Annotated in this window: 51 protein-coding genes and 1 pseudogene (1 of these 52 running past the window's edge); 28 read left to right on the top strand and 24 right to left on the bottom strand. The window is 72.4% G+C overall.

Going from position 1 to position 56,675, the window contains the following annotated elements; all coding sequences use genetic code 11:
• Positions 1–29: 29 nt before the first annotated feature.
• From IE153_RS00510 to IE153_RS00500, 3 genes are all read right to left on the bottom strand, one after another.
• Positions 30–1,283, bottom strand: coding sequence for an FUSC family protein (locus tag IE153_RS00510; RefSeq protein ID WP_189587552.1), 1,254 nt, complete (start codon positions 1,281–1,283; stop codon positions 30–32).
• A 110-nt stretch (positions 1,284–1,393) separates the two neighbouring features.
• Entirely contained in the window at positions 1,394–1,888 is a 495-nt protein-coding gene (locus IE153_RS00505; RefSeq protein ID WP_189587551.1) for an FBP domain-containing protein, read from the bottom strand.
• Between the two features lie 100 nt (positions 1,889–1,988).
• Entirely contained in the window at positions 1,989–2,663 is a 675-nt protein-coding gene (locus tag IE153_RS00500) for a PAS domain S-box protein (protein WP_189587550.1), read from the bottom strand.
• Between the two features lie 152 nt (positions 2,664–2,815).
• Here IE153_RS00500 and IE153_RS00495 point away from each other — a divergent pair, with 152 nt between their 5' ends.
• From IE153_RS00495 to IE153_RS00480, 4 genes are all read left to right on the top strand, one after another.
• Positions 2,816–6,007 (top strand): bifunctional cytochrome P450/NADPH--P450 reductase, encoded by a 3,192-nt coding sequence (locus tag IE153_RS00495; protein WP_189587549.1) that lies wholly within the window; start codon positions 2,816–2,818, stop codon positions 6,005–6,007.
• A 30-nt stretch (positions 6,008–6,037) separates the two neighbouring features.
• The gene (locus IE153_RS00490) at positions 6,038–7,000 is read left to right on the top strand and encodes a phosphotransferase family protein (RefSeq protein ID WP_189587548.1); all 963 of its coding nucleotides are present in this window, start codon (positions 6,038–6,040) and stop codon (positions 6,998–7,000) included.
• 117 nt (positions 7,001–7,117) lie between these two features.
• The gene (locus IE153_RS00485; protein WP_189587547.1) at positions 7,118–8,407 is read left to right on the top strand and encodes an ROK family transcriptional regulator; all 1,290 of its coding nucleotides are present in this window, start codon (positions 7,118–7,120) and stop codon (positions 8,405–8,407) included.
• A 61-nt stretch (positions 8,408–8,468) separates the two neighbouring features.
• Entirely contained in the window at positions 8,469–8,741 is a 273-nt protein-coding gene (locus tag IE153_RS00480; RefSeq protein WP_189587546.1) for a hypothetical protein, read from the top strand.
• A 125-nt stretch (positions 8,742–8,866) separates the two neighbouring features.
• Here IE153_RS00480 and IE153_RS00475 read toward each other — a convergent pair whose 3' ends face one another.
• The 4 genes from IE153_RS00475 to IE153_RS00460 form a co-directional block, all read right to left on the bottom strand.
• Positions 8,867–9,895, bottom strand: a complete 1,029-nt coding sequence (locus IE153_RS00475; RefSeq protein WP_189587545.1) for an SDR family oxidoreductase — start codon at positions 9,893–9,895, stop codon at positions 8,867–8,869.
• Positions 9,896–10,104: 209 nt separating this feature from the next.
• A complete protein-coding gene (locus IE153_RS00470) occupies positions 10,105–11,265 on the bottom strand; it encodes an FUSC family protein (RefSeq protein ID WP_189587544.1) in 1,161 nt (386 codons plus the stop codon).
• Positions 11,266–11,452: 187 nt separating this feature from the next.
• Positions 11,453–12,118, bottom strand: coding sequence for an HAD family hydrolase (locus tag IE153_RS00465; RefSeq protein ID WP_189587543.1), 666 nt, complete (start codon positions 12,116–12,118; stop codon positions 11,453–11,455).
• A 39-nt stretch (positions 12,119–12,157) separates the two neighbouring features.
• Positions 12,158–13,198, bottom strand: coding sequence for a PHP domain-containing protein (locus IE153_RS00460; protein ID WP_189587542.1), 1,041 nt, complete (start codon positions 13,196–13,198; stop codon positions 12,158–12,160).
• A gap of 122 nt (positions 13,199–13,320) precedes the next feature.
• Between IE153_RS00460 and IE153_RS00455 the strand changes: the two genes are divergently transcribed.
• Both IE153_RS00455 and IE153_RS00450 read left to right on the top strand, forming a co-directional pair.
• Positions 13,321–14,130 (top strand): SDR family oxidoreductase, encoded by an 810-nt coding sequence (locus IE153_RS00455; RefSeq protein WP_189587541.1) that lies wholly within the window; start codon positions 13,321–13,323, stop codon positions 14,128–14,130.
• A gap of 63 nt (positions 14,131–14,193) precedes the next feature.
• Positions 14,194–14,430, top strand: coding sequence for a hypothetical protein (locus tag IE153_RS00450; RefSeq protein WP_185011447.1), 237 nt, complete (start codon positions 14,194–14,196; stop codon positions 14,428–14,430).
• Positions 14,431–14,443: 13 nt separating this feature from the next.
• Here IE153_RS00450 and IE153_RS00445 read toward each other — a convergent pair whose 3' ends face one another.
• From IE153_RS00445 to IE153_RS00430, 4 genes are all read right to left on the bottom strand, one after another.
• The gene (locus IE153_RS00445; protein WP_189587540.1) at positions 14,444–15,007 is read right to left on the bottom strand and encodes a VanZ family protein; all 564 of its coding nucleotides are present in this window, start codon (positions 15,005–15,007) and stop codon (positions 14,444–14,446) included.
• A gap of 671 nt (positions 15,008–15,678) precedes the next feature.
• Positions 15,679–16,341, bottom strand: coding sequence for a DUF4230 domain-containing protein (locus tag IE153_RS00440; RefSeq protein ID WP_189587539.1), 663 nt, complete (start codon positions 16,339–16,341; stop codon positions 15,679–15,681).
• 103 nt (positions 16,342–16,444) lie between these two features.
• Positions 16,445–16,822 (bottom strand): anti-sigma factor antagonist, encoded by a 378-nt coding sequence (locus IE153_RS00435; RefSeq protein ID WP_189587538.1) that lies wholly within the window; start codon positions 16,820–16,822, stop codon positions 16,445–16,447.
• 204 nt (positions 16,823–17,026) lie between these two features.
• Positions 17,027–17,464 (bottom strand): MarR family winged helix-turn-helix transcriptional regulator, encoded by a 438-nt coding sequence (locus tag IE153_RS00430; protein ID WP_189587537.1) that lies wholly within the window; start codon positions 17,462–17,464, stop codon positions 17,027–17,029.
• 103 nt (positions 17,465–17,567) lie between these two features.
• Between IE153_RS00430 and IE153_RS00425 the strand changes: the two genes are divergently transcribed.
• Both IE153_RS00425 and IE153_RS00420 read left to right on the top strand, forming a co-directional pair.
• Positions 17,568–19,022, top strand: coding sequence for an aldehyde dehydrogenase family protein (locus tag IE153_RS00425; RefSeq protein ID WP_189587536.1), 1,455 nt, complete (start codon positions 17,568–17,570; stop codon positions 19,020–19,022).
• Between the two features lie 23 nt (positions 19,023–19,045).
• Positions 19,046–20,152, top strand: a complete 1,107-nt coding sequence (locus IE153_RS00420) for an NAD(P)-dependent alcohol dehydrogenase (protein WP_189587535.1) — start codon at positions 19,046–19,048, stop codon at positions 20,150–20,152.
• 376 nt (positions 20,153–20,528) lie between these two features.
• Here IE153_RS00420 and IE153_RS00415 read toward each other — a convergent pair whose 3' ends face one another.
• Complete coding sequence (locus tag IE153_RS00415; protein WP_189587534.1) at positions 20,529–21,479, bottom strand: NADP-dependent oxidoreductase; 951 nt, start codon at positions 21,477–21,479, stop codon at positions 20,529–20,531.
• Between the two features lie 71 nt (positions 21,480–21,550).
• Between IE153_RS00415 and IE153_RS00410 the strand changes: the two genes are divergently transcribed.
• From IE153_RS00410 to IE153_RS00385, 6 genes are all read left to right on the top strand, one after another.
• A complete protein-coding gene (locus IE153_RS00410) occupies positions 21,551–22,495 on the top strand; it encodes a GlxA family transcriptional regulator (RefSeq protein ID WP_189587533.1) in 945 nt (314 codons plus the stop codon).
• Between the two features lie 288 nt (positions 22,496–22,783).
• Positions 22,784–24,511: a sensor histidine kinase gene (locus IE153_RS00405; RefSeq protein WP_189587532.1), complete on the top strand. Its 1,728-nt coding sequence runs from the start codon at positions 22,784–22,786 to the stop codon at positions 24,509–24,511.
• A 4-nt stretch (positions 24,512–24,515) separates the two neighbouring features.
• A complete protein-coding gene (locus IE153_RS00400; RefSeq protein WP_003994857.1) occupies positions 24,516–24,926 on the top strand; it encodes a roadblock/LC7 domain-containing protein in 411 nt (136 codons plus the stop codon).
• Entirely contained in the window at positions 24,923–25,294 is a 372-nt protein-coding gene (locus IE153_RS00395) for a DUF742 domain-containing protein (RefSeq protein WP_031111004.1), read from the top strand. The genes IE153_RS00400 and IE153_RS00395 overlap by 4 nt, the downstream gene beginning before the upstream one ends.
• Entirely contained in the window at positions 25,275–25,877 is a 603-nt protein-coding gene (locus IE153_RS00390) for a GTP-binding protein (RefSeq protein ID WP_031111003.1), read from the top strand. The genes IE153_RS00395 and IE153_RS00390 overlap by 20 nt, the downstream gene beginning before the upstream one ends.
• Positions 25,874–27,118 carry a cytochrome P450 family protein gene (locus tag IE153_RS00385; protein ID WP_189587531.1) on the top strand — a complete coding sequence of 415 codons (1,245 nt, stop codon included), beginning with the start codon at positions 25,874–25,876 and terminating at the stop codon, positions 27,116–27,118. Before IE153_RS00390 ends, IE153_RS00385 begins: the two co-directional genes overlap by 4 nt.
• Positions 27,119–27,165: 47 nt before the next feature.
• Here the strand turns inward: IE153_RS00385 and IE153_RS00380 are convergent, their stop codons facing one another.
• Complete coding sequence (locus IE153_RS00380; protein WP_229828578.1) at positions 27,166–28,608, bottom strand: hypothetical protein; 1,443 nt, start codon at positions 28,606–28,608, stop codon at positions 27,166–27,168.
• Between the two features lie 594 nt (positions 28,609–29,202).
• Between IE153_RS00380 and IE153_RS00375 the strand changes: the two genes are divergently transcribed.
• Complete coding sequence (locus IE153_RS00375; protein ID WP_189587529.1) at positions 29,203–29,670, top strand: pyridoxamine 5'-phosphate oxidase family protein; 468 nt, start codon at positions 29,203–29,205, stop codon at positions 29,668–29,670.
• A gap of 79 nt (positions 29,671–29,749) precedes the next feature.
• A complete protein-coding gene (locus IE153_RS00370) occupies positions 29,750–30,142 on the top strand; it encodes a VOC family protein (protein WP_189587528.1) in 393 nt (130 codons plus the stop codon).
• Positions 30,143–30,285: 143 nt separating this feature from the next.
• Here IE153_RS00370 and IE153_RS00365 read toward each other — a convergent pair whose 3' ends face one another.
• Positions 30,286–30,582, bottom strand: a complete 297-nt coding sequence (locus IE153_RS00365) for a DUF4235 domain-containing protein (protein ID WP_097222433.1) — start codon at positions 30,580–30,582, stop codon at positions 30,286–30,288.
• A gap of 36 nt (positions 30,583–30,618) precedes the next feature.
• Complete coding sequence (locus IE153_RS00360) at positions 30,619–31,644, bottom strand: glutathione S-transferase family protein (protein ID WP_189587527.1); 1,026 nt, start codon at positions 31,642–31,644, stop codon at positions 30,619–30,621.
• A 139-nt stretch (positions 31,645–31,783) separates the two neighbouring features.
• Here IE153_RS00360 and IE153_RS00355 point away from each other — a divergent pair, with 139 nt between their 5' ends.
• A complete protein-coding gene (locus tag IE153_RS00355) occupies positions 31,784–32,704 on the top strand; it encodes a cation diffusion facilitator family transporter (protein WP_189588509.1) in 921 nt (306 codons plus the stop codon).
• An 88-nt stretch (positions 32,705–32,792) separates the two neighbouring features.
• Here IE153_RS00355 and IE153_RS00350 read toward each other — a convergent pair whose 3' ends face one another.
• Both IE153_RS00350 and IE153_RS00345 read right to left on the bottom strand, forming a co-directional pair.
• Positions 32,793–33,242, bottom strand: coding sequence for a nitroreductase family deazaflavin-dependent oxidoreductase (locus IE153_RS00350; protein WP_189587526.1), 450 nt, complete (start codon positions 33,240–33,242; stop codon positions 32,793–32,795).
• A 105-nt stretch (positions 33,243–33,347) separates the two neighbouring features.
• The gene (locus tag IE153_RS00345; RefSeq protein ID WP_189587525.1) at positions 33,348–33,980 is read right to left on the bottom strand and encodes a LysE/ArgO family amino acid transporter; all 633 of its coding nucleotides are present in this window, start codon (positions 33,978–33,980) and stop codon (positions 33,348–33,350) included.
• 350 nt (positions 33,981–34,330) lie between these two features.
• Between IE153_RS00345 and IE153_RS00340 the strand changes: the two genes are divergently transcribed.
• Together IE153_RS00340 and IE153_RS00335 are read left to right on the top strand one after the other, a co-directional pair.
• Complete coding sequence (locus IE153_RS00340) at positions 34,331–35,527, top strand: cytochrome P450 (protein WP_189587524.1); 1,197 nt, start codon at positions 34,331–34,333, stop codon at positions 35,525–35,527.
• A gap of 14 nt (positions 35,528–35,541) precedes the next feature.
• On the top strand, positions 35,542–35,739 hold the full coding sequence (locus IE153_RS00335) for a ferredoxin (RefSeq protein ID WP_189587523.1): 198 nt from the start codon (positions 35,542–35,544) through the stop codon (positions 35,737–35,739).
• 9 nt (positions 35,740–35,748) lie between these two features.
• Here IE153_RS00335 and IE153_RS00330 read toward each other — a convergent pair whose 3' ends face one another.
• Positions 35,749–36,300 (bottom strand): TetR/AcrR family transcriptional regulator, encoded by a 552-nt coding sequence (locus tag IE153_RS00330; protein ID WP_189587522.1) that lies wholly within the window; start codon positions 36,298–36,300, stop codon positions 35,749–35,751.
• Positions 36,301–36,391: 91 nt separating this feature from the next.
• Between IE153_RS00330 and IE153_RS00325 the strand changes: the two genes are divergently transcribed.
• The 3 genes from IE153_RS00325 (at position 36,392) to IE153_RS00315 (ending at position 38,515) form a co-directional block, all read left to right on the top strand.
• Positions 36,392–36,850 (top strand): nuclear transport factor 2 family protein, encoded by a 459-nt coding sequence (locus tag IE153_RS00325; RefSeq protein ID WP_189587521.1) that lies wholly within the window; start codon positions 36,392–36,394, stop codon positions 36,848–36,850.
• 28 nt (positions 36,851–36,878) lie between these two features.
• A complete protein-coding gene (locus tag IE153_RS00320; RefSeq protein ID WP_189587520.1) occupies positions 36,879–37,415 on the top strand; it encodes a flavoprotein in 537 nt (178 codons plus the stop codon).
• A 131-nt stretch (positions 37,416–37,546) separates the two neighbouring features.
• Positions 37,547–38,515 carry an aldo/keto reductase gene (locus IE153_RS00315; protein ID WP_189587519.1) on the top strand — a complete coding sequence of 323 codons (969 nt, stop codon included), beginning with the start codon at positions 37,547–37,549 and terminating at the stop codon, positions 38,513–38,515.
• Between the two features lie 17 nt (positions 38,516–38,532).
• On the opposite strand, the gene IE153_RS00310 is transcribed toward IE153_RS00315, so the two are convergent.
• The gene (locus IE153_RS00310; RefSeq protein WP_189587518.1) at positions 38,533–39,375 is read right to left on the bottom strand and encodes a phytanoyl-CoA dioxygenase family protein; all 843 of its coding nucleotides are present in this window, start codon (positions 39,373–39,375) and stop codon (positions 38,533–38,535) included.
• Positions 39,376–39,444: 69 nt separating this feature from the next.
• Here IE153_RS00310 and IE153_RS00305 point away from each other — a divergent pair, with 69 nt between their 5' ends.
• Together IE153_RS00305 and IE153_RS00300 are read left to right on the top strand one after the other, a co-directional pair.
• Positions 39,445–40,431 carry a helix-turn-helix domain-containing protein gene (locus IE153_RS00305; protein WP_438817886.1) on the top strand — a complete coding sequence of 329 codons (987 nt, stop codon included), beginning with the start codon at positions 39,445–39,447 and terminating at the stop codon, positions 40,429–40,431.
• A gap of 374 nt (positions 40,432–40,805) precedes the next feature.
• Positions 40,806–43,217: an RICIN domain-containing protein gene (locus IE153_RS00300; protein WP_229828573.1), complete on the top strand. Its 2,412-nt coding sequence runs from the start codon at positions 40,806–40,808 to the stop codon at positions 43,215–43,217.
• Between the two features lie 10 nt (positions 43,218–43,227).
• On the opposite strand, the gene IE153_RS00295 is transcribed toward IE153_RS00300, so the two are convergent.
• A complete protein-coding gene (locus IE153_RS00295) occupies positions 43,228–44,457 on the bottom strand; it encodes an SLC13 family permease (RefSeq protein ID WP_229828570.1) in 1,230 nt (409 codons plus the stop codon).
• Between the two features lie 154 nt (positions 44,458–44,611).
• Entirely contained in the window at positions 44,612–46,999 is a 2,388-nt protein-coding gene (locus IE153_RS00290) for a SpoIIE family protein phosphatase (protein WP_189587516.1), read from the bottom strand.
• A 257-nt stretch (positions 47,000–47,256) separates the two neighbouring features.
• Between IE153_RS00290 and IE153_RS00285 the strand changes: the two genes are divergently transcribed.
• Entirely contained in the window at positions 47,257–50,346 is a 3,090-nt protein-coding gene (locus tag IE153_RS00285; protein ID WP_189587515.1) for a glycoside hydrolase family 2 TIM barrel-domain containing protein, read from the top strand.
• Between the two features lie 8 nt (positions 50,347–50,354).
• Here the strand turns inward: IE153_RS00285 and IE153_RS00280 are convergent, their stop codons facing one another.
• Both IE153_RS00280 and IE153_RS00275 read right to left on the bottom strand, forming a co-directional pair.
• Complete coding sequence (locus IE153_RS00280) at positions 50,355–51,266, bottom strand: MerR family transcriptional regulator (protein WP_189587514.1); 912 nt, start codon at positions 51,264–51,266, stop codon at positions 50,355–50,357.
• 179 nt (positions 51,267–51,445) lie between these two features.
• Positions 51,446–52,153, bottom strand: a pseudogene (locus IE153_RS00275) (IS5 family transposase).
• 182 nt (positions 52,154–52,335) lie between these two features.
• On the opposite strand from IE153_RS00275, the gene IE153_RS00270 reads away from it, so the two are divergent.
• Together IE153_RS00270 and IE153_RS00265 are read left to right on the top strand one after the other, a co-directional pair.
• Complete coding sequence (locus tag IE153_RS00270; RefSeq protein WP_189587513.1) at positions 52,336–54,579, top strand: glycoside hydrolase family 9 protein; 2,244 nt, start codon at positions 52,336–52,338, stop codon at positions 54,577–54,579.
• Positions 54,580–54,659: 80 nt separating this feature from the next.
• Positions 54,660–55,451, top strand: a complete 792-nt coding sequence (locus IE153_RS00265) for an alpha/beta fold hydrolase (protein WP_189587512.1) — start codon at positions 54,660–54,662, stop codon at positions 55,449–55,451.
• On the opposite strand, the gene IE153_RS00260 is transcribed toward IE153_RS00265, so the two are convergent.
• Entirely contained in the window at positions 55,442–56,395 is a 954-nt protein-coding gene (locus IE153_RS00260) for a sigma-70 family RNA polymerase sigma factor (protein ID WP_189587511.1), read from the bottom strand. The two genes, IE153_RS00265 and IE153_RS00260, sit on opposite strands and share 10 nt — an antisense overlap.
• Before the next feature lie 175 nt (positions 56,396–56,570).
• Here IE153_RS00260 and IE153_RS00255 point away from each other — a divergent pair, with 175 nt between their 5' ends.
• Positions 56,571–56,675: the 5' end (the start) of a hypothetical protein gene (locus IE153_RS00255; protein ID WP_030845137.1), read on the top strand. It continues 141 nt past the right edge of the window; only the first 105 of its 246 coding nucleotides appear in the window; its start codon is at positions 56,571–56,573; the stop codon falls past the right edge of the window.

Here is a 56,675-nt window from a genome sequence, read left to right as displayed (position 1 = left end):
CGGGGCCGGCCCCCTGCCGGCGTCCCCCGTCAGCGAGAACGCCCGTCGAACCCCGCGCGGTTCCGCCACATCTGCTCCGTGACGCCCAGCCGTTCCCGCAGCCGCGTCAGACGGGGCATCCGGGCGCGCTGCTCGCGCGAGACGCGGTCCAGCTCCTCGAACAGGCGCCGGGTGCGGTGCTCGGTGTCGAGCTCGTCGAGGATGCGGTTGACCTCGGTCAGGACGGCTCCCGGCAGCTGCCAGTACTCGGGGTCGCGCTCGGCCTCCTCGCGCAGCAGCAGATTCAGCTTGTCGCGGGTGCCCGCGGCGGTGCGCAGTTCCGCGGCGAGCCGCTCCTCCGCCGACTCGGCGCTCGCGCTGAGATGGGTGGTGACCAGCACCGCGAAGCTCACCACGGCGTCCGCGATCTCGGACAGCAGCTGCTCCAGAACGGCGCCCGTCTCGGCCTCGAACAGCGGCTCGGGTTCCCGCTGCTTCGCGAGGTCGGTGAGGGACCGGGCGAGCACCCGCAGGACGACCGTGCAGATCTCCAGCGTGTCCAGGCCGGTGCGCATCACCACCCGGTGCAGCACGCTGTCCTGCACGCGCGGGTTGAGCCGCAGACTGTCCTCGGCCTGCCGCAGGGCCGCGTCCACCTCGACGATGTCGTGGTCCAGCCGGCGCGCCTCGTGCAGCTGCCTCTCCGCGCGGTCCACGGGCGTGCCGCCGGCCGCCTCCTCGCCCATGCGCAGCATCAACTGCCGCAGGCGGCGCGCCAGGTCCTCGATCGACTCGCCCGCCTCCTCCACCCACACCGGCGGGGCCAGCAGCAGGTTGCAGGCGAGCCCGACGACCGCGCCGATCAGCGTCTCCACCACCCGGGCCCACGCGTAGTCCCCGACGCTGGTCACGCCGAGGACCAGCATCGCGCTGATCGCGACCTCCGGTACGTACTCCTCCACCCGGACCAGCCGCCCCACGACCAGCGAGGCCAGCAGGAGCAGTGCGAGGCTCCACCAGGTCAGACCCACCAGCAGGCTGAACGCGATGGCGACGAGGACGCCGGTCACCACGGCGTTCACCCGCCGGAAGCCGTTGGTGATCGTGGCGTACAGCGTCACCTGGACGACCAGCAGCGCCGTCAGGGGAGCGGTGAGAGGCGCCGGCTCGGGGCTCAGGCGCAGTGCGATGACGTACGCGATCGTCGCCGCGGTCGCGGACCGCAGCGTCTGGACGACCACGGGATCACGACGCTTCCTCACGATCCGCTCGGCGTGCGCCGTCCACTCACGTACCTCTCGCATCCTCGGGCTGTTCCCCTTCCCGGCGCATCGAACGCATCCGTCGAACACATCCATGAAGGACGCTCATGAAGGACGTTAGCGCCGGGGCAAACCACGGGCGACCGAAGGGATCAGGCGTACACCTTGTCGAGGAAGGCGGCCAGATGGCCCGCGGTGCGCTCGATCTGCTCCTCCACGGTGAGGCTCTCCTCGAACCGGGACCCGGCCTCGAGCGCTTTCTTCCCGCGGATGTACAGGGAGCAGGCGAGGTCGGTGCACATGTACGCCCCGACGGAGTTGCCCTCGCGCCCGGCCGCCCCCGCCTTCCGTGCCGTCATCAGTGCGACCCCGCCCCGCGGGTGCGTCGTCAGGCACAGCGAACACATGCTGCGGTGCAGGAACCCGCGCTGCGCGGCCTGGAACCGCATCGACACGCCGACGAGCCGCCCTGCCCGCTCGGTCACCAGATAGCTCCGGTCGGGCGCCCCCGGGTCCCGCCACCCGAGGAAGTCGAGATCGCCCCAGGGGCGCTCGCCGAGGTCCCGGGGCACGGCCAGGCGCTTGGCCTCGCCCTTGGAGCAGTTGATGAAGGAGGCGCGGATGTCCTGCTCGGTGAGCGGTTGCACGGGGGCTCCTGAGAGTGATCGTCACGAAACCTAGGGGTCCTAGGTTTTCGGGGTCAGGTCAGATTAGACAGCCGTGACGCGAGGGGCCAGCGGATTTCCCTCAGGCCTCGTCGTCCGGGGTCTCCCGGTCATGCCGGACCTCCGAGACCTCCGGCGGCCAGACCCCGGCCCTGAGCACCCCGAGCGCGTAGGCCCGGGCCACCAGTTCCGTGCGGTTGGACGCGCCCCAGCGGGACGACAGCCGGCGCAGGTGGTAGGTGACGCCGTCCGTGGTGAGAGCCGTCTCGCGGGCGGCCCGGGCCGTGGTGGCGCCGGCGGCCAGCAGGGCCAGGACGCGGGCCTCCATCGGTGTGACCCGGGCCTGTCCGGCGGGTGCGGTGGGGGAGGGGGCCGGTTCGGCATCCACCCGGAGCATCACCAGCAGGGCCGGGGTGTCCTGCGCCGAGTCGCTGACCGGGTCCGCCGTCAGCTCGCCGTGGCGCTCCACACCGCCGGGGGCCCGCCAGCGCACCGACACCTGGTAGCGCGAGCGGTGGCGCAGCCGCAGGGCCTCGGCGATGCGCTCCACCTGCGTGGCCTCCCGCGGGCTGAACAGGTCCAGCACGTCACGGCCGCGCAGCCGCCCCGGCGTCGTACCGCACTCCGCGGCCATCGCCGGATTGGCCAGCAGCACCGCCCCGTACACGTCGCACACCGCGACCGGCATCGCGACCCGGTCGAACAGCAGCAGGGCGCGGTTGCGCCACGTCACGGCCTCCTGCCGGGCCAGGTCCACGAGCCTCTCCTGCCACGCCGGGCCACTCCCGCGCAAGAGCGGCGCATCTGCTCGCACTACACAATCATGTAGGGCCGCGGCACCGCCTCCCGGGCGCGGTGGATCACGCTGGAGCACAGTACTTCCGTACCGCGAAAGGCAGTTGCCGCGTCATGCCCCCCACCGGACAGCCTCCCCTGACCGCCGACACCCTCCCCGGGGTCCCCGTCGCCGACATCACCGCCACCGGACCCGGCGGCGCGCCCATCCAGCAGGCCATGGACCTGATGCGCGAGCACGGGCCCGTGTTCGTGCGGCGGCTGTACGGGCGGGACACCCTGTTCGTGGGCGACCTGGACCTCGTGGCCGACCTCGCGGACGAGCAGCGGTTCGCCAAGCACATCGGGCCCGGTCTGGAGAACGTCCGCGAGTTCGCCGCCGACGGCCTGTTCACCGCGTACAACGACGAGCCCAACTGGGCCAAGGCGCACGACATCCTGATGCCCGCCTTCGCGCTGGGCTCGATGCGCACCTACCACCCGGTGATGCTGAAGGTGGCCCGCCGGCTCATCGCGTCCTGGGACCGCGACGCCCGCGCCGGGCAGCCGGTGAACGTGCCCGACGACATGACCCGCATGACGCTCGACACCATCGGACTCGCCGGTTTCGGCTACGACTTCGGCTCCTTCGAGCGGGCCGAGCCGCACCCCTTCGTCGAGTCGATGGTCCGCTGCCTGGAGTGGAGCATGACCCGCCTGGCGCGCGTCCCGGGCCAGGACTACGCGGCGCAGGACGCGGCCTTCCGCGACGACTCCGCCTACCTGGCCCGCGTCGTCGACGACGTCATCGCCGCGCGCACCGGCACCGACCAGAGCGACGCCGACGACCTCCTCGGCCTGATGCTCACCGCCGAGCACCCGGCCGACGGCACCACGCTCGACACCGCCAACATCCGCAACCAGGTCATCACGTTCCTGATCGCCGGCCACGAGACCACCTCCGGCGCGATGTCCTTCGCGCTGTACTACCTCGCCAAGCACCCCACGGCCCTCCAACTGGTGCAGCGCGAGGTCGACGAGCTGTGGGGCGACGCGGCCGACCCCGAGCCGACCTACGACGAGGTCGGCAGGCTGACCTACACCCGCCAGGTCCTCAACGAGGCCCTGCGCCTGTGGCCCACGGCCGCCGTCTTCTCCCGGCAGGCCCGCGAGGACACCCTGCTCGGCGGGCGCATCCCGCTGCGCGCCGGGCAGTCCGCCCTGGTCCTCACCCCGATGCTGCACCGGCAGTCCGTGTGGGGCGACAACCCCGAGCTGTTCGACCCCTCCCGCTTCACGGCCGAGGCCGAGGCGGAGCGCCCGGTGCACGCCTTCAAACCGTTCGGCACCGGCGAGCGCGCCTGCATCGGACGGCAGTTCGCGCTGCACGAGGCGACCATGCTGCTGGCCATGCTCGTCCACCGCTACCGGCTGAGCGACCACGCCGACTACCGGCTCACGGTCAAGGAGACCCTCACCCTCAAGCCCGAGGGCTTCACCCTCGCGCTCGCGCCGCGCACCGCCGCCGACCGCGTCCACACGCCGCTGCCCGGTGCCGCCCCGGCCCAGGACTCGGAGTCGGCCGAGCCGCAGGACCTCCCTTCCCGCGTCCGCCCCGGCACGGCCGCGCTCTTCCTGCACGGCAGCAACTACGGCACCTGCCGCGACGTCGCGGCGCAGCTCGCCGACGAGGCCGCCGCGATCGGCTGCGACACGGAGGTGGCCCCGCTCGACGCCTACGCGGACGGCCTGCCCACCGACCGGCCCGTCGTCATCACCGCCGCCTCCTACAACGGCCGCCCCACCGACGACTCCACCGCCTTCGCCGCCCGGCTGGAGGAGACCCACGACCTGTCCGGCGTGACGTACGCCGTCCTCGGCGTCGGCGACCGCAACTGGGCCGCCACCTACCAGCACGTCCCCACCCGCATCGACGAGCGGCTCGCCGCGTCCGGCGCCGGCCGCCTGCTGGAGCGTGCCGCGGCCGACGCCTCCGGCGACCTCACCGGCACCGTCCGCGCCTTCACGGCCTCCCTGCGCGGCGCCCTCCTGGAGCGCTTCGGCGACCCGGACGCCACCACCCCGGAGCCCGAGCCCGCCACCGCCTACGAGGTCCGCACCGTGACCGGCGGGCCGCTGGACGCGCTCGCCGAACGGCACGGACTCGTCCCCATGCGCGTCACCGAAGCCCGCGACCTCACCGCGCCCGGCTACGCGCGCCGCAAGCGGTTCGTCCGCGTCGCGCTGCCGGACGGCGTCACCTACCGCACCGCCGACCACCTCACCGTGCTCCCCGCCAACGCCCCGGACCTCGTCACGCGCGCCGCCACCGCGCTCGGCGTCGACCTCGACACGGTCCTGGACATCCGCGCCACCCGCCCGCGCCGCGACGGCATCGCCGTGGACCGGCCCGTGACGGTACGGCAGCTCCTCACCCACCACGTGGAGCTGCAGGAGCGCCCGAGCGCCGGGCAGCTGGCCGCGCTCGCCGCCGCCAACCCGTGCCCGCCGGAGCGAGCGGCCCTGGCCGCCCTCGGCGACGACCCGCGCACCCTCGTGGAGATCCTGGAGGACCACCCGGCCCTGCGCGGCGCCCTGGACTGGCCGCGGCTCCTCGACCTCCTCACCCCGCTGCGCCCGCGCCACTACTCCGTCTCCTCCTCGCCCGCCGTCGATCCGGGCCACGTGGACCTGATGGTCTCGCTGCTGGAGGCACCCGCCCGCTCCGGCCGGGGCGTCTACCGGGGCACCGGCTCCGGCCACCTCACCACCGTCGAGCCCGGCGACACCGTGTACGCACGCGTGCAGCCCTGCCGGGACGCCTTCCGCATCGACGTCACCACCGACTCGGCGCCGGTCGTCATGGTCGCGGCGGGCACCGGCCTCGCGCCGTTCCGCGGCGTCGTCGCCGACCGCACGGCGGCCGTCGCGGCGGGCACCGAACTCGCCCCGGCCCTGTGCTACTTCGGCTGCGACGCCCCCGACGCGGACTTCCTGCACGCCGAGGAACTGCGCGCCGCCGAGGCCGCCGGTGCCGTGTCCCTTCGCCCCGCCTTCAGCGAGACCCCCGAGGGCGAGGTGCGGTTCGTGCAGCACCGGATCGCCGCCGAGGCGGCAGAGGTGTGGGCCCTGCTGGACGCCGGGGCGCGGGTGTACGTCTGCGGAGACGGTTCCCGAATGGCGCCCGGGGTGCGGGAGGCGTTCCGTACGCTGTTCCGCAAGCACACGCAGGCCGTCGACGGCACGGACGAGGTCACCGCCGAGCAGTGGCTCGACGGCCTGATCGCGGACGGGCGTTACGTCGAGGACGTGTACGCGGCCGGCTGACCGAAACGGCAGGGGAGGGGTGGGCACACGGTGGTGGACTCCTGGGAACGGGCCCGGCACGTCCTGGCGGCGGCGGGCCTGGACCCCGGCCGCCTCGCCCACCTCGCCCCGCTGGCCGGCGGCACGTACAACACCGTCGAGGAGCTCCGCCTCACCGACGGCGGCCGCTACGTGCTGAAGGTCCCGCCCGCCGCGGCCGTCCCCGGGCTGCGGCACGAGAAGCGGCTGCTCGTCTCGGAGGCCGAGTTCTACCGCTCGGCCGCGAGGGTCGCGGTCCCCGCACCCCACGAGGTGTCCGCGGGGGACGACTTCCTGCTGATGACGGCCGTCCCGGGCGAGCCGTGGGACGGCACGCTCACCGACACGGAGCAGATGACCCTGCGCGCGGAACTGGGACGCCAGGTGGCCCGCCTGCACCGGGTGACGGGCCCTGGCTTCGGCTACCCCTCCGGCGCCCTCGGCCCACTCGCCGCCGACTGGCGCACCGCGTTCACGGCGATGTTCGACGCCGTTCTCGACGACGCCCGGCGCTACGGGGCCCGGCTGCCCCGTCCCGTCGACGAGGTGGCCCGTACCGCCGCGTCCGCGTACGGCGCCCTCGACGAGGTCACCGACCCCTGTCTCGTCCACTTCGACCTGTGGCGGGGCAACATCCTCGTCGACCGCACGGGCGGAGAGGCGCGGATCGGAGGCCTCATCGACGGGGAGCGCATGTTCTGGGGCGACCCCCTGGCCGACTTCGTCTCCCTCGCGCTCCTCGGCGACATCAGGAAGGACGAGGAGTTCCTCGCGGGCTACCGGGAGGCCGGGGGACGAGCCCGCTTCGACACCGCAGCCCGGCTGCGCCTCGCGCTCTACCGCGCCTACCTGTACCTGATCATGCTCACCGAGACGGTTCCCCGCGAGGCCGGCGAGGAGCAGCGGCGCTGGGTGCAGAAGAGGGTCGCCCCGGAGCTCGTCGCGGCCCTGGACGAGATCGCGGAGGCCGCCTGACCCGCCCGCTCGGCCGCCTGTTAGCTCACATCGTGAAATAAGGGGTGGAGGAATGTCGCGCCGCGCCCGGCCCCGACGGTATGTTGCAGGTCGGACAGGGGATGCGAGGGGAGTCACATGGCGGCGCGGAACGGGCGCACGGTACGCGATCTCCGGCGGGCCAACCGCACGGCCGTGCTGCAGAGGCTCTACTTCGACGGCCCGCTCAGCCGCTTCGAACTCGGACCGGCGACCGGCCTGAGCTCCGGTTCCGTCAGCAACGTCGTCGCGGATCTCGTCGCCGACGGGCTCGTCGAGGAGGCCGGCAGCGTCGACTCCGACGGGGGCCGCCCGCGCACCCTGCTGCGGGTCGCGCCCGGCAGCGGCCACATGATCGGCGTCGACGTCGGCGAGACCCGGGTCCGCGTCGAGCTCTTCGACCTCACCCTCACCGAACTCGCCCGCGTCGAGCGCCCGCTGTCCCCGCAGCGGTACGAGGTCGAGGCCATCGTCGACCACATCCGCCACGGCATCGCCGAGGTGCTGGACACCGCCGGCCTCGCGCCCGAGCGGCTCCTCGGCGTCGGCATCGGCGTCCCCGGCATCGTCGAGCGCACCGGAGACCGCGGCGCGCTCGTGCACGGGCAGACCATCGGCTGGGACGCCGTCCCGCTGGAGGCGCTGCTGCGCGCCGGTTCCCCGCTGCCGGACACCGTCCCGTACTTCATCGACAACGGCGCCAAGACGCTGGGCCAGGCCGAGATGTGGTTCGGCGCCGGACGCGGCGCCCGCAACGCCGTCGTGGTGCTGTTCGGCTCCGGCGTCGGCGCCAGCCTCGTCACCCCCGACGTGGAGCAGGGCCGCGCGGTCGAGTGGGGGCACCTGACCGTACGCGTGCGGGGCCGCCGCTGCCGGTGCGGGGCGCTCGGCTGTCTGGAGGCGTACGCGGGCGCCGAGTCGCTGCTCGCCCGCTGGCGGGAGGAGGGCGGACGCGTCCCTGACGGCACCGATGAGGAGACCGCCCTCACCACGATGCTCGCCGCGGCCTACCCCTCCGAGGGCGCTGCCGCCGACCCCGTCGCGCTGGCCGTCCTGGAGGAGACCGCCGAGTACCTCGGGGCGGGTCTGTCCGACCTGATCAACCTCTTCCAGCCGGAGCGCATCCTCATCGGCGGCTGGGCGGGGCTGGCGCTCGGCTCCCGCTTCCTGCCCGCCGTACGCCGCCACGCCATGTCGTACGCACTGCGCCACCCGGCCGGGAAGGTGAGCGTCGACCTCGGCCGGCTCGGGCCCGACGCGGTCACGGTCGGCGCCGCGATCCTGCCGCTCGCCGACTTCTTCGCCCGCGGCGGACGGCGCTCCGACCCGGCACCGGAGTACCCGGTCCCGGCCTGGCGCACGGCGCTTCAGGAGCGGACGCCGCGCTGAGGTTTCGCCGATCACCGTGGAGGTACTCGCGTGGCGCCCGGACCACAGAAGGGAGCACGCCGTGACCGACCACCGCCTCGAAGGACCCGGCGAGAACGGTGAACCCATCCCGCGGGACATGCCGGACCAGCAGGCCGACGACGGCGAGGACCCGTGGGAGGTCGCCCCGCGCTTCACGGGCACCGGCGAGGACGGCACACACCGCGACGACGAGCCCGACGAGCCCGCCGGCGACGTCCCCGACACGGACGAAGCGGGGACGGGCCGGCAGGGAGCACCGCGCTCGGGGACGGTTCAGACCGAGCACCCGGTGCCTGACGAGCCCTCCGCCTGAGGAGGGCATCCCACCGAGGGCCGCAGCCGGCTGTGGGGGTCGGCTGCGGCCCTCGGGCATGTCTTGACACCTGGAAAATCCCTCAGGCCGCCCGGAATACCTGGGGAATCCGCAGACCGCCCGGATCAGCCCACCTTGCGTCCCCGCATCGGCTCCGTGGGCGCCCCCGCCCCCTGCTTCAGGCCCAGCAGGAACTCCTCCAGCACCTCGGGCGCCGTGTGCTCCGGCCGCCAGCCCAGTTCCGTGCGGGCACGCGTGCAGTCCATCAGCGGCAGCCGCAGCACCGCGTCGAACAGGTGCGGGGAGGCGGGCAGCAGATGCAGGCCCCAGGCGGCGGCGATCGCCGACCGGGCCGCCGTGCGGGGCAGCCGCACCGGACGCGCGTCGAACATCTCGCCCAGCAGCCGCGCGTCGACCGGCGGGTCGGCCGCCAGGTTGAAGGCGCCCCGGACGTCGGAGCGCAGCGCCAGCCGATACGCGTTCGCCGCGTCGTCCGTGTGCAGCGCCTGCACCCGCAGCCCGGGAACGTCGGGCAGGAAGGGCAGCAACTCCGGGCGGGCCAGCGGGCCGGGCAGGAACCGGCCGCCGAAGATGCGGCGCTGCTCGCTCGCCGATTCCCGCTGAAAGAGGAAGGCGGGCCGCATCCGCACCACCCGCGTCTCGGGGTGGTCGCGCTCGAACGTGTCCAGCGCCCGCTCCAGATAGGCCTTCTCACGGCAGTACGCGGCGTCCGGCCAGCCGTGCGTCGGCCAGGACTCGTCCACGGCCTCGTCCTTCGGGCCGGGGGAGTACGCGCCGACCGACGAGGCGTGCACCAGCGCCGGCACGCCCGCGGTGGCCACCGCATCGAGGACGCGCATGCTGCCGAGGACGTTCGTGCGCCAGGTCGCGGCCGGGTCGTGCGTCGGCTGGAACGCCCAGGCCAGATGGACCACCGCGTCGGCGTCCGTGAACCGCTCCACCAGATCGGACCGCTCGGAGGCCAGATCGACGGCGGCCCAGTCCGTCTTCGGGGGCGACCAGTCGGGGATCCGCCGGGCAAGGCCCAGCACGGAAGAGACCTCCGGGTCCTCCGACAACCGGCGCACCACGCTGGTTCCGACGTTGCCGGTGGCGCCCGTGACGACGACCCTCATGCCCGTTGCGCTGCTCACCTTGCGCTCCTCTCGGCCGCGTGGTTCCGCGAGAGGTGACCGAGTACCCGGGTGGCGCGTCTTGCATGTGGGCAGAGGGAAGCCCCGGCCGGACGGGGGAATCACGGCCGGGGCGGTTCAGGGGCGGGTCCTGTCCGGACCCACGTCTTGTTCAACGGGTAACCACATCGGGGTGTTCCGCGCGCGGCCCACCTGCCCGGTGAGGCGCGTCACTGCTCCTCGTCGCCCGGGGCGGTCTCGGCCCAGAGGTTCTCCGCCTGGAGGAGCAGGGTGCCCAGGACGGCGGTGTGGGCGGCCCCCTCCCCGGCGTGCCGGCGCAGCCCGTCCTGCAACTCCTCGTGCAGTTCCTGCATGGCCTTCTCTGTCTCGTCGTCCGGCCGGGCGGTCACACTGCCCTCGAGCAGACTGTCGGCCTCCGCGCACAGGGCGTCCCCGATCAGCTCCAGCAGACGCGCGTACGAGAGCAGCGCCGGGCCCTCGGGCGGGGCGGGCGTCCGCTTGTCGTCCACCGACACCGCGAGCGCCCGGGTCAGCGTGGCGACGTGCCCGGTGACCCGGCTGAGCCGCTCGTCCTCGTCCACCGCCGGCAGGACACCGTCGTGCGGCACGCGGTGCAGGGCACGCAGCGGGGCGTAGGTCAGGCGCAGGCTCTCCTGACTCCACCGGCGCGCCGAGCGCAACGCCTTCAGACGGTGGTCCAGCCGGTTCGAGGCACTGACCCAGCCGGCCGCGGTCTGCGCGTCCCACTCGCCCTCGCGCAGATCACCGGCGACGGTGTGCAGCACCTCTCCCGCCTCCCGGGCGAGGGCCGCCAGGTTCTCCCGTACGTCCCGCAGGTGGATCGGGGGCAGGACGAGCGCGTTGACGGCGACGCCGATGACGGCGCCGATCGCGGCCTGCTCCACGCGGTGCCCGACGGCCGACAGGCTCACCATGCCCGAGGAGATGGTGAACAGGGCCGTCGTCGCCGCGTAGATGCCCTGGTCACCGAAGCGGGGCCAGTTCGCGAGCAGCATCAGCACCGGTACCGACAGGGCGAGCGCGCCGGTCGTGTCGTCGGTGATCGCCTGTGCCCCCGAGGCCACCAGCGTGCCGACGCAGATCGCCCCGAACTGCCGCGCCCCCTGCACCAGGGAGCTGAAGACCGTGGCCTGCACCAGCACCAGCGCCACCCAGGGCGCCATCAGGGCCAGTGGATCGCCCATCCAGACGCCGCCCACCAGCCAGGCGAGCACGGCCGCCCCGGCCGCCTTCAGCGACTGGACGACCAGGTCCCGCTCCCGCCCGGGACCGCGCCACGCCGCCCGTACGGCCTCCAGCGCCGACCGCGAGTCCCGGCGCACGGCATCCACCGGCCGTACGCGTCGCATTTCTCGGTCCGGATTCCCGATCCGGCCCTGCTCCGTGGATGCTCCGTGGGACCGCGCGTCCGAGGCCGCCCCCGTGTCCGCCTTCATGTTCCTCCGCCCGTAGAAGGCTCCCGCCCTCCGCCGTACCGCACTCGTCACACGCGTCATGCGCTGCGGGTATCCGCCTGACCGGCGCTTTCACGTTCTTTCATGCCGGCGCGCCGTCGTCGAGGGCCGACAGCAGGTGCGCGGGGTCGGCGTAGATCGCGTCCGCGCCGGCCTCCTCCAGATCGGCGCGCGGGATGCCACCGCACAGGACGCCCAGGCAGCGCACCCCGGCCCTGCTGCCCGCGCGCATGTCCCACACGGTGTCGCCGACGAACACCGCCCGCTCCGCCGGCACCCCGGCCAGCTCCAGGGCGTGCTCCACCGGCTCGGGGGCCGGCTTGCCCTCGTCGACGTCGTCGGCGCTCGCCGTGGCGCTGATGGCCTCGTCCGCGTCGATGGCCCGGCGCAGCGCGCCGAGCTCCGCGCCGCCCGCCGAGGTGGCCAGCACCACCGTCCAGCCGTCCCGGTGCAGCCGCCGCAGCAGGTCCCCGGCCCCCGGCAGTGCGGGCAGCCGGTTGAAGTACTGCCCGTACAGCGCCTTGTGCCCGGCACTGATGTCGGCGTCCTGGTCCGTGTCCCGGTCCTCGCCCAGCAGATGGGCGACCAGGTCGGTCGACGGCAGGCCCACGGCCCGGTGAATGGCGTGCATCGGCACGTCGTGACCCGCCTGCCGGAAGGCCTCCCACCAGGCCACGACATGCAGATGATTGGTGTCGACCAGCGTGCCGTCGACGTCGAACACGGCCGCCCGTCCAGCGCTTCCCATAGGTGCAGTCCTTTCCTCTACGGCAGCGCGGGTACCACGTCAGCCGCCCGCCACGCCGGACGGCACGCGCCGCTCACGGGTCCAGGCCAAGAGCTCGTCGAGGGACCACGTGGTCACCACCCGCTCCGGCGGCACCCCGCACTCCTCCGCCCGCGCGCACCCGTTGATCTGCCAGTCCAGCTGCCCGGGCGCGTGCGCGTCGGTGTCGATCGAGAACAGCACCCCGGCGTCCACGGCCCGGCGCAGCAGCCGCCGCGGCGGGTCCAGCCGCTCCGGCCTGCTGTTGATCTCCAGGGCCGTGCCCGTCTCGGCGAGGGCGGCGAACACCTCGTCCGCGTCGAACTCCGACTCCGGCCGCCCCCGCCCGGTCACCAGCCGCCCCGTGCAGTGCCCGAGCACGTCCGAGTGCGGATCGCGTACGGCGGTCACCATCCGCCGGGTCATCGACCGGGCGTCCATACGCAGCTTGGAGTGCACCGACACCACCACCACGTCGAGCCGGTCCAGCAGCTCCGGCTCCTGGTCGAGGGTGCCGTCCTCGAGGATGTCGCACTCGATTCCGGTCAGCAGCCGGAACGGCGCCCAGGTCCCGTTCAGCTCCGCCACCACGTCCAGCTGCTCCCGCAGCCGTTCGGGCGACAGCCCGCGGGCCACCGTCAGCCTCGGCGAGTGGTCGGTCAGCGCCGCCCACTCGTGGCCCAGCTCCGCGGCGGCCCGGCCCATCTCCTCGATCGGGCTGCCCCCGTCCGACCAGTCGGAGTGCAGATGGCAGTCCCCGCGCAGCAGCGCCCGGAGCTTCTCCCCGCCCCGCACGGCCGGCTGCTCGTGCGCCTCGCCCTCCAGCTTGTCCAGATAGCCGGGCACCTGGCCGGCCAGCGCCTCCCGCACCACCTGCGCCGTCTTCGGGCCGACCCCCTTGAGCTTCTCCAGCGACCCGTCCGCCGCCCGCCGGCGCACCTCGTCCCCGCCCAGGTCCTTCAGTACGCGCGCCGCCGTACGGAAGGCGCGCACGCGGTAGGTCGGTGCCAGGGACCGCTCCAGCAGGAAGGCGATCCGGTCCAGTGCCTCGACGGGGTCCATCGCCACCTCCCCCTCAAGGGTTCCCCAGCGCCCGGGAGGCCGCACGACGGGCGCGCGGTTTGCCCGGTATCCCCCCGGGTACTGCGATGCCTCGTCCCGGCCCGTCGACGAGGAGGCTCGTCATGTCCGCCCCCAGCGCGTCACCCAGCAAGGTCGCCGTGATCACCGGCGCCGACTCCGGCATCGGCCGCGCCACCGCCGTGCGCCTGGCGCAGGCGGGCATGGACGTCGGCATCACCTATCACAGTGACCGCAAGGGCGCGGAGGAGACGGCCGGCGAGGTGCGCGCGCACGGACGGCGGGCCGAGGTCGCCCGGATGGACCTCACCCGGCTGCCCGACGCCGCCGACACCGTCGACGACCTGTGCGAACGGCTCGGCCGCATCGACGTGCTGGTCAACAACGCCGGGACCGGCACCATGACGCCCTTCCTCGACCTGGAGCTGTCCGACGTGCGCGAGGTCCTCGACGTCGATCTCGTGGGGCCGTTCCTGTGCGGGCAGAAGGCGGCCCGGCACATGATCGGGCACGGCGAGGGCGGCCGGATCATCAACGTCACCTCCGTCCACGAGCACGAGCCGCGGGTGGGCGCCGCGCCCTACTGCGCCGCCAAGGGCGGGCTCGGGCAGCTCACCCAGGTCATGGCGCTCGAACTGGCCGAGCACCGCATCACCGTCAACGCCGTAGCCCCGGGGGAGATCTCCACGCCCATGACCGGGCAGGAGGACACCGACCCGCACACCGAGAGCCGCCCGGGCATCCCGCTCGGCCGGCCCGGCGACGCCCGCGAGGTCGCCGCCGTCATCGCCTTCCTCGCCGGCCCGGACGCCTCGTACGTCACCGGCGCGTCCTGGAGCGTCGACGGCGGCATGCTCCGGATGGGCCCGCAGGCCGGTTCACATCTGACCGGTCACGACTGGCGCCGCCCCTGAGCGGGTCGGCCCGGCGGGCGTGCTGGACCCGCGCCGCCGCCGGTTGCGTTCTACGCTCGATGCATGACCGAAAGCGCGAGCCCGTACATATCCCACCCGCGGATCCTGGTGCTCGGGGTACAGCCGGCCACACCGCCGTTCCGGATCGTGCAGATCGACGGCCAGGTGGTCGGGGAGGCCCGGGCCGTCACCGACGTGCTGGCGGCCGCGGCCGCGTTCGGGATCACCGTGCACGACATGGACGACCCGGACGTGGTCCGCTGGGTGGGCGGCGACAAGTTCACCTGGACCGTGCACTAGGACCTGCCGTTCCCTAGGCCTTGCCCGCCGACGGCTTCTTCTCCGCCGACGGCTTCCCCGCCACCCGGTCCGGGCGCGGCTTGCGCGCGTGCACGGCCCTGCTGAGGCGACGCCCCAGGAGCAGGTAACCGATGAGTGCGCCCGTCGTGTTGAGGATGACGTCGTCGATGTCGAAGGCGCGGCCGGTGACCAGGGCGCCCTGGGCGAACTCCACCAGGAGCATCACGATCGCGGTCAGGAGCAGCACGCGCAGGATGCCGCGGGTGCGGGGGGCGACCACGGGCACGAGGACGCCGAAGGGAATGCCCAGCAGGATGTTGCCGCCGATCTGCTTGAAGGCGTCCCGCAGTTCGGGCTGGTCGAGGTAGGCCTTCAGGGAACTGCCCGGCTGGAGATTGCTGTGGGTCAGCGCCTCCGAGGCGGGTGAGGGCTGCAGGGTCAGCCGGGCCAGCACCACGGCGAAGGCCACCATGAACGTGAACGCGCACAGCATCGCCAGCAGCCGGACGGGCAACGGGAGCGGGCGTCGCTCGCTCCCGGACCCGGTGGTCCGGGGACGTGAGGCTGCACTGGCCATGGGGAGTCCTCCAAGTCTTCATGCCCCTGCGTGACAGGGCGGTTACCCCCCGGCAGGCCGACGATGCCGTGGGGGGTGATTCCCGGCCACGGTCCCCGGCGGTGTCGCCGAGGACCGTGCCCATCCTCGGTTTGCCCGCGATCCGCGGGGCCACTCCCGGCAGGGAGCCGCCGGGAGCGGCCCCGCCGCGTCCCGCGGCCGGGGCGGTGCTTGGATGACCGCCCCGTCGACCCATGCCCGCGGACGTGGCGTGTGAACAGGCCTGCGACGCTCCTCGCCGTGGCCGAAGTACCGCTGTGGTGGGCCGCGCTCGCCGCACTGCGGCTGGTGTTCGTCAGCACCGTCGACCCGCTCGAACTCGCCGTCGGTGCGGGCGCCGCCTTCTTCGGAGCGCTCGCGCTTCGCCGCCGCCGCGGCCCACGCCGTGCAGGACGCCGGGACCGGCGGCCCGGTGTACACCGCCGTGCACCGGACCCCGCTCGGCGTCCTGCACGGCCTCGCCGGCGCTCGCCCTCGCGGCCGTGGCCGTCACCCGCCCCCGCCTCCTCGCCGCCCCGGGCCCTGCCGCTACGGCGCCTGCAATCCGGGCACGCCGGGGACCACGTCGCCTGGCTCCTGGTGGGCACCACGCTGCGGGGGGACTGGCCCTGCCCGGGGTCCTCGGGAACTGATCAGCTCCCGTACGAGACACGCACCTCCTTGAAGCCGAGGGAGCGCAGCAGGCCTTCGAGCATGCCGGTGGTGTTCGACTCGGCGCGCGCGGTCAGCTCGCTCTCCTTCGCCGCGTCGCCGATGTGCCGCACCGCGAGCTTCTGCACGGCCTGCTCACCGTTGGGGTTGTCCGAGAAGAGGTCGCCGAGGCGGTCGAAGAGACCGCGCTGCTTGGAGACCGCGTAGGAGCGGTCGGGGTCGAGGGCGGGCTTGCCCAGCTGCGCGTGGGGCAGCCGGAGCGTGGCGGACGTGCGGTCGCCGTTGACCTTCACGTCGTTCTTGCCGACCTTGCCCAGGTCGACGTAGGCGTCGACGGTGCCGGCACCGACGTACAGGGTGCGGGTGCCGCGGATCGCGTCGGGCAGGAGCTTGGCGTCCTTCTCCAGATCCACGACGACCTGGAAGTTGCCGGAGGCGGCGTCGTAGCGGCTGATGTCCTGGACGGACTTCAGCAGCGCGGGACCGGACCGGTCGTGCGTCTCGGTGCCGAACAGGTCCTTCAGGCCCGGGAGCACGCTCAGCCGGAGCCCGGCGAAGAACACGACCAGCACCAGCACGAGCGCGGCCACCACCTTCGCCCAGCCGGGCATGCGCCTGGGGAGGCGCTTGACGGGAGTCGTCATGCGACGGCCCTCCTTCCTACTGTCCGGATGCCCACCAGACCCCCTGCCAGACCGTCGAGTTGAGGACGGGACGACTCCGGCGGAAGCACGCGGGGCGCACCCGTCAGGGGCGGGACGTCGCCTCGGGCTGCTCCAGGGCGGCGTCCAGCGTCGGCTGCGGAGGCAGCAGCCGGGACAGGCCGGTGATCCGCAGGACGCGCAGCGTCAACGGGTGCGCACAGACGAGGAGCACCTGGCCCCGCCGGTCGAGCACCCGGCTGCGGGCCCGGTACAGCAGCCGCAGGCCGGAGCAGTCGAAGAAGTCGATCCGGCTCAGGTCGAGCACGATCCGGGCGGCGGGGCGGCCGGTCTCCCGGTCCAGGTGCGGGGTGATCTCCGAGGCCGCGGCGAGGTCGATCTCGCCGCGGAACTCCAGCACCGTGTGTCCCCGTTCCTGGCGGACGCGCAGATGCCGGGTGAGCGGTGCAGGTTCCTGCCGCACGACGAGATCGCCTCCAGCCTGCTCCGTGCGTGGGGAGGGGCGACGGCCTCAACACCGGTCCCCGCTGTGCAAGTTACCCTCCAACGAGTGAATTTGAGCATGTTCGATTGACATATGTCTTTGAATTCCGGCCGAGTTGGCCGAGGTTCACGCCGGGGCGTGCGCGGGCGTGATTCCGGGGGCGCTCACGGAGGTCCGGCCGGGTTACGACAGGGCGTGCCAGGCCTTGGTGAGCGCCTGGCGGAACTGCTCGGTCTGGTGCGCGGTGAGGTCGCGCACCATTCGCTCCTCCAGCTCCCTGACGGGCCCGGCGTGCCGGGCCAGCAGCTCGCGGCCGGATCCGGTGAGCAGGATCAGCAGCTCCCGGCGGTTGCGGGGGTTGCGCTCCCGGCGTACGAGTCCGCGGCCCTCCAGGGAGCGGACCAGGTCCGCGATGGACTGGGCGGTGACGAAGGAGTCGCGCGCCAGCTGGGCCGCGGACAGTCCGTCATGCCGTTCCAGCACGGTCAGCGCCGTGTACTGAAGCGCGGTGATCCCCGAGGGTCTGACCAGCTCGTCCAGATGGGAGCGCACCACGAGCTCCACCTGCTTGACCATGTAGAGCAGGGACGGGGGCGCCTTGGTCACCTGTGTGTCGAGCATGGAGGCAGGCTAGACCATTGACAGGATTCCTGTCCGTAAAGAGACTGCGCACAGACAGGAAACCTGTTTATTGAAATCTTGGCGACTACGCTGAGGAGTGGCGATGACCACCTTCGAGAGCACACCCGGGCAGCTGTTCATCGGGGGCCGATGGCGCGAAGCCGCCGACGGGGCACGCACCGAGGTGATCGACCCCTCCCGGGGCAGGGCCGTCGCCACCGTCGCCGAGGCGGGCCCCGCCGACGTCGACGCGGCCGTACGCGCCGCCCGCGAGGCCTTCGACGACGGGGCGTGGTCCGGCCTGAGCGGCCGCGAGCGCGGCCGGGTGCTGCAGCGCGTCGCCCAGCTCATCCGGGAGAACGCCGACGAGCTCGCCGCACTGGAGAGCCTCGACGTCGGCAAGCCGATCACTCTGTGCGGCGCGGTCGACGTCACCAACGCGGCCAACGACTACGAGTACTACGCCCATCTCGCCCAGAGCCAGGACGGCGCCCTGCGCGACCTCCCCATGAACGCCCTCGCCTACACCAAGCGCGAGCCCCTGGGCGTGGTCGCCGCGATCACCCCGTTCAACTTCCCGCTGATCCTGGCCGGTTCGAAGCTGGCCCCGGCGCTGGCGGCCGGCAACACGGTCGTCCACAAGCCGGCCGACGAGACGCCGCTCAGCGCCCTGTACATGGCCCGGCTGCTCCAGGAGGCCGGCGTCCCCGACGGCGTGGTCAACGTCGTGACCGGCAGCGGCCCGGTGGCGGGGGAGGCGCTGCTGCGGCACCGGGGTGTCGACAAGGTCGCCTTCACCGGCTCCACCGCGATCGGCCGGCACGTGGCGAGCGTCGCCGGAGAGGCGCTGAAGCCCGTCACCATGGAACTCGGCGGGAACGCCGCCCACATCGTCTTCGAGGACGCCGACCTGGAGAAGGCGGTCGGCGCGGTCATCAAGGGATTCGTCTTCAACAGCGGCCAGTTCTGCATGGGCGGGCCGCGCCTGCTGGTGGCCCGCTCGGTGTATCCGACCCTGCTCGGCATCCTCGCCGAGGCCGTGCCCGGCGTGCCCATCGGCGACCCCCGCGACCCGGCCACGGTCATCGGCCCGATGGCCGCCGAGAAGCACCTGAAGAAGGTAGAGGAGTACGTCGCCCTGGCCCGCATGGAGGGCGCCCGCATCGTCTGCGGCGGCGAGCGGCTCGACCTCGACGGCGGCTACTACTACAAGCCCACCGTCATCGCCGACCTGGCGAACGACTCCCGGGTGATCCAGGAGGAGATCTTCGGGCCGGTCCTCACCGTGCAGCCCTTCGACGACGAGGACGAGGCCGTCGCCCTCGCCAACTCCACGCCGTACGGCCTGGCCTCGGGGATCCAGACCAGCCACCTCGCCCGCGCCCACCGGGTCGCCGACCGGCTCCAGGCCGGCATCGTCTGGATCAACGACTGGGCGATGCTCGACCCCGCGGTGCCCTTCGGCGGGGTGAAGGACTCCGGCCACGGCCGCGAGTACGGGCCCGAGGCGCTCGCCGGTTACACCAAGGTCAAGTCCGTCGTCGTCTCGCTCGACTGAGACACCGTCAAGGAGTCATCGCGATGCCCACCACCACCCGTGCCGCGGTCGTCGAGTCCGGCGGCGCGCCCTTCACCCTCTCCGACGTCGTCCTCGACGCGCCCGGCCCGCACGAGGCGCTGGTCCGCATGGTCGCCACCGGCCTGTGCCACACCGACCTGGGGGTGGCGAGCGGCGGACTGCCCTTCCCGCTGCCCGGGGTCCTCGGCCACGAGGGCGCGGGCGTCGTCGAGGCCGTCGGCCCCGCCGTCACCGGCGTCGCGCCGGGCGACCACGTCCTGCTCTCCTTCACCTCCTGTGGCGACTGCCGCAACTGCCGCGGCGGGCATCCCGCGTACTGCGCGACCTGGCTGCCGCTGAACCTGCTCGGCGGCGGCCGTGCCGACGGGTCGCACACCATCAGCCGGGACGGCGAGGCCCTGGGAGGCCACTTCTTCGGCCAGTCCTCCTTCGCCGAGCTGGCGCTGGCCGACGAGCGCAGCCTGGTCAAGGTCGACCCGGATGTGCCGCTGGAGTCGATCGCCCCGCTGGGCTGCGGCGTGCAGACCGGTGTGGGTGCCGTCTGGAACGTGCTGAAGCCGGACACGGGCAGCACGGTCGTCGTCCTGGGCGCCGGAGCGGTCGGTCTGTCGGCCGTGATGGCGACGGCGCTCACCCCGGCCACGCGGATCGTCGCCGTCGACCGGGTCGCCGAACGCCTCTCCCTGGCGACGGAACTGGGCGCCACGCACACCGTCGACACGAGCCGGGAGGACCTGGCCGCGGCCCTCACCGGCATCACGGGCGGCCAGGGCGCGGACGGTGTCGTGGAGACCACGGGCCACGTCGGGGTCCTGCGCCAGGGCGTCGACGCGCTCGCCGCCCGCGGCACCCTGGTCGTCGTCGGCGCCCCGCCCTTCGGCACCGAGGTCGCCCTGGACGTCAACGGCCTCCTCGGAGGCAAGCGGATCGTCGGCCTCACCCTCGGCGACAGCGAGACCCGGACCATGATCCCGGCCCTGGTCCACCTGGTGAAGGACGGCCGGCTCCCCCTGCACCGACTGATCGGCACCTACCCCTTCGAGGACATCGACCGGGCGGTCCAGGACATGCGCTCCGGCAAGACGATCAAGCCGGTCCTGCGGTTCTGAAACGGTCGCCGGCCGACCGGAAGACCGGAGCCGCGGGTCTTACCCGGCGATCGGACAGGGCGCGAGCGTCGCGCCGCTCCGCCGCCGGGGACGGCTCCGGTGCACGGCCGGCTGCTCGGCGGAAGGGCACGGCAGGCCTGCCATGCCGGCTGCGGTTCACGCCCGGCTCCTTCACGCTCGTCGGGTGGAGCCGGGTCGTCCTCCTCGGCCGGGGGCCGCTCGGCCAACCGCCGGGCCCCTCGCGCCGCAGCCTCGGTTGCCCGGCGCCCGGCCGGCCGCCGGGCGCCCCGATTCGGACCCCCCCCGCTGCCCACCGGCCGCGGCGCTCGTGCCCGCGTGCGGCCCGAGCCGGCTCGCCCGCCCGGCCAGGGCGTGCTCAGTCGTTCAGCAGCACCAGCTTCCCCGTCGTGCGGCCCGTGTCGCCGAGGGTGTGGGCCTCGGCGGCCTCGGCCAGGGGGAAGGTGCCGGCGATCGTGGCGCGCAGCTTGCCCGTCTCGATCAGGTCCGCGATCGCCTCCATGCCGCTGCGGTCGGCGTCCACCAGCATCCGCAGGGCCCGCACGCCGAGCCGTTCGGCCTCCTCGTAGAGGTCGTCCGAGCCGCCGGGGAGGATCGACACCAGGACACCGCCGGGGCGCAGCACGCGCAGGGAGTGCAGGGAGTTGTCGCCGCCGATCGTGTCGAGCACGACGTCGACGTCCTTCACGGCCTCGGTGACGTCCGTCTCGCGGTAGTCGATCGTCTCGTCGACGCCGATCGAGCGCAGGAACTCGTGCTTGCCCGCGCTCGCCGTGCCGATCACGTACGCGCCGCGCGCCTTGGCGATCTGCACCGCCACGTGCCCGACCCCGCCGGCCGCGGCGTGGATCAGCACCCGCTGCCCGGGCCGGAGGTCCGCGTGCTCGGTCAGCGCCTGCCAGGCGGTGAGCGAGACCAGCGGCAGCGCGCCCGCCTGGGTGTGGTCGACCCCGGCCGGCTTCCGAGTCAGGGCGCGGACGGGGGCGATGACGTACTCGGCGTGCGAGCCGTGCCCGTACGGGTAGGGCAGCATGCCGAAGACCTCGTCACCGGGTGCGAAGGCCACGACGCCGATGCCGACCGCCTCCACCACCCCGGAGACGTCCCAGCCCAGGACGAAGGGCGGCTCGCCCAGGAATCCGCCGGTCGCGCGGTGCTTCCAGTCGGTCGGGTTGACCCCGGCGGCCCGCACCCGGACCAGTACCTCGTTCGGCTTCGGCACCGGGCGTTCGACCTGTACTTCCTTCAAGACCTCGGGACCGCCGAGGACGTCCTGGCTGATGGCTCGCATCGTGTTCTGTGTGCTCATGGTCAACCAGCCTGCCGGTCCGCACGCACCCCGCCAATGGCAAGATTGCCAACCTTCGATAGAATCGTGCCATGCGACGTGAGCGAGTGGTGGTCCTGGCCCTGGACCGGGTGTATCCCTTCGAGCTGGGCATCCCCAGCCGGATCCTCGGCGCGGCCGACGGCCGCTACGAGGTCCTCACCTGTTCGGTCGACGGCCGTCCGGTGCGCACCAACGCCGACTTCGGCGTCACCGTGGAGCACGGCCCCGAAGCCCTGGCCACGGCCGATACGGTGGTGATCGCGCCCGTGGCACCCTCCCACCTGGCCGACGAGGTGTCCGACGACGTCCTGGCCGCGCTCGCGCTCATCCGCCCCGGCACCCGCATCGTCTCGATCTGCACCGGCGCCTTCGTCCTCGCCGCCGCCGGCCTCCTCGACGGGCGCCGGGCGACCACCCACTGGCAGGTCGCCGACCGGTTCCGGCACATGTTCCCGCGCGTCGACCTCGACCCGGACGTGCTGTTCGTCGACGACCATCCGTTCCTGACGTCCGCCGGGGCCGCCTCCGGCGTGGACATCTGCCTGCACCTCGTCCGCAAGGACCACGGCAGCCGGCTGGCCAACAGCGTCGCCCGTCGCTGCGTCGTCCCGCCCTTCCGGGACGGCGGTCAGGCCCAGTACATCGAGCAGCCCGTCCCCGAGCAGGGCGCCGCGAGCACCGCCGCCACCCGCGCCTGGGCCCTGGAACGCCTCGACGAACCGCTCACCCTCGCCGATCTCTCCGGCCACGCCCGGATGAGCCAGCGCACCTTCGCCCGCCGCTTCCACGACGAGGTGGGTCTCAGCCCCGGCCGCTGGCTGATCCAGCAGCGCGTGGTCCGGGCCCGGCATCTGCTCGAATCCAGTGATCTGACGGTGGACCAGATCGCCGGCCGGGTCGGCTTCGCGACCGGCGCGTCCCTGCGCCAGCACCTGAACGCGGCGATCGGGGTCTCTCCGCAGGCCTACCGCCGCACGTTCCAGACCGCGCGCTGACCTCCGCGACCTCGGCGCACGGCACGCTGCGCGGGGTGCCGTGCGGCCTGACGCATCGCCAATTCCACTGACGGCAAAGCCATTTGTCGACCTGTTGCCTTCTGTCGGAGCGTGACGGAACCCTCACGTCCGGCGGGCGGCCACGGTTGATCCTTTCGGGTCCAAACCCGATAAGGTTCCGAACGGCGCTGCGAGTTGACGCGATCGCGTCCGGTCGACCCGCGGTGCGTACTCATGAGTGCGGTCCACACACCCCCCTGTTCGTTCGTGTTGCTTCGAAGGATGCAGATGGAACTCGCCACTCCGCCACCGGCGGCGCGGGCCCCTGTCGCCTGGTACAGCTGGTGGTTGATGCCGCTGGGCTTGGGAGGCGGGACCGTTGCCGCCACGTTCATGAGCTCGGAGCGAATAACCGTGGCCGTCGCCGGCGTCGCGGCGACGGCTGCCGGCGCCGTGTGCGTACGCCTGCTGCTGCGCACCCGGGCCCAACTGCAGCGTGCGGAAGGCTCCTTCCGCACCACGCAGGCCGAGCACAACCAGCAGTGGCAGCAGCATGTGGCGGGACTTGAACGCAAGTTCGCCGCCGATCGCGCCGGCCTGGAATCCCAGCTCAACGAGCAGAACGCGACGTACGAGCGGCGCCTGGCCGACCAGAGTGCCACGTACGAGACGCAGCTCGCCGACCGGTCCCGGGCCTATGAGGAACGGCTGACCGAGCAGGCCACGTCGTACGAGGCCCAGCTCGCCGACCAGGCCGCGGTCTGGCAGGAGCAGCTCTCCCACCAGCTCGCCGCGGTCGCCCGGCTCGCCGACGAGCAGTTGCCCGACGCGATGGAGAAGCTGCGCTCCGGCGACGCCATCGACGACCTGCTGCCCACGGTGAACCAGTGCGCCAAGGTCAGCTCGGAACTCCAGGCCGAACTGCGCAAGCTGCTGCGCACCTCCCTGATCGGTCTCGAGGCGGAGTTCGACCGCTCCACCTCCGCCGAGCAGGCCGTGATCAGCATCGGCAACCGCATCCATGTGCTGACCAGCAAGCTCCGTGGACGGCTGCACGAGATGCAGGGCGAGCACGGTCGGCTGCCGGCCGTCGCCCGGGGCCTGATGGAGCTCGACCAGGAGCTCGGCCCCGCAGACTCGCTCGCCGCGAGCATCGGTGTGCTCGGCGGCTCCGACCGGCCCGGCCGGCAGTGGCAGGAACCGCAGCGGCTGCTCAGCGTGGTGCGCGGCGGCATCGGCCGGATCAAGGACTTCCACCGGATCCAGGTGCGCCACCTGCCTGAACTCGGCGTCGACGGCGGCCTCGTCGACCACCTCACGCTGATCCTGGCCCACCTCCTGGACAACGCGGCCCGCTACTCGCCGCCCACCGAGCCGGTGCTCATCTCCGGCAAGGAGGTCCCCAACGGCGTCGGCATCGAGATCCAGGACTCCGGCAAGGGCCTGAGCGAGGAGAAGAAGCGCGAGGCCGAGCACGCCCTCGCGGGCACCGTGCCCGGCGCGGGCCTCGGCGGCATCACCGAGGACGCCAACATCGGTCTGCGCGTCGTCGGCGCCCTCGCCCGCCGTTACGGCATCCGCGTGACCTTCGCGGACTCGCCGTGGCTCGGAACCTCCGTGGTGGTCGTGGTGCCGCACAAGTACTTCAGCCCGCTGCCGACGGCCGCGACCGTACCGGCCGCGCCGACTCCGCAGGTCCGCACCGCCGCGCCCGCCCCGGCCCGCGAGGCGGTCGCCGAGCCCGAGTCACGGGCCGCGCAGGCCGAGACCGGGGAGACCACGCCCGGCGGACTGCCCCGGCGCCGCAGCAAGCGCAACGAGACGGAGGCGCCCAGGCCGGCCGAACGGACCGACCGGGGCACGGTGGCCGCCGTCCCGCCGGACGCGTCCTTCTCGGGTCTCGCCGCCTTCGCCACCGCCGGACGCGACGCGGCAGAGGCCTCCGAGGCGGCCGGCGAACGCGACACCCTCGCCGGCCGCGAGTACACCGAGCACCGCACCGAAGAGAGCGACTAGTCCCATGACGCAACAAGGAACAGATGTGAGCTGGGCGCTCCGCGATCTCGTCGAGAGCATCCAGGAGATCCGCTTCGCCCTTGTGGCCTCCAGTGACGGCAAGGCCATCACCTCCTACGGCGCCGAAGACCCCGACGACGTCGACCGCTTCGCCGCCGTGGTGGCCGGTCTGCAGGCCCTGGCCCAGCCGGTCGCCGAGCAGTTCCCCAAGTACGCCGGGCAGCTGCGCCTCGCGATGATCGAGGTGGACGGCGGGCACCTCTTCGTCGTGCGCGCGGGTGTGGAGACGTACCTCGGCGTCCTCGCCAGGGAGGGCCTCGACCAGGGCCTGCTCGGCCACCAGATGAGGGACCTGGCCCGCAGGATGGGTGAGCTCCTCGGCACCACTCCGCGCCTGGAGGAGCACTCTGGATGAGTGCTCCCCGCAGACCGTCGGACCCGTCCGGTCTCGAGCGCTACTACGTCCTCACCGGCGGGCGCAGCGGACCGGGCGGTTCGGCGTCGAGCCTCGACGTGGCGACCCTCGTCGTCTCCCGCGCCGCCCCGTTAACGGGCATGCAGCACGAGCACGAGGAGATCCTCCGGCGCTGCCGCGACCCGCTCTCGGTCGCCGAGCTCGGCGCTCACCTCGGGCTCCCCTTCAACATTCTCGCGGTGCTGCTGTCGGACCTGCTGGACGCAGGTCGCGTCGAAGCCCGTAACCCCATCCCGGCGCACGACGCCGGCCGCGGGCCCGACCTCGCGCTCCTTGAGGAGGTACTCAGTGGACTTGAAAGGCTTTGACCAACCCGGAGGCTCGGGCGGGGACACCCGCTCGGTGAAGGTGATGATCGCCGGCGGGTTCGGCACCGGGAAGACCACCATGGTCCGGTCGGTCAGCGACATCAAGCCGCTCACCACCGAGGAGACCCTCACCCAGGCCAGTGCCGACGTCGACCATCTCATCGGCGTCGCCGACAAGACGCAGACCACCGTCAGCCTCGACTTCGGCAAGATCGGCATCAACGAGAGCCTGGTGCTGTACCTGTTCGGCACGCCCGGGCAGGAGCGGTTCTGGTTTCTGTGGAACGGGCTGTTCAAGGGTGCGCTCGGCGCGATCGTCCTGGTGGACACCCGCCGCCTGGAGTCCAGTTTCCGGGCGATCGAGGAGATGGAGCGCCAGGAGGTCCCCTTCGTCGTCGCGCTGAACGTCTTCCCCGACTCCCGGAACTACCCGGCCGAGGAGATCCGGGACGCCCTGGACATCCCCGAGCACACGCCGGTCGTGGCCTTCGACGCCCGCGACCGGGCCTCCAGCCGGGACGTACTCGTCGCCCTGATCCACCATCTGAAGGAACGCTCGGCCGTGGCCCTGGAGCCCCGATGAACGATCAGACCGACCACTCCCTCCAGGGCCGCGGCTGCCCCGTGGCCCACCACGGCAGCGACCTCACCCGGCTGTACGGGCCGGAGGCCGCGACCGACCCCGGGGGCATCTACGAGCGGTTGCGCAAGGAACACGGCTCGGTCGCACCGGTGCTGCTGGAGGGCGACATCCCCGCCTGGCTGGTACTGGGCTACCGGGACAGCCGGCGAGTGCTGGAGAATCCCCTCCAGTTCGCCCGGGACGCGCGGACATGGCGTGACCTGCGGGAGGGCCGGATCGCGGACGACTCTCCGCTCGTTCCGATGCTGGCCTGGCGTCCCGACTGCGTGTCCCAGGACGGCGAGGCTCACCGCCGACTGCGCCGAGCCGTCAACGACGCCCTGCAGTCCGCCGCCGGCCGCGGTGTCCGCCGCCACGCCATGCGCTTCGCCAACAAGCAGATCGACACGTTCGCGGGCTCCGGCCGCGCCGATCTGGTGGCGGACTACGCCGACTGCCTGCCGATGATCGTGGTCGCGCGCGTTCTGGGGCTCGCCGAGGCCGAGGGACGCCGCCTGGTCGAGTCCTGCGCCCAGGTGATGAGGGGCGGCGAGAACGCCGTCCTGCACGACGGCGTGATCAAAGAGATCCTCGGTGAACTCGCCGAACGCAGGCGGTCGGAACCCGGCTCCGACCTTGCCACCGGCCTGCTGGAGCATCACGCGGAGCTCGACCACGACGAGGTCGTCTCCCACCTGCGCGCGGTGCTGATCGCCGCGCATGTGACGACCAATCTGCTGGCCCGGGTGCTGGCGCTGGTCCTGACCGACGACTCCCGGCTCTCCGGCCTGATCAGCGGTCAGCTGAACATCTCGGCAGTGGTGGAGGAGGCCATGTGGAACTCGCCGCCGCTGGCCGTCCTGCCGGGGCGCTTCGCCGTCGGCGACGTGGAACTGGGCGGGCACCGCGTCAAGGAGGGCGACCTGCTCGTCATCGGTCTCGCCCCGGGCAACCTCGACCCCGAGATCCGGCCGGAATTGGGAGTCTCGGTGCACGGCAACCAGGCGCACCTGGCGTTCGGCGCGGGCCCGCACGAGTGCCCGGGGCAGAGCATCGGGATGGCCGTCATCGAGATCGCGGTGGACGTCCTGCTGCACCGTCTGCCTGGCCTACGCCTGGCCGTGCCGTCGGGGGAGCTCACCTCGACCGCGTCCACATGGATGTCGCTGCTGGACAGCCTGCCGGTCGAGTTCGACGTATAGGCCCGGAAGGCCGCTGCCCGGCCGGCTCTGCCGACCGGGCAGCGGCGTCAGCCGTCGAGCCAGTCGCCTGCGAGGTCCGAGGGCCGGTATCCCGTGGCGCTCCAGAGGAAATGCGGGTGGGCGCAGCCGAACATGTAGGCGAGCAGTGCGATGTCCTCCCTCCCGGTCCGAGGGTCTTGCAGGGTGTGGAAGAACTCGGCTCCGACTGCGCCGGAGTCCTGTTGGATCTCACGAGCGCGGGCCGTGGACGGTGCGTCGCCGGCCGCCTCCACGGCGGTGATGTATGTGCGGCGCAGGACCTCCCAGGTGCTGTCGATGCTGCCGTGCCAGGGACCGTGCAGTGCTTCGAAGGCACGGAGCTCGGCGTCGAAGAGGGGCCATGTCCTTGGGTACTGGGCCCGGCAGCGGGCGGACAGCTCGGCGGCGTGGGTGCCCAGAGCCGGTGCGGTGGGCCGCGGGGCGATGGTGAGGGTCATGCCGTGGGTGAGGACACCGGTGCACGCGTCCGGCTGAAGGTCGCACAACGGGCACCCCTCGGCCGGGGGGAGGCCCTGGGTGATGCCGTCGAACCACAGGGCGTGGCGGCCCGTGAGCCCCAGCCAGACGATGGTGCTGGGCATCAGCCAGGTGTTCCACATCGGCGAATGCGCCTCGGGCATGCAGCCGTACTTGATGAGGGCGATGGCGGCGGCGGCGTAGAGGACCTTGACGTGGGTGGGCATGTCGGCGAGCCAGAAGTTGCTGATCTCGCCGGTGAGGGCGTCGGCTCGTACGTCGATCATGTCGTCGACGACGCGGCACAGCAGCAAGGAGGCGAGGTGTTCTTCCTGCCAGAGCTCTGTGTCGGGCGAGACGTGCCAGAACAGGCAGTCCATCATCTGCAGGACGGAGTAGGCGCTCTGGCCGAGCGGGTTGGTCTGGGGGAGTACGACGCTGCCCGCGTGGTGTTGCTGGAGCCAGTACTCGTCCGCCGATCGTTTGTGGGCCGCGTAGAGGCCGCAGACCAGGGCACGTGCGGTGTTGGTGCTGAAGTTCTCGGCCAGGCGGGCTTCAATGAGCTGGGTGAGGTGCGTGGTGTCTATGGTGTCGATCACGCGCTTGTACTCGTGGAAGAGCAGGATGTCGTCCTCGAAGCGGTGGCGGTAGCCGAGGTCTCGTTCGAAGTCGTTCAACACCCGGGCCAAGACCCATCCACCGGTCAGGACGCTGTCGAGTTCCCTGGCGTAGGGCCAGGTCTTGACTGTGAGGGGACGACCGGCGCTCTGCCGCCAACCGTAGTCAGCCGGCGTGCGCTCGGGGGGCGTGGGCAGCCGACCGCACAGCGAGCAGTCGCACACGGCGGTCCGCTCCTCCTCGCGCGGCGCGGCGAGTGCTCGGCTCCTCCATGCCCCTTCCAGCATCGCGCAGGTCAGTCGGCAGAGCTCGATATCGGTGCTGACCTGGGGAAAGGCTGCCTCGATCACGCGCAGGCCGGCGTCGAGCCGCTGCAACCTGGCGGAGCCCTCCTCGTCGGGCGGGAGGAATGCGCGCGGCGCCAGACGGAGGGCTCCCTCGACATGCAACGTGGTCCTGGAGTGAGGGGATCGGAGTGTGTCCAGCCGCTGCTGAGCGGCGTTCTGGGAAGCGCGGAACTCGTCCGTGCACCGTTTTGTGTGGTGAGCGAAGAGGCGGGCCAGGGAGTTCCCCGCCTCCGCGGACTGGAGCTGGGCGCTCGGACGGGCAGGGAGGAAGGTGTCGGTGGAAATCTCCGGACCACCGCCAACGACTCGAGGTTTCACACGGGTCTCCCTTCAAGCTGTGGTCACGGCAGCACGAATTTCCCCGCCTCTGCGGGTGGACGGTCAGGGTGAGCGCCCATCCGCTCGAACCGGGGTTCGTGGCACGAAAGTTGAAGCGGAACCAATCTGCCCAACGTCAAATTGATCTACGCGTGACCGGACCGTGATGTCCGTTACTGCTCAAGGCTCCTGAGCTGCGTATACTCCCTCGTCCCTCACTCGGCGTGTCGCGTCCGCCGGGCCTCTGCGGTTGCCCGGCGGCACACTGGACTCGGTCTGTCCGACGACTTCTCAGGAGGCACACCGATGACGACGTCCGCACCCGTACGCAGCGCCGAGCAGCGCAAGAAGGACACCCTGCACCGCCTGGAACACGACGTGGACGCGTGGGTCGCCACGGCCGACGGCGCGTCGGGGACGCCGTACCTCGTCCCGCTGTCCTTCCTGTGGAACGGCTCGTACCTGTTGTTCGCCACGCCCGCCTCCAGCCCCACCGGACGGAATCTGGCCGCCTCCGGCCGGGCCCGGGTGGGCATCGGGCCGACCCGTGACGTCGTCCTCGTCGAGGGCACCGTCGAGACGGTCCAGCCCGGCGAGCTGACCGAGCAGGACGCCGAACTCTTCGCCGCCAAGACCGGGTTCGACCCCCGCAGGCTGGCCACGCCGTACCTCTACTTCCGTGTCGTGCCGCGGCGGATCCAGGCCTGGCGGGAGGCCGACGAGCTCGACGGGCGCGAACTCATGCGCGACGGACGGTGGTTGAAGACCGACTGAATCCGCCGCTCCGGGATATCCGCAAGGTACGGGTCCGCGCGGCACGACCGCCTCGCGACCGGAATCCTGCGGAGGAGACATGGCACTGGTGAAAGCGGGGGTCGTCGTGCTCGACTGCGCCGAGCCCGAGAAGCTCGCCGCGTTCTACAAGGAACTGCTGGAGGGGGAGGAGTCGGACGCCACCGCCAACCGGGTGGAGATCAAGAGCCCCGACGGCTTCCGGATCGCACTGCGCCGGGACGTCAACGCGACCCCGCCCAGCTGGCCGCGCCCCGAGAACTCCCTCCAGGCCCACCTGGAGTTCGTGGTCGACGACCTCGACGCGGTCGAACGCCGCGTCATCGGCCTCGGCGGCCGCCCCCTGGAGGCCAAGGACCCTTCGGGCCCCCTGGAGGAACGCGGCTACGCCGACCCGGCAGGCCACTCCTTCACCCTGCGCCGCACCGCCCCGACGGCACCCAAGCAGGGCTGAGTCCGGCGTACGCACGGCGGCGCCGGCAGGCCCTGGCCGTCGTCCTGCGCCCCGAGCCGCGCCCACCACGAAGACGATCCAGAGGAACGGCCGAGCACAGCGCGGCCCCGCCCGGTACGGTGCCGGGCGGGGCCGCGTCGGTGTCAGTCCCGGCCGCCCTTCTCGCCGGCCGGCCAGGTTCCGGTCGAACGCTCGATCGCCTTGGCACCGGCACGGTCCACGGCGCTGCGCACCACCGCGAAGATGGCGCCCTGGACCGCCGCGGCCAGCAGCACTTCGCCCCAGCCGCGGTCCTTGTCCAGCGCGTCGGGCGCGTCCTCCTCGTGCCGGATCGCCATCCACGTCTTGCGGAAGGCGAGCCCGGCCAGCCAGCCGCCCGACCAGCCGAGCACGAACCCGAGGGGCTGGTACGCGAGAGACATCTTCTTCTTCTTTGCCACGGGAACTCCTTGGTAGCTGAAGGGGGGTGAAGGTGGTCAGGGGGTGTGCGCCGCCGGGATCCGCTCCTCGGGGCGGACCGGCCCGGGCGGTGTGCCGTCACCGAACGGGCGGCCGGCCAGCTCCTCGCGGTGGTGCGGGGTCAGCCAGCCGGACAGATCCGGGCCGAGCGGCACGATGCCGGTCGGATTGATGCCCGTGTGCACCTGGTGGTAGTGGCGCTTGATGTGGTCGAAGTCGACGGTGTCGCCGAACCCGGGCGTCTGGTAGAGGTCGCGGACGTACGCCCACAGCACCTGATTCTCCGTCAGCTTCCAGCGATTGCACTTGAAGTGGCCGTGGTAGACCGCGTCGAAGCGCACCAGCGTGGTGAACAGCCGGATGTCCGCCTCGGTGATCGTGTCGCCGACGAGGTACCGCTGCCGCTCCAGCCGGTCCGCGAGCAGCTCCAGCCGGCGGAACACCCCGGCGCAGGCGGCCTCGTACTCCTCCTGCCCGGTGGCGAACCCCGCCTTGTAGACGCCGTTGTTGACGTCCTCGTAGACGCCCGCCATCACCTCGTCGATCTCGTCGCGCAGCTTGTCCGGGTACAGGTCGGGCGCGCCGTCCCGGTGCAGGGACGTCCACTCGGTCGCGAGGTCGAGGGTGAGCTGCTGGTAGTCGTTGGTCACCAGCCGTCCGCTGGGCACGTCCACGATCGCCGGCACACTGACCCCGCCGGGGTAGTCGCTCTCGCGCCGGTCGTAGGCCTCGGCGAGGAAGCGGATGCCGAGGACCGGGTCGCGGCCGTCCTCGTCGAGTGTGAAGCGCCAGCTGCGGTCGTCCTGGAGCGGGTCGGCGACGGCCAGGGACAGGGCGTCCTCCAGGCCGAGCAGCCGCCGGGAGACCAGCGACCGGCTCGCCCACGGGCAGGCGCGGCTGACGACCAGACGGTAGCGGCCGGCTTCGACCGGCCAGCCGTCCCGGCCGTCCGCGGTGATGCGGTCCGCGAAATGCGCCTTGGACCGTTTGAACGTCCTCCTTCCGTAGCCGGTGTTGCCGTCGTCGCCGTCGTCGCGGCTCATGGGGGTGACCTCCTTGCCGTACGTGGACCCTGGTGAACGCGTTCCCCGTTTTCCGCCGACGGCACGGTGTGAGCACCGCCGACCGGGGCAATCGGCGTGGGTGACTGATGAAGGAAGTGATCGCAGGACACGCGTCACCGTGCTGGTGGCGCTCGCGGCCAATCTGGTGATCGCGGTGGCCAAGGCCATCGGCGGCCTGGCGGCGGGGTCGCCCGCCCTGCTGTCCGAGGCGGCCCACTCGGTGGCCGACAGCCTGAACGAGGTGTTCCTGCTCGCGGCACTGCGCCGCAGCCGCCGCCCCGCCGACCGGCGTCATCCCTTCGGCTACGGCAAGGAGCGGTTCTTCTGGTCGCTCCTCGCCGCCGTCGGGATCTTCGTCATGGGCGGCTGTTTCTCCTTCTTCCAGGGCTTCGAGGCCCTGGCGAGCGGTGCGGAGGAGGAACTCGGCGGCTATGTGGCCGGCCTGATCGTGCTCGGGATCGCCCTCCTCGCGGAGGGCGGTTCGCTGCTGCGGGCGCTCTACCAGGTGCGCAAGCAGGGCGGCGCCGGTGCCGGGATGCGGGACCCGGCCCTGCGCACGGTCGTCGCCGAGGACGGCACCGCGGTGCTCGGCGTCACCCTGGCCATCGTGGGCATGGCGCTGCACATGGTCACCGGCCAGGTGGTGTGGGAGGCGTCCGCCTCGCTCGCGATCGGCGCGCTCCTGGTCTACGTGGCCTTCCGGCTGGGCCGCGACGCCCGCGACCAGCTGATCGGCGAGGCGGCCGACCCGGAGTCGAGCGGGCGGATCGAGTCACTGCTGCGGGCCCAGCCGGAGATCGACAGTGTGGAGGCGCTGTTCACGATGAAGACCGGACTGGACACGGCCCTCGTGGCCGCCCGTGTCGACCTCGTGCCCGGCCTGGACAGCGAGCGCGTCGAGGAGGTCGCCGTCCGGATCAAGCGATCCATCGCGCGGACGGTGCCCGAGGCGGACCAGATATTCCTCGACGTGACGGACCGGCTCGCCCGTGAGGCAGCAGAAAGCCCCGCCGCGACGGGGGAACGCGGCGGGGCCTGAACCTCGCGTGCCCCCTCGGTGCGGGTTCACACACCCGGGGAGCAAGATTTTTTTGCCGGCTGCCCGCACGGGGCAGCCGGCCCCGTGCTCAGCCGCCCTCGGCCGGCTCCAGGACGAACACCGGGATCTCCCGGTCCGTCTTCTTCTGGTAGTCGGCATACGCCGGGTAGGCCGCGACGGCCCGCTCCCACCAGGCCGCCTTCTCCTCGCCCGTGACCTCACGGGCGGTCATGTCCTGCTTCACCGGCCCGTCCTGGAGCTCCACGTGCGGATCGGCCAGGAGGTTGAAGTACCAGACCGGATGCTTGGGCGACCCGCCGAGCGAAGCCACCGCGGCGTAGCGCCCCTCGTGCTCCACCCGCATCACCGGCGTCTTGCGCAGCTTCCCGCTCCGCGCCCCGCGCGAGGTCAGGACGACGACCGGCATCTTCGAGCCCTGAAGCGTCGTCCCCTCCTTGCCGCCGGAGCTCTCGTACAGCTCGACCTGCTTGCGCACCCACTGCGTCGGGCTGGGTTCGTACTCGCCTTCGAGAGGCATGGCATCCGTCCCATCGTCGCGTCCGCGGCTCATCGCCACCCGTCTTGAACACCCATGCCCCCGGGAATCATCCGCACCGGGGCGGATCGGGCCGGAAAACGGCCCTCACCCCGGCGCGAGCGCCATCCGCACGGCCAGAGCCGTCATCACGCCGCTCGCGACCAGAGCCGTCGCCAGCCGCCCCCGGTGGCCGGTCAGCGCACGGCCCAACAGGGCGCCGCTCCCGGCCAGCAGCACCTGCCAGCTCGCGGAGGCGGCGAACGCGGCCAGCACGAACACGCCCTGCTCCAGTGGACCGGCCGGGCCGGTGGCCTGGGAACCGAGCACGAGGGCCGCGAAGTAGACGACGGTGGTGGGGTTCAGCAGGGTGATGCCCAGCAGACCCAGGTAGGCCCGGGCGGGGCCCGGGGGAGCGGGGGCGTTACGGGTCGCGAGCCGGTGGCCGCGGTACTCGCGCAGCGCGGTGACGGCGCCCCATGCCGCCAGGGCCAGCAGCACCGCTACGCACACCCAGCGCAGCGGACCGAGCACCGGCCGCAGCGCGGACGCCAGAGCGGTGCCCCCGAGGGTGGCCGCGAGGGCGTAGAGCCCGTCGGCGGTGGCGACGCCGAGCGCGGCGCAGACACCGGTGCGCAGGGTGGTGCGGGCGGTGAGGGAGACGAGGTAGGTCCCGACGGCGCCCACGGGGACGGCGATGCCGTACCCGGCGAGCAGCCCGGCGACGAGCGCGGCCGTCATGACCGCGGCGGCGTCGGTCCTCCCCGGCGGCCGGACTGCTGCTGTCGGCCCGCGGCGGAAGCGGCGGCGGACAACGGCAGGGCAACGGTGAACGTAGGCATGGCCGGATCCTGAGGCCTGCCCGGCCCCGCCGACAACCGGTTTTCGAATCGGCGCCGCCGCACCCGCGCCCCGGCAAGGACGGTGAACCCGCAACACGCGCCTGCGCCCCCGGTGTTCGAGCAGGGAGGCGGCGTTCCCCGGCCATGTTGCCGGCGTCGGCGATCTGGCCGAACTTCGCGTCGCCCCATTAGATGCCTGGGGCATCTAATGAAGATCGGTACGACGCACTACTCGTCTGCGAGGTCTTCATGACGGACACGACCGCACACGTCGCCTTCCCTCAGAGCCGGACCTGCCCCTACCACCCGCCCGCCGCCTACGACGCGCTGCGCACCGAACGCCCCCTGACCCGCATCACCCTCTTCGACGGACGCGAGGCATGGCTCGTCAGCGGGCACGCCACCGCCCGCGCGTTGCTGGCAGACCCGCGCCTGTCGTCCAACCGCGACCGGCCCGGCTTCCCCGCCCCCACCAAGCGCTTCGCCGGGGTCCGCAACCGCAGAACGGCCCTGCTCGGCGTCGACGACCCCGAGCACCGCGCCCAGCGGCGGATGGTCGTCGGGGACTTCACCCTCAAGCGGGCCGTCGAACTCCGGCCACGGATCCAGCAGATCGTGGACGAACGGCTCGACGCGATGATCGCCGCGGGTCCGGTCGCCGACCTGGTGAGCGCCTTCGCGCTGCCGGTGCCGTCCATGGTGATCTGCGCCCTGCTGGGCGTCCCGTACTCCGACCACGACTTCTTCGAGACCCAGTCGCGACGGCTGCTGCGCGGCCCCGAGACCACCGACGTGCTCGACGCCCGCGACCGGCTGGAGACGTACTTCGGCGAGCTGATCGACCGCAAGCAGCAGGACCCCGGCACCGGCCTCCTGGACGACCTGGTCCACCGGCAGCTGCGTGAGGGCGACCTCGACCGCGAGGGCCTGATCGCCATGGCCCTCATCCTGCTGGTCGCGGGCCACGAGACGACCGCCAACATGATCTCGCTCGGCACCTTCACCCTGCTCCAGCATCCCGAGCGGCTCGCCGAGCTGCGCGCGGACCCCCGGCTGCTGCCGGCCGCGGTCGAGGAACTGATGCGGATGCTGTCGATCGCGGACGGCATGCTGCGCCTCGCCGTGGACGACATCGAGGTGGCCGGGACGACGATCCGCAAGGGCGAGGGAGTGGTCTTCGCGACCTCCGTCATCAACCGCGACGAGACGGTCTACCCCGAGCCGGACACGCTCGACTGGAGCCGCCCGGCCCGGCACCACGTCGCGTTCGGCTTCGGCATCCACCAGTGCCTCGGCCAGAACCTCGCCCGGGCCGAGCTGGAGATCGCCCTGCACAGCCTCTTCGACCGGCTGCCCACCCTGCGCCTGGCCGCCCCGGCCGAGGAGATCCCCTTCAAGCCCGGCGACACCATCCAGGGGCTGCTGGAACTCCCCGTGACCTGGTAAGAGGCTTTCCCCACATGCACATCGACATCGACCAGGACGTCTGCATCGGCGCGGGCCAGTGCGCCCTGACCGCCCCGGACGTCTTCACCCAGGACGACGACGGCTACAGCACTCTGCTGCCCGGCGCCGAGGACAGCGGCAGCCCGCTGCTTCGGGAGGCGGCCCGCGCCTGCCCGGTCAGCGCCATCAGCGTGTCCGAGACGGTGGGCTGACCCCGGATCTCACCCGGCCTCCAGGAGTCGCCGGGCCGCCTCGCGCGCCTCGGCCGCGGGCTCGGCGCTCCTGGTCACGCCCGCTGTGACCATGGCTCCCTCGGCCAGCAGGAACAGCTGTCCGGCCAGCGCGTCGGGCCGTTCCGCCGCCGCCACCAGCGCGCCCAGGTACTCCCGGAACGCCCGCTTGTGTGCGCGCACCTGGCCGGCCACGCGCTCCGAGGTGGCGCCCAGCTCGCCGTACGCGTTGAGCCACGCGCAGCCCCGGAAGCCCGGCTCGGCGAACCACATCCCGAGCCAGTCGAACACGGCCAGGATCCGCTCATCCGGCTCCCCGTGCCGCTCCGCGTACTCGGCCAGCCGTCCGCGCCAGCGCGTGTCGCGCCGCTCCAGGTACGCCTCCACCAGCAGCTCCTTCGCCGGGAACAACTGGTAGAGCCGCTTCAGCGAGACCCCGGAGGTGCCGCGGACGTCGTCCATGCCGACGGACTGCACCCCCCGCCCGTAGAACAGCTCCTCGGCGGCGTCCAGCGCCCGCTCCCGGGCCAGTGCGCTGTCCATGAACGACCCTCCTTGACGTGAGAACGAGCGTTCTCCTACGGTAGCAGCCACCCGGAGAACGCTCGTTCTCCCGTGCTGTCAGGGAGGATTCATGACCGAACGCCCGCCGCTGCCGCCCTTCACCCGCGAGAGTGCCGCGCAGAAGGTCCAGGCCGCCGAGGACGCCTGGAACACCCGTGACCCGCACAAGGTCGCCCTCGCCTACGCGCCGGACTCCGTCTGGCGCAACCGCGGCACCTTCGTCACCGGCCGCGCCGAGATCGCCGAGTTCCTGACCCGCAAGTGGGAGCGCGAGCGGGAGTACGCGCTGCGCAAGGACCTGTGGGCCTTCGACGGCAACCGCATCGCCGTCCGCTTCCAGTACGAGTGCCGGGACGCCGACGGGCAGTGGTGGCGCTCCTACGGCAACGAACTGTGGGAGTTCGACGAGCGCGGCCTGATGACCCGCCGCGAGGCGAGCATCAACGACGTGCGGATCGAGGAGAAGGAGCGCCGGATCCACGGCCCCCGGCCGGAGTCGGAACGCGGAGACATCTTCCCCCTCCGGTGAGTCCGGGGGAGTCGCTAGGGTTTCCCGGATGACCGAACAGGCCGCCCGCAAGAACTTCCTCTACGTCGTCGTCTGTGCCGCCGGGATCGCCGCGGACGTCAGCAAGCTGATCACCGCAGCGCAGGAACGGGACTGGGAGGTGGGCGTCATCGCGACACCCGTCGCGATGAACGGCTTCTTCGACACCGCCGCCGTCGAGGCACAGACCGGCCGCCCGATCCGTTCCGCCTGGCGCGCTCCCGGCGAGCCGCGTCCCTTTCCGGCACCGGACGCCGTGGTCGTCGCGCCCGCCACCTTCAACACCGTCAACAAGTGGGCGGCCGGCATCGCCGACACCCTGGCCCTGGGCACCCTGTGCGAGGTCGCGGGGCTCGGGGTGCCGATCGCCGTCCTGCCGTGCGTGGCCGGCGCGCTGGCCGCCCACCCCGCCTACCGGGACAGCGTCGGACGGCTGCGGGGGATGGGCGTGCGGTTCGGCGAGCCGTACACGGGAGAGCCGGGGGAGGACGGCGGCCGGCCGGAGTTCGGGTGGGAACGGGCCCTGGACCTGGTCGGGCGCGGCTGACAGCCGGACGCCGTCGGCAGCGGTCACGGCCGTGGTGACGACCCGTCAGGCGCCCCCGTCGGCCGCGACTTCGAGTGCGATCGAACACGTACGCTCCCCGTGGAAACCCTCCGAAGGCAGGAGCAGCATCGATGCAGTACGTGAAGCTCGGTTCGACGGGCCTGGACGTCTCGCGGATCTGTCTGGGGTGCATGACCTACGGTCTGCCCGACCGCGGCACGCACGAGTGGACGCTCGACGAGGAGGCCTCGCGGCCGCTGATCCGGCAGGCGGTCGAAGCGGGGATCACCTTCTTCGACACGGCGAACGTGTACTCCGACGGCACCAGCGAGGAGATCGTCGGCCGGGCTCTGCGCGACTTCGCCCGCCGCGACGAGATCGTCCTCGCGACGAAGGTGCACGGCCGGATGCGCCCCGGACCGAACGGCGGCGGACTGTCCCGCAAGGCGATCATGACCGAGCTCGACCAGAGCCTCACCCGCCTCGGCACCGACTATGTCGACCTCTACCAGATCCATCGTTTCGACCCGCAGACCCCGGTCGAGGAGACCATGGAGGCCCTGCACGACGTCGTCAAGGCGGGCAAGGTCCGCTACATCGGGGCGAGTTCGATGTACGCGTGGCAGTTCTCCAAGATGCAGTACACCGCGCGGCTGAACGGCTGGACCCGCTTCGTCTCCATGCAGAACCACTACAACCTGATCTACCGCGAGGAGGAGCGCGAGATGCTGCCCCTGTGCGCGGACCAGGGCGTGGGCGTCCTGCCTTGGAGCCCGCTCGCCCGCGGCAGGCTCACCCGGGACTGGGACACCACCACCGAGCGCAGCGCCACCGACAGCTTCGGCAGCACCCTGTACCAGGAAGGGGACCGCGCCATCGTCGAGGCGGTCACCCGCATCGCCGGGGAGCGGGGCGTCTCCCGCGCGCAGATCGCCCTCGCCTGGCTCCTCCACCAGCCCACGGTGACCGCCCCGATCGTCGGCGCGTCCAAGCCCGGGCACCTGGAGGACGCGGTGGCCGCCGTGGAGATCGAGCTGAGCGACAAGGAACGGGAGGAACTGCAGCGCCCGTACGGTCCCCACCCCGTCGCCGGGCACTGAGACAGGTCACTCGAAGCTCAGTGCGGGCCCTGCGGTTCGAACTCCGTTCCGCAGGGGCCCGCCCCCTCGCTCTCCGCCAGCTCCACCCTCGCCCCGCTCATCGCCAGCGTCCGGTAGAACCGCCCGATCCGCTCCGCCGACCGCCCCACGTAGTGCCCGATGAACGACCGGCGGAACCGCTCGGGCGCCCGGTTCGGCTGTGAGCCGTGCACCAGGCTCCCGTTGAAGAACAGGACGTCCCCCGGCGCCATGTCCACCGGCACCGGCGCCAGCCCCGGCGGCGGCGGAACGTACTCCCGGGCGAAGGACACGTCCGAGTCGGCCACCTCCGGGCAGAACACGTCCATGCGGTGCGTGCCCGGCACGACCTCCAATCCGCCGTTCTCCCGGTCGATCACGTCGCAGGCCACCCACGCGGCCACACACGTGCCCGGCTCCACCCGCAGGTAGAAGTTGTCCTGATGCAGCGCCTGCCCCCGGGCCCCCGGCGGCTTGAAGTAGAACATGCTCTGCGCGGCCAGCACCTCTTCCCCGAGGAGGGCCTCCAGGACCGCCCGCAGCCGGGCGTCCAGCAGGACCTCGCGTGCGAGGCCGTTGATCTCGTGCGGGTGCATCACCCGCGGCCAGACGTGCAGCGGGTCGGCGCCCGGCCCGTCCTCGGCGCGCGGCTCGAAGTGCCCGGGCACCGGACCGGCCGCCCGCAGCGCGGTGAACTCGCCGCACAGCCGATCGATCTCGTCGGACCCGAAGAGCCCGCGCACCACGGTGAAACCGTCCTCCTCGAACCCCTCCCGGTACCGCCGGAGCCCGGCGGGGTCCAGGATGGAAGCGCCGACGGCGCCGTTGCCCGTGACTGTCATGAACGCACTCCTCGGTCAGGTGTCCTCGGTCCAGAACGCTAGGCCACCCAGACGTGGAGGAGGATGCCCGTGCGTGCTGACGGATTGCCCGACGCTGCTGCTCACCCGGACAGCGGGGACGCCGGGGACGGCGAGAACACCGGGAGCTCGGGGAACACGGGAGCCACCGGGGACGGCGGGGATCCCGCCCCGCCCCCCGGGCTGGTGGTGCTCGGTCACTTCGACCAGCCGCCCGGCTACGGCGTCAACCGGCCGCACGGATCGGCGAGCTGGCTCTTCACCTGGACCACCGCGGGCCGGGGAGGGCTGTGGCAGGGCGGTGCGCGGACCACGGCCGGCGCGGGCGACCTGGTCGTGCTCGCCCCCGGCGTCCCGCACGGTTACGCCGTCGAGCCCGGCGCCCCGCACTGGCAGTTCTGGTGGGTGCACTGCCAGGCCCGCCCGTCCTGGGTCACGTGGCTGCGGCCGTACGGCACCGGCGACGGGATGTACGCGGTCATCTCCGCCCCGGCCGGGGTGCGGGGCCGCGTCGGGACGGCGTTCCGGCGGATGCACGCCGACGCCCGCTGGACCGGCACCGAGGCGCCGCCCGACGCGTCACCCCTGAACCCGCAGGTCGCCGTGGCGCACGGCAGCGCGGCCCGCGAGCTGGCCCTGTGCGCGCTGGAGGAGGTCGTCCTCCTCACCACCGCCGGTGCCCGGCCGACGGCGCCCCGGCCCGGCCTCGACGCACGGATCCGCCGTGCCCAGGAGCTGATCGACGCCGACCCGGGCGCCCCGCACACCGTCCGCTCGCTCGCCGGGGGCGTCGCGCTGTCACCGTCGCGCTTCGCCCATCTGTTCAGCCGTCAGCTGGGCCAGTCGCCCATGCGCGCCCTGCGCGAGGCGCGGCTGCGTCATGCGGCCCGGCTGCTGGAGAGCACCGACCTGCCCGTGGAGCGCGTCGCCGCGGCCTCGGGTTTCGTCAGCCCGTTCCACTTCAACCGCGCCTTTCGCGAGCGCTACGGGGAACCACCCGGGGCGTACCGCACGACGCACGACGATCCGTCCGGCTGAGCGGCGCTATTGGTTCTGCGGCCGGGCGGGAAAGACCGGCGCCCAGAACGGGGACGACGGTGTGAGCTGCTGTTCAGGCGGTGCGTCAATGGTTTCCGGGCCGGTGCCGGAGGGGGCCGAATGCGAGCGGCTAAAGGGGGGAGGCGTCATGGAAATGCCTTTCGCTCACTTGATTGACATTTTGTCAAAAGGCGCTGGCCGCACGCGCAATGCACGAAACCGCTGGTTCACTTGTTCCCTGTCGCTGAGCTGTGCAAAGGTGTGCCCTGTCGGCGTGTCCACAACACGCCGTTCTTTCGTATGCGCGAGGCCGCCGGGCCGGCATACCCCTTGGTACGGACTTTATTCCGTATGTCCTTGAGAGGAATGCAGCCTTGAAAGACGCAGGCCCGTCGAATTCCCCGGCCTCGGCCCGCAGGTTCGGCGCGACGGACGAGCAACTGAGCGCGGAGCTCAGGAAGTGGACCGGGGCGACGCCCGCACTTCACCCCGTCGGCGAACTGCTGGACCGGCACTGGGAGGCGGCCTTCGCCTACGCCCGGCTGTGCACCGACGGCCCGCGCTCCGCGGGAATGCTCACGACTGCGGCTTTCACCCGCCTCTTCGGCGAAACGCTCCGACAGAACGGCCCGACCTCCGCGTGGCGGCCCCACCTGCTCCTCACCGTGCGGCGCATCGCGGCCGAGTGGGCCGGCGACCACCGGTGCGACACGCTCCACCCGGACCTGCTCGCCGGGACCGGCGACGGGGACCGGCCCGCCTCCCGGCTGCTGCCCTCGCCGCGCCGACGCCTGCTGTCCGGGGCCTTCCAGCGGCTGCCCCAGTCCGCGCGCTGTCTGCTGTGGCACGTCGAGGTCGAGGCCGAACCGCTCACCTCGCCGGCCGGGTTGCTCGGGCTGGACGAGGAGGGCGCGCGGGTCGAACTGGGCCGGGCCCGGGACCGGCTGCGCGAGGAGGCCCTTCAGCTGCACCGTGAACTCGCCCCCGACGAGGAGTGCCGGCGCTATCTGCGCCTGCTCGACGTGACGTACCGACGCGGGGGTCTCGACCTCGACCCGGATCTACGCGCGCACATCGAGGGCTGCGGGCACTGCAGCGCCGCCGCCGACCAGCTCGACCAGTTCAATCACGACCTCGGTGTCGCCCTCTCGGAGGCGGTGCTGGGCTGGGGTGGGCGGGACTACGCGGAGCGCCGGGCGCACGAGGCGGCGGAGAGCGCCGGGGGCGGGCGGCATGCCGGGAAGCCCGAGAGACCCGGGACAGCGGCCGGTGCGGCCGCCGCCGTGATGCCGGCCGGTGCGGCGCGTGAACTGTTCCCGGACCCGGTCGCCCTGGCGCGCGAGGTCTTCCCCGACCCGGTCGATCTGACGTACGAGATCATTCCGGACCCGGTTCGCGCACCCCGCGAGACGCCCGGGCCGGCACGTGAGCGGCGTGCGGCTGCTCCGGAACCGGTTCGCCCACCCCGCGAGACATTCCCCGGGCCGACCGGCGAGGGGCGCGAGGCCTTCCCGGGCCCGGTCGGCAGGGCTCGTGAGGGCTTCCCGGCCGACCCGGTGCGTGCGGCACGTGAGGGCGTCTCGGATCCGGTGCGTGCGGCACGTGAGGGCGTCTCGGATCCGGTTCATGCGGCGCGTGAGGCGTTCCCCGGCCCGGTACGTGAGGGGCGTGAGGCCTTCCCGGACCCGGTCGCCCTCGCCGGCGCGGTCGGGGAGTCGTTCACCGATCCGGGCGGCCCGGCGGCCGTGCCGCCGCCACCTCCGAGGCCCGAGGGCGTGGCCCCGGCCGCGGCCACCGTGCCGGCTCCGGCCCGCGCGGACGTCTCCGTACCGCCTGCCCCCGCACCCCGGGCCCCTCGTGCCGAAGGCTCCCGGGCCGCCGCGCGAAGATCCGCCCAGAAGGCGGCCCGCCGTACCGCCCGGCGGCGCAACCTCACCGTGGGCGTGCTGACCGTCAGCGGTCTGGTCGTCCTGCCGCTGGTCCTGTGGTCCACCGGCAACTCCGGCGACGGCGCGCCGGCCGGTGCCGACCGGCCCACCGGGGAGGTCCCCGACTCCGACGCGGGCGAGGCGAGCCGCGACTCGTCCTGGGCCGGTGCGGGCGACGCCGAGAAGGGCGCCCTGCGCGGCCGGCTGCACAATGTCTCCTCGGGCCTGTGCGTGGGCATCGACGGCGAGAAGGCCGTGGAGGGCGGGGAGGCCGAGCTCACCACCTGCTCGGCTGACGCAGCCCAGCAGTGGACGTACGAGACCGACGGGCTGCTGCGCAACGGCGCCGCTCCGGACCTGTGCCTGGACTCGCAGCTCGGATACTCGGTGCGGCTGGCCCCCTGTACGGGCGCGTCCCGGCCCGACCCGAAGAACATCCGTTACGACTTCACCCTGCAGGGCGCCCTGGTGCCCCGCTCGGACCAGGACCTGGCCCTCACCCCGGCCGCGACCGACGGCTCGGGAGCCCTGGTTCTCAAGGCCCGGGCGGAAGACGAGGTCCAGCGCTGGGTGATCGACACCTCCAAGGCGGACCTCCGGATGGAGTCCGTCAACTGGAACGCCGCCGCTCCCGTCCCGCGCACCGCGCCCACACCGACCCCCACCCCGTCGAAGACGCCCGAGCCGACCCCGAGGCCGTCCGCGACGTCCCCGGCCCCGCAGCCGACCCCGAGCAGCCCGGCCGCCACCGAATCGCCCTGCCACCGCTATGGCTACTACTGCGACTCGGACGGTCCGTACGGCACCCCGGGCTACGGCTACCCCGGCTACGGCTACGGCGGAGGCGGCCACCGCTGACCGGGCCGGTTCAGGCCCCGACGACGGTCAGCGACAGCCACAGGGCCACCACGGCCGGCACCAGCGCCGCCGGTGTCGCGAGCAGCCCGAGCCGGGTGAACTCCCCGAGCTCGACCCGGTTCCCGTGCTGCTGCACGATCCGCCGCCACAGCAGGGTCGCCAGAGAGCCGGCGTAGGTCAGGTTGGGGCCGATGTTCACACCGAGCAGCACCGCCAGCACGGCGCCCGGACCGGACCCGGCGGTCAGGGGCAGCAGCACCAGCACCGCGGGCAGGTTGTTGATGAGGTTGGCCAGGACGGCGGCCACCACGGCCACACCCAGCAGCGTCAGCAGGCCCGATCCGCCGGGCAGCACGCGCCGCAGCGCGTCGGCGAGCCCGTGGTCGACGACCGCACGCACGACCACTCCCAGCGCGAGCACGAACGCCAGGAAGGCCGGGGCCGCGGACCGCACCACCGTCAGGGGGGTGGCCCGCCGCCGCACCAGGGCCCGCCCGGCCAGCACCAGCGCACCGGCCAGCGCGGCCCACGCCGGCGCGATCCCCACGGCGGAGGCCACCACGAACCCGGCGAGCGTGCAGCCGACGGTGACCAGGGCGAACAGCGGGAGCGGCTCGGGACGCGGCTCGGCCTCGGGGGAGGGGAGGGGCGCCGCGAGGTCCTCGTCGAAGAACCGCCGGAACACCAGGTACTCGGCGGCGATCGCGACCAGCCACGGCAGCGCCATCAGCGCGGCGAAGCGGGTGAAGCTCAGGCCGCTCGCCGTGAACGCCAGCAGGTTGGTCAGGTTGGAGACCGGCAGCAGCAGCGAGGCCGTGTTCGACAGATGGGCGCACGCGTACAGATGCGGCCGTGCCTGCACGCCCATGCGGGTCGCGGTGGCGAGCACCACCGGAGTGAGCAGGACGACGGTGGCGTCCAGGCTGAGCACGGCCGTGATGACGGACGCCAGCGCGAACACCGCGGTCAGCAGGCGCGTGGGCCGCCCGGCCGCCCAGCGGGCCATCCACGCCCCGCACGCGGTGAACAGCCCCTCGACGTCGCAGAAGTGGGCGAGCACCAGCACGGCCGCGAGGAAGCCGACGACGGGCCCCAGCCGCTGGATCTCCTCCCAGGCGTGATCCGGAGAGATGACTCCGAGGGCGACGGCGATCCCGGCGGCGGGCACCGCCAGCACGGCTTCCGGCAGGCCCTTCGGGCGGGCGACGGCCCAGACGAGCACGGCGGTCAGCAGCGTCACGGACAGGACTTCGGCGAGCAGGGTGTTCAGGGCGGGGTCCTCCGGGGCGCGATCAGGCGGTGCCCGCCCATGAAACCAGGCGTGGGTAAGAAACCCTCCAGGGCCCCGAAGCCCGGCCGGCGCCCGCCTGCCCGCGGCGCGTGCCGCCGGTGACTCAGATCTCGTCGTCGAGCAGGGCCAGCTCCGCCCAGATCGTCTTGCCCTCGCCGGTGTGCCTGCTGCCCCACCGCTGGGTGAGCTGGGCGACCAGGAGCAGCCCGCGGCCCCCCTCGTCCCAGGTCTTGGCCCTGCGCAGGTGCGGCGCCGTGTGGTTGGTGTCGGACACCTCGCAGATCAGGGTGGCCGCGTCATGGATCAGCCGCAGCCGGATGGGCGGGGCGCCGTAGCGGATGGCGTTGGTGACCAGCTCGCTCACGACCAGTTCGGCGGTGAACGTGGCCTCGGTCAGCCCCCAGCGTTCGAGCTGGTCGACGACCTGCTTGCGGATGGGCGCCACCAGTGCCGGGTCCGCGGGGATGTCCCAGGTGGCGACCTGGGCGGACGGCAGGCCGCGGGTGCGGGCCAGCAGCAGGGCCACGTCGTCGCTGGAGCCGCCCGGCGGGAGCAGTGTGTGCAGCACGCGGTCGCAGATCTCGTCCAGGGAGTCGGAGGGCGCCGACAGCGCCTCGCGGAGCATCCGGCCGCTCGCGTCGACGTCCCGCTCCCGGCTGACCAGCAGCCCGTCCGTGTGGAACGCCAGGACGCTGCCCTCCCGCAGCTCCACCTCGGCGGACTCGAACGGCAGCCCCCCGACGCCCAGCGGCGGCCCCGAAGGCAGGTCGAGCTGCCGCGCCGGGCCGTCCGGCGGCACCAGCAGGGGCAGCGGATGCCCGGCCCGGGCCAGGGTGCAGCGCCGGGAGACCGGGTCGTAGACCGCGTACAGACAGGTCGCGCCCACCTCGCCGGTGCCGTTGTCCCCGCCGGATTCCTCCGACAGCCGGACGACCAGGTCGTCGAGGTGGGTGAGCAGTTCGTCGGGGGCCAGGTCGATGTCGGCGAGGGTGCGGACGGCGGTGCGCAGCCGGCCCATGGTGGCCGAGGCCTGGATGCCGTGCCCGACGACGTCACCGACGATCATGGCGACCCGCATCCCGGACAGCGGGATCACGTCGAACCAGTCGCCGCCCACGCCGGAGCGGGTGGCCGGCAGATAGCGGGAGGCCGCCTCGACCGCCGCCGTGTGCGGCAGGGTGCGGGGCAGCAGACTGCGCTGCAGGGTGAGCGTCGTCTCGCGCTCGCGGGAGTAGCGGCGCGCGTTGTCGATGCAGACGGCGGCCCGGGCCGTGACCTCCTCGGCAAGCAGCACGTCGTCGACGGTGAACGCCTCGGGGCGCCGGAAGCGGGTGAAGACCGCCACCCCGAGGGTCGTGCCCCGGGCCTGGAGCGGAACAGACATCGTGGAGTGGATGCCGTACTCCTGGATCCGCTGGAAGCGCACCGGGTCCCAGGCCAGCCACCGCTCGAGGTCGCCGGAGGAGCCCGAGGCCACGACGGTGTGCCCCGCGACCAGCGAGGCGGACTGCGGGGAGTTCTCCGGGTAGACGTCCACCTGCCCGGGCTTGGCGACGGCCTCGGGACTGCCCTTGTTCACCGACTGGTGGGCGGACCGGCGCAGACTCAGCGGTGGGACCGGCGGTCCCGCGGACTCGCCGCCGTGCTCCTGCGGGTCGAGCAGGTCGACGCTGACGAAGTCGGCGAGCGCCGGGACGCACACGTCCGCCAGCTCCTGTGCGGTACGGGTGACGTCGAGGGTGGTGCCGATGCGCACGCTGGCCTCGTTGACCAGCTGCAACCGCTCGCGCGCGCGGTACTGGTCGGAGAAGTCGTGGGCGGTCACGCACACGCCCCGCACCCGGCCCGCCCCGTCGGTGAGCGGCGCCATCCGGGCCAGCCACGCGTGCGCGCCCCGGTCCTCGCCGGTCGCCTTCATGTACGTCTGCATGTCCTGCCGCCGGCCGGTGCTCAGCACCCGGCGCAGATTCTCCTCGAGCTCGGCGTTCGGCGGCCGGCTGCCGACGTCGGTGGGCCTGAGGCCCAGCATCCGCCCGGCGGGCAGTCCCAGCAGATCGGCCATGGCCTCGTTGACGCCGCGCAGCCGCAGCCGCTCGTCGAAGATCATCGTGGCGCAGGGCGACTGCGTCAGCGCCATGCGCACCAGCGGGTCGTCCGCGAGCGCGTGGTCGGCGGCCTCCGGCGGGGACACCGCCAGCCAGTCGACCGCCTCCGCCGCGTCCGGCGGTCGGCGGTGGGCGAGCACCCAGAGGGTGACGGGGTGGCCGTCGCGGTGGCGCAGGGTGACCGTGCCGCTCCAGCGGGAGTCGTCCGGCACGGCCGGCGGGTCCGCGCCGTCGGCCAGCAGGTCGGCGGCGGGGCGGCCCACGACCTCGGCGGCCGTGTGGCCCAGCAGACGGCGGGCGCCCTCGCTCCACTCGGTGAGCGTGCCGTCGACGGCGATGACGGCACGCGCGGCCACGCCATCGTCCAACGCCTCGTCCGGACTCATCGTCGCGACTCCATACGGACACTCACAGTGAACAGGGAAGTCAGTTGAGTTCCAGCGTAGTCCGTAGGCGCCCGGCGTGGACCGGTAACCCCGGTGCCGCCTTCCCGGCCGGGGGAACGGCATAAATGGGGTCGAAGTCGTCCATGAGGCAGAAGAACCCCTCCGCACCCTTGACGGCCGTGTGTGACACGTCGACAGAATCTGTTTGTTCGCGATCAGTTGTGAGTACTTCTGGGCCCTGATGAGGGAGAGTCGCCATGTCGGTCACGCGCAGATCGGTCCTGCTCGCCTCCGCCGCCGCACCCGCGGCCGGGACGCTGCTCGGCGCCCCGGAGGCGTGGGCCGCCGAGCAGGCGCCTGGGACGTCCGGTCGCCGGACCGTCGCACTGCGCGACGGCTGGCGCTTCGCGCTGGTGAACCCGGGTGGAATCACCGACCCGACCGGCGCCTACGCCGACGCCCACCTTCCCGGCTACGACGACTCCGGATGGCGCGAGACCACCGTCCCGCACGACTGGAGCATCGAGCAGACCCCCACCACCGAGCACGGCACCACCAGCGGCACCGGCTTCCTCCCCGGGGGCCTCGGCTGGTACCGCCTGGCCTTCACCCTGCCGCCCGCCCTCGCCGGCAAGCGCGTCTCGGTGGAGTTCGACGGCGTCTACATGGACGCCACCGTGTACTGCAACGGCAAGGAGGCCGGCCGTCACCCCTACGGCTACACCGGCTTCGCCCTCGACCTCACCGACCTGGTGCACACCGACGGCACCACCGAGAACGTGATCGCCGTCGAGGTCCGCAACCGGCTCCCCAGCAGCCGCTGGTACTCCGGCAGCGGCATCTACCGCGAAGCCCGACTGGTGATCACCGAGCCGGTGCACGTGGCCCGCTGGGGCACCCGCGTCACCACGCCCGAGATCTCCGCCGCGCGTGCCGTCGTACGGGTCGGCACCTCCGTCGTCAACGCCTCCGGCGCGGGCGCGGACGTCGAGGTCGTCTCCCGCATCGTCGACCGCAGGGGCCGGACGGTCGCCCGTACCTCCTCCACCGCGGCCGTCACCGCAGAGCACACCGAGACCCAGGAACTCACCGTCCGGCACCCGGAGTTGTGGGACTTCGAGACACCACACCGCTACACCCTGCACACCGAGCTGCGCGTCGACGGCCGCACCACCGACACCCACCGCACGGTCTTCGGCCTCCGCACCTTCCGCTTCGACCCGGACGAGGGCTTCTTCCTCAACGGCACCCGCCACAAGATCAAGGGCGTCGACCTCCACCACGACCTGGGCGCGCTCGGCGCCGCCGTCAGCATCGACGCCGTCCGCAGGCAGCTGGAGATGATGCGGTCCATGGGCGTCAACGCCCTGCGCACCTCCCACAACCCGCCCGCGCCCGAGGTGATCCAGGTCTGCGAGGAGCTCGGCGTCGTCATGCTGGTGGAGGCGTTCGACTGCTGGCGCACCGGCAAGAACCGGTACGACTACGGCCGCTTCTTCGACGAGTGGTGCGAGAAGGACGCCACCGAGATGGTGCTGGCGGCCCGCAACTCGCCCGCGGTGCTCAGCTGGTCCATCGGCAACGAGGTCCCCGACTCCACCTCCACCGCCGGCCTCGCCATGGCCGACCGGATCATCGGGGCGATCAGGGCCGCCGACGACACCCGCCCGCTGGTCATCGGCTCCGACAAGTACCGCCGCCTGCCCGCCAAGGGCTCCGCCGCCGACCTGATGCTCGCCAAGCTGGACGGCCTCGGCCTCAACTACAACACCGCCAAGTCGGTCGACCAGCTGCACGCGGCCTACCCGCACCTGTTCCTCTTCGAGTCGGAGTCCTCCTCGGAGACCTCCACCCGCGGCGCCTACCAGGAGCCCGAGCACCTCAACACCGGCGAGAACCACACCCCGGGCAGACGCGCGACCTCCTCCTACGACAACAACCTCGCCTCCTGGACCATGAGCGGCGAGTACGGCCACAAGAAGGACCGGGACCGGAAGTGGTTCGCCGGGCAGTTCCTCTGGTCCGGCATCGACTACATCGGCGAACCCACCCCGTACGACGTCTTCCCGGTCAAGGCGTCCTTCTTCGGCGCGGTCGACACGGCCGGCTTCCCGAAGGACATGTACCACCTCTTCCGGAGCCAGTGGACCAGCGAACCGATGGTCCACCTGCTGCCGATGACCTGGAACCACGACAAGGGCGACACGGTCGAGGTCTGGGCGTACGCGAACGTCGACACCGTCGAGCTGTACCTCAACGGCACGTCCCTGGGCGTACGGCGGTTCGACACCAAGAAGACCGCCGACGGCCGCACCTACCTGGAGACCACCGAGGCGACCGGCGACGACAAGACCTTCACCGACGGCCCCTACCCCGGCAGCTACACCAGCCCGAACGGCAGCGCCGGCAAGCTCCACCTGACCTGGAAGGTGCCCTTCGAACCCGGAGAGCTGAAGGCCGTCGCCCGGCGGGGCGGCAAGGTGGTCGCCACCGACGTGCTGCGCACCGCCGGAGCCCCCCACGCGATACGCCTGACCGCGGACCGCCCCTCCCTCGCCGCGGACGGCCGCTCCCTGGTCTTCGTGACCGCCGAGGTCGTCGACCGGCGCGGGGTGGTGGTGCCCGACGCGGAGCACCTGCTGTCCTTCGAGGTGGCGGGCGGCTCCCTCGCGGGGCTCGACAACGGCCGGCAGGAGAGCGCCGAGCGCTATCAGGCGAGCACCCGGACCGCCTTCCACGGCAAGGCCCTCGCCATCGTCCGGTCCGGCACGAAGGCGGGTGCGGTGAAGGTGACCGCCCGCGCCGAGGGGCTGCGCGCGGGCACGGCGACCGTACGGGCCACCCGCGCGCAGGATCGGGCCGAGACGGCCCCGGCCGCCTTCGGTCCGGAGCACCCGGCGCCCGTCGGCCACCCGCGCGCGGACGCGAGCTACTCCGGCCGTCCGGACACCCTGCCCGCCGCCATGCTCGACGGCGACCCGGCCACCGGCTGGTCCAACGGCTTCTTCAAGCAGGCCACGCCCCTGCTGCCGGACTTCGACGGGGCGCGGACCGAGGACTGGGTCTACGTCGACCACGGGCGCACCCGCGGCTACGACCGGGTGGAGGTCTCCTTCACCGTGGACGCCACGCACAGCCTGCCCGCGGCGATCGAGGTGGCGGTCTGGGACGGCCGCGCGTGGCGGATCGCGCGGGACACCGAGATCGGCTGGGCCACCGCCTCCGACGCCCCCACCGTGATCACCTTCAAGGCCCTGCGAGGCTCCCGGATCCGGCTCACCCTGACGAGCCGCCACCCCGGCGAGGCGCGTGGCGCGATACGCATCAGCCGACTGGACGCCCTCTAGGGCGTGTTTTAGGTAGCGGGTGAGTCTTGGGCGGAGAGTTCTACGGCCAGTTCCATACAGCGCAGGCGGGCTGGGGAGAAGTCGTAGGGCATCTTGCCGATGGCTTCGAACACGCTCATGGAGTCAGTCTCCCGCCCGCCGGAGCTGAGATCGGCCTCGTCCTCGCCCTCATGGGCGGGAGCAGGGTGCAAAGCGTCCCAGGCGTCGAAGAGGGCATCGTCGTCCTTTTCCAGACCGGACTTCTCGATGACGGCGTGCAGGGCGCTTTCGAAGGCGTGCCGTTCGGCGGCCACCTGGGCCACGCGCGGATCATCGACGGCGACGCTGTCATCGAGTGCCTCCTCGGCGTCATCGATGCGGTCGGAGTCCTCCCGCAGAGCGGGGTGCGTGGCCAGGACGACGAAGCGGTTGGCCTGGACGGCCGCGCCGAGCGGGCCGAAGATCCGCTCAGTGACCAGCAGGCTGTCCAGGTCCGCCTGACGCAGGGAGCCCTCGGGCAGGCTCTTGAGGCGTTCGGTGACGAAGTCGGAGAGCAGACCCATCCGGCTGCCTTCGGTGCGCATCCGCTGCACGGCGGTCCGCTGCCGCCGCACTTCTGCTTCCTGCTCGGCGAGGGTTTCCTCCAACCGCTCCAGGATGCCCGCGATACCGTCTCCGCTGTCCGCACCGGCGGAAGCCGTGCCGGTGGTAAAGGCGTCACGGATGTCGTCCAGGGCGATCCCGGCGTCGGTCATCTTGCGAATCCACAGCAGCCGGATCATGTCGTCGTAGCCGTAGCGGCGGCGGTCATCGCCGCCCCGCTCAGGCTCGGGGAGCAGGCCGATCTCGTGGTAATGACGGATCGCCCGCGGCGTGGTGCCGGCGAAGGCCGCCGCGTCACCGATCTTGACCTGGCGAGGTGGCATGAAGGACGAATGCATGAGCAGGGATCTTTCCTCAAGGGATCGGGACGTAGGTCCACCGGACCACATGCCGCTACGGAAGGTGCAACCCCATACGCACCGCCCCGCGCCAATGCCAGGAAATGCGCCCTTCGTCCGTAATGAGCGCAGGGTCGTCCTTTCCTGCTGGGGCATCCGCACGACGGCAGGCTGAGGGTTCACCGCCACTGATGAATCGCCGCGACCCGAACCGTCGCCTCGAACCGAACCGCAAGTTCGTCGAACCGGGTCGCCACGGCCCGGTGCTGCTTGAGACGCTTGATCCCGCATTCGACCGCGTGCCGGGCCTTGTAGTCCTCGCGGTCGAAGAAGGGCGGCCCGGTCCTGAACGGGCTCGAACTGAGGACTGTCACCGGGCTGCCCGGCGGTGATCAACAGCGACAACGGTTTCTGTCCCTGCTCACACGCCAGATGAATCTTCGTGGTGAACCCGCCTCGCGACCCGCCCAGCCCACGGTTTTCAGGTTCGGCGCTCACTCCGCCCGGCGGTTCCTTCTGCACAGCACCGCGCCGGCGGGCACCGGCAGCATGCTGGTGTGCCCGGCAGATGGTGGAGTCGACATTGACCTCCCAGAAGGTCAGCCCGGCCGCATCAGCCCTCGCCTGCAACAACGTCGGCAGCCGGCCCACACACCCCGACGCTGCCATCTCCGGAACAGTCCATACACCGTCTGCCACGGTCCGTACTCGAACGGCAGGTCCCGCCATGGAACTCCGGTCCGAACCCGCCACCGCACACCGTCTACCAGTCGCCGACAGCCAGGCCACCTGCGACTTATGCCCACCGCAGGCAGCAACGACTCCAGCACCGACCACTGCTCATCAGAAAGATCCCCTCGCCCTGCACCTTGATCATCAGCATGCAGGGCGTGCACAGAAAACCGAACCAAAACACAGCCTAGGTCGCCCCGGTCCGGACGGGCGGTGAACAGCCAGTCCCGTCCGGACCGTTGACGAGGCGTCACATCAACCACAAGCATGGCCTGCGTCCGCATCTGGGAGCGCTCCCACGCCGAGCGCCGCCCGCACCTCCCGGAGGAGCCCAGACGTGAAACGACGCAGAACCGCCCTGCTGTCCCTGACGGCCCTGCTGGCGACCGCGCTCACCGCGCTGCCGTCCTCGCCGGCCGGGGCCGACGAGGTCGAGCAGGTCAGGAACGGCACCTTCGACACCACCACCGACCCCTGGTGGACGACCAGCAACGTCACCACGGGCCTGTCCGACGGCCGACTCTGCGCCGACGTCCCCGGCGGCACCGCCAACCGCTGGGACGCCGCCGTCGGGCAGAACGACATCACCCTCGTGAAGGGCGAGTCGTACCGCTTCTCGTTCAGCGCGACCGGGACACCCGCCGGGCACGTGGTGCGGGCGATCGTGGGCCTGTCGGTGTCGCCCTACGACACCTACCACGAGGTGACGCCGCAGCTCAGCGTCTCCGGCGACCGCTACTCCTACACCTTCACCTCGCCCGTCGACACCGCGCAGGGCCAGGTCGGCTTCCAGCTCGGCGGCAGCGCGGACGCCTGGCGCTTCTGCATGGACGACGTCTCGCTGCTCGGCGGTGTGGCGCCGGAGCCGTACGAACCCGACACCGGTCCCCGGGTGCGCGTCAACCAGGTCGGATATCTCCCGGCCGGCCCGAAGAACGCCACCCTGGTCACCGACGCCACGGCCAGGCTGCCCTGGCAGCTGAAGAACTCCGGCGGGACCGTCGTCGCCCAGGGCACGACCCTGCCGCGCGGGGTCGACGCCTCCTCCGGGCAGAACGTCCACTCCATCGACTTCGGCGCCTACCGCACCAAGGGCACGGGCCTCACGCTCGTCGCCGACGGCGAGACCAGCAGGCCCTTCGACATCGGCGCGAGCGCCTACGAGCGGCTCCGGCTGGACTCGGCGAAGTACTACTACACGCAGCGCAGCGGCCTCGCGATCCGCGACGACCTGCGGCCCGGCTACGGCCGCCCGGCCGGTCACGTGGGCGTGGCCCCCAACAAGGGCGACACCGCCGTGCCCTGTCAGCCGGGCGTCTGCGACTACACCCTCGACGTCAGCGGCGGCTGGTACGACGCCGGCGACCACGGCAAGTACGTCGTCAACGGCGGCATCTCCACCTGGGAACTGCTGAGCACCTACGAACGCGCCCGCACGGCACGCACCGGACGGGCGGACAAGCTCGGGGACGGCACGCTCGCCATCCCGGAGAGCGGCAACAAGGTGCCCGACATCCTCGACGAGGCCCGCTGGGAACTGGAGTTCCTGCTGAGGATGCAGGTGCCCGACGGCAAGCCGCTGGCCGGCATGGCCCACCACAAGATGCACGACGAGCAGTGGACCGGCCTGCCCCTGCTGCCCAGCGACGACCCGCAGAAGCGCGAGCTGCACCCGCCCTCCACCGCCGCCACCCTCAACCTGGCCGCCACGGCCGCACAGGCCGCCCGCCTGTACCGGCCCTACGACAGGCCGTTCGCCGGCAAGGCCCTGGCCGCCGCCCGCAAGGCCTGGTCGGCGGCGCTCGCCCACCCCGACCGCCTCGCCTCGGAGAGCGACGGCATCGGCGGCGGCGCCTACCCCGACAGCGACGTCACCGACGACTTCTACTGGGCGGCGGCCGAGCTGTACCTCTCCACCGGGGAGAAGCGGTTCGAGGAGTACGTCCTGAAGTCCCCGGTCCACACGGCCGACCTCTTCAAGCCCCTCGGCTTCGACTGGGCCCGCACCGGCGCGGCGGGCCGGCTCGACCTCGCCACCGTGCCCAACGGACTGCCCGGCCGCGACAAGGTGCGCCAGTCCGTCGTCAAGGGCGCCGACCGCTACCTGGCCACCCTCAAGGCCCACCCCTACGGCATGCCGTACGCACCGGACGGCAACACCTACGACTGGGGCTCCAGCCACCAGGTCCTCAACAACGCGGTCGTCCTCGCCACGGCGTACGACCTCACCGGCGCCGCCAAGTACCGGGACGGCGCGCTGCAGAGCATGGACTACGTCCTGGGCCGCAACGCGCTGAACATCTCCTACGTCACCGGCTACGGCGAGGTCAGCGCGCAGAACCAGCACAGCCGCTGGTACGCCCACCAGCTGGATCCGGCTCAGCCCAACCCGCCGAAGGGCACCCTCGCGGGCGGGCCGAACTCGGGCATCCAGGACCCCTACGCACAGAGCAAACTGCAGGGCTGCGTCGGCCAGTTCTGCTACATCGACGACATCCAGTCCTGGTCCACCAACGAGCACACGATCAACTGGAACGCCGCCCTGACCCGTATGGCCTCCTTCGTGGCGGACCAGGGGTAGGAGCCGGACAGCACCGCCGCCCGCGTGCCGGGGGAGTCCGCCGACAGGACGCCCCCGGCACGCGCGCGTAGCCTGGTGACATGCCAGCGGTGCGGGTCGACGGCATCGAGGTCGCGTACGACCGGGTGGGCCAGGGCCCGCCCCTCGTGCTCGCGCACGGCGCCACGGCGGACGCCCGGCTGTTCCGCCCCCAGGCCGAGGACCTGGCCGACGCGTTCACCGTCGTCGCCTGGGACGAACCCGGCGCCGGTCGCTCCTCCGACGTACCGCCCTCCTTCACCCTGGCCGACTACGCCCGCTGCCTGGCGGCCGTCGTCGAGGACGTGGATCTGGGGCCGGCCCATGTCCTCGGCGTGTCCTGGGGCGGAACCGTCGTGCTGGAGCTCTACCGGCACCACGCCGAGCTCGTGCGGACCCTGCTCCTGGTCGACACCTACGCGGGCTGGAAGGGCTCGCTGCCCGCGGCGGAGGTGCGCTCCCGGGTCGAAGGGGCGGAGCGCATGCTCGCGGTCCCGGCCGAGGCGTTCGCACCGACCATGCCGCAACTGTTCGCCGGGCGGCCCCCCGCCGAAGCCGTCCGTCTGCTGTCCGTGATGTCGGCCGACACCCGCGCCCAGAGCATGCGGACCGAGCTCACCGTCATGGCGGAGGCCGACCTGCGGGATCTGCTGCCGAACATCGAGGTGCCGACGCTCCTGCTGTGGGGGGAGCTCGACGCCCGCTCACCCGTGGATCCCGTCGCCCACCAGTTCCTCGAAGCGATCCCGCGGGCCACGCTCGTCGTGCTCCCCGGCATCGGGCACCTCAGCAACATCGAGGCACCCGAGCCGTTCAACCGGACCGTCCGGGAGTTCTGCCGCGCTCACTCCTGACCGGCGCCCCACCGGTCGTCCCGCGCCGCGGGCAGGTGGGCGAGCTTGTCGGGGTTGGCGACCACGTAGATGCCGCGCACCCGGTCGCCCTCCGGGGTGAGGTCCAGGACCAATACCGCGAACGGCGCGTCGCCGTCGAACAGCACCGCCGCGTCGTCGCCGTTGACGCGCCGGTAGCGCCACACCGGGTGGTCCGGGCCGCCCCGCCCGGCGGAGAGCAGACGGGCCACCTTGTCCCGGCCGTGCACCGGGCGCAGGCTCGCCCGACGGCGCTTGCCGCCCGCGTCCGTCCACGCCGTGACGTCCGGTGCGAGCACCTCCATCAGCTCGGCGATGTCCCCGCCGAGCGCCGCCCGCACGAACCGCTCGGTCGCCTCCCGCCGCACCCGCGGATGCGCCTCGTACCGCGGCCGCCGCGCGTGCACGTGCTCCCGGGCCCGGTGCGCCAACTGCCGTACGGCGGCGGGGGAGCGGTCGATGATCTCCGCGATCTCGGCATGCGGGTAGCCGAACACCTCACCCAGCACGAACACGGCCCGTTCCAGCGGTGTCAGCGACTCCAGGACCACCAGCATGGCCAGCGACACGGACTCGGAACGCAGGGCCGGATCCTCGGCGGTCCCGGTGTCCGCGCCGACCAGGGGCTCGGGCAGCCACGGGCCGACGTACGTCTCCCGTCGGCGGCTGATCACGGCGCGGCGGCGCAGCGCGTGGTTGACCGCCACCCGGACGAGATAGGCGCGCGGGTTGTCGACGCCGGCCAGGGGAGCGCCCCCGCCGCGTGCCGTCCAGGACAGCCATGTCTCCTGCAGCACGTCCTCGGTGTCGGCGACGCTGCCGAGCATGTTGTAGACCACGCCGAACATCAGCTCGCGATGGTCGACGAACACCCCGGTCGCCGCGTCGAGCGGGGTGTCGGTGCCGGTAACGGAGATCTCGGTCATGGGTGTGCCTCCCGTGGATGCGCTCACCACTGCGAGCCGGACAGCGCGCCGATGTGTGACATCGCACGGCTCGATGTGACCCACGTCTCAGGTGTCCCCTCTCTCCGGTACCTTCGGGTGTCCTCCCTGACCTGGGGATATTTACCAGTCAGTACCCGAGCGGTACCGTGAAGGCATGCCAGCTCTCAACGTGGAGTTCAGCGACCGCGAACTTGAGGACCTGCGGCAGATCGCCAAGGAGCGCGGTACGTCCATGAAGGCCCTCGTGCGTGAGGCGGCC

Source organism: Streptomyces massasporeus, assembly GCF_014648995.1.
Classification (GTDB): domain Bacteria; phylum Actinomycetota; class Actinomycetes; order Streptomycetales; family Streptomycetaceae; genus Streptomyces; species Streptomyces massasporeus.
This window is presented reverse-complemented; position numbering and strand designations above follow the sequence as displayed.

Coding starts and splice junctions, on each gene's coding strand:
- IE153_RS00405 (WP_189587532.1), top strand. CDS start 22,784: ATGGAACTCGCCACTCCGCCACCGGCGGCGCGGGCCCCTGTCGCCTGG.
- IE153_RS00325 (WP_189587521.1), top strand. CDS start 36,392: ATGACCGAACGCCCGCCGCTGCCGCCCTTCACCCGCGAGAGTGCCGCG.
- IE153_RS00320 (WP_189587520.1), top strand. CDS start 36,879: ATGACCGAACAGGCCGCCCGCAAGAACTTCCTCTACGTCGTCGTCTGT.
- IE153_RS00460 (WP_189587542.1), bottom strand. CDS start 13,198: ATGGACCCCGTCGAGGCACTGGACCGGATCGCCTTCCTGCTGGAGCGG.
- IE153_RS00375 (WP_189587529.1), top strand. CDS start 29,203: ATGACGACGTCCGCACCCGTACGCAGCGCCGAGCAGCGCAAGAAGGAC.
- IE153_RS00310 (WP_189587518.1), bottom strand. CDS start 39,375: ATGACAGTCACGGGCAACGGCGCCGTCGGCGCTTCCATCCTGGACCCC.
- IE153_RS00350 (WP_189587526.1), bottom strand. CDS start 33,242: ATGCCTCTCGAAGGCGAGTACGAACCCAGCCCGACGCAGTGGGTGCGC.
- IE153_RS00450 (WP_185011447.1), top strand. CDS start 14,194: ATGACCGAAAGCGCGAGCCCGTACATATCCCACCCGCGGATCCTGGTG.
- IE153_RS00335 (WP_189587523.1), top strand. CDS start 35,542: ATGCACATCGACATCGACCAGGACGTCTGCATCGGCGCGGGCCAGTGC.
- IE153_RS00470 (WP_189587544.1), bottom strand. CDS start 11,265: ATGCGACGCGTACGGCCGGTGGATGCCGTGCGCCGGGACTCGCGGTCG.
- IE153_RS00280 (WP_189587514.1), bottom strand. CDS start 51,266: ATGCATTCGTCCTTCATGCCACCTCGCCAGGTCAAGATCGGTGACGCG.
- IE153_RS00420 (WP_189587535.1), top strand. CDS start 19,046: ATGCCCACCACCACCCGTGCCGCGGTCGTCGAGTCCGGCGGCGCGCCC.
- IE153_RS00340 (WP_189587524.1), top strand. CDS start 34,331: ATGACGGACACGACCGCACACGTCGCCTTCCCTCAGAGCCGGACCTGC.
- IE153_RS00315 (WP_189587519.1), top strand. CDS start 37,547: ATGCAGTACGTGAAGCTCGGTTCGACGGGCCTGGACGTCTCGCGGATC.
- IE153_RS00495 (WP_189587549.1), top strand. CDS start 2,816: ATGCCCCCCACCGGACAGCCTCCCCTGACCGCCGACACCCTCCCCGGG.
- IE153_RS00345 (WP_189587525.1), bottom strand. CDS start 33,980: ATGACGGCCGCGCTCGTCGCCGGGCTGCTCGCCGGGTACGGCATCGCC.
- IE153_RS00400 (WP_003994857.1), top strand. CDS start 24,516: ATGACGCAACAAGGAACAGATGTGAGCTGGGCGCTCCGCGATCTCGTC.
- IE153_RS00430 (WP_189587537.1), bottom strand. CDS start 17,464: ATGCTCGACACACAGGTGACCAAGGCGCCCCCGTCCCTGCTCTACATG.
- IE153_RS00370 (WP_189587528.1), top strand. CDS start 29,750: ATGGCACTGGTGAAAGCGGGGGTCGTCGTGCTCGACTGCGCCGAGCCC.
- IE153_RS00485 (WP_189587547.1), top strand. CDS start 7,118: ATGGCGGCGCGGAACGGGCGCACGGTACGCGATCTCCGGCGGGCCAAC.
- IE153_RS00260 (WP_189587511.1), bottom strand. CDS start 56,395: ATGACCGAGATCTCCGTTACCGGCACCGACACCCCGCTCGACGCGGCG.
- IE153_RS00330 (WP_189587522.1), bottom strand. CDS start 36,300: ATGGACAGCGCACTGGCCCGGGAGCGGGCGCTGGACGCCGCCGAGGAG.
- IE153_RS00445 (WP_189587540.1), bottom strand. CDS start 15,007: ATGGCCAGTGCAGCCTCACGTCCCCGGACCACCGGGTCCGGGAGCGAG.
- IE153_RS00290 (WP_189587516.1), bottom strand. CDS start 46,999: ATGAGTCCGGACGAGGCGTTGGACGATGGCGTGGCCGCGCGTGCCGTC.
- IE153_RS00395 (WP_031111004.1), top strand. CDS start 24,923: ATGAGTGCTCCCCGCAGACCGTCGGACCCGTCCGGTCTCGAGCGCTAC.
- IE153_RS00415 (WP_189587534.1), bottom strand. CDS start 21,479: ATGAGCACACAGAACACGATGCGAGCCATCAGCCAGGACGTCCTCGGC.
- IE153_RS00510 (WP_189587552.1), bottom strand. CDS start 1,283: ATGCGAGAGGTACGTGAGTGGACGGCGCACGCCGAGCGGATCGTGAGG.
- IE153_RS00385 (WP_189587531.1), top strand. CDS start 25,874: ATGAACGATCAGACCGACCACTCCCTCCAGGGCCGCGGCTGCCCCGTG.
- IE153_RS00425 (WP_189587536.1), top strand. CDS start 17,568: ATGACCACCTTCGAGAGCACACCCGGGCAGCTGTTCATCGGGGGCCGA.
- IE153_RS00360 (WP_189587527.1), bottom strand. CDS start 31,644: ATGAGCCGCGACGACGGCGACGACGGCAACACCGGCTACGGAAGGAGG.
- IE153_RS00410 (WP_189587533.1), top strand. CDS start 21,551: ATGCGACGTGAGCGAGTGGTGGTCCTGGCCCTGGACCGGGTGTATCCC.
- IE153_RS00265 (WP_189587512.1), top strand. CDS start 54,660: ATGCCAGCGGTGCGGGTCGACGGCATCGAGGTCGCGTACGACCGGGTG.
- IE153_RS00465 (WP_189587543.1), bottom strand. CDS start 12,118: ATGGGAAGCGCTGGACGGGCGGCCGTGTTCGACGTCGACGGCACGCTG.
- IE153_RS00440 (WP_189587539.1), bottom strand. CDS start 16,341: ATGACGACTCCCGTCAAGCGCCTCCCCAGGCGCATGCCCGGCTGGGCG.
- IE153_RS00455 (WP_189587541.1), top strand. CDS start 13,321: ATGTCCGCCCCCAGCGCGTCACCCAGCAAGGTCGCCGTGATCACCGGC.
- IE153_RS00285 (WP_189587515.1), top strand. CDS start 47,257: ATGTCGGTCACGCGCAGATCGGTCCTGCTCGCCTCCGCCGCCGCACCC.